Raw genomic sequence first — 57,671 nt, 5'->3', positions numbered from 1 at the left:
CGACGCGCGGCCGGTACGGCTGACCGGGCACCGGCCGCGCTCGGCGGCCGCGGCCAGTCAACTGAGCCGGACCATCGCCCACCTGCGGGACTCGGTGCTGGCCGACCCGGAGACCGCCGACCAGCCGCTCATCGCCGCGACCGCCGCGCAGTACCTGGCGGCGAGCGTCCTGAACGCCTTCCCGAACACGGCCCTGCCCGAGCCGACCGCGGCCGACCGCCGCGACGCGCATCCCGCCGTACTGCGCCGGGCGCTCGCCTACATCGACGACCACGCCGACCAGCCGGTGACGGTCGCCGACATCGCCGCCGCGGCCCATGTGACCGTGCGCGCACTGCAGTACGCCTTCCGGCGGCACCTGGACACCACCCCGCTGGCCCATCTGCGCCGAGTCCGGCTCGCCCACGCCCACCAGGAGCTGGCGACCGCCACACCGGACAGCGGAGCGACCGTCACGGCGATCGCGACCCGCTGGGGTTTCCACCACCCGGGCCGCTTCGCTGCCCTGTACCGCGACACCTACCGGCGCACTCCCCACACCACCCTGGCCGGCGACTGAGCACGGGCGTAGCAGCAAGCGCCGTCAGCAAGTGACCGGCTGGGCGTGGGAAAGGCCGCGGTGGTGACCGCGCTGGTGTGGGCGGCGGTTGCGCTTACCGAGGGCAGGAACGCCAGCTGGCAGGCAGCGGCGGGCGGGCCGTGCCCGGCCGCCCGGATGAGGAGTGGGCGGTCCTCGCCCACCGCTCGCCCTGGCCGGGTCGCTGACCGCGAGGTGCGGGCGGCCCACACGTGACCTTGAGGCCGACCTGGCCGGGGCACTGACGGCTCGAGGACGGTGCTACAGCGGGTCTCCGAGCGGTCCGAACTGCTCTTCAAGGTTCTGCTAGAGGGGCCGGCGGATACACAGGACCGCCACCAGGGAGAGCAAGAAGCTCAGCGCGTTGCCGACGAAGGGCAGCGCCCGGCCGATCTCGGACAGCAGGCCGCCCAGCGGCGGTCGGCCGGCGACACGCCGTAGGTACGCGCCTCGTTGCGGGCGAGGCCGGTGGTGAGCCGGTCGAGCCGGCGCGGGTCGAACGGTCCACGAGGATCCCGGCAGGCAGACGGCACACCATGGTGGTGACGAGCCCGGCGGTGCCGACCAGCCCGGCCTGCGCGGCGGACCCCCAGGTCCGACCGGCACTGCCCGGTCCACAGCAGGTTGACGTCGCGGTTGCGCCACAGGCCGAGTGAGCCGTCAGTGGTGGCCGGCCCGGCCACGTCCTCGGTGAGCGGCGGGCCGGCTCACACCGGGTCCTTGGCGCTCGCCGGGCGGCTAGGAGCCGGGCACCGGGCCGGCGGAGAGCTCCGGGCGGCCTGGGGCCGGAGCGGGCACGGTGGCGGCCGGAGCCGCATCCGCCGCTCCGGCCCCGGAGGGCGCCCGGTCCGCCGGCCCGGCGTCGGCGGGCAGGGTGGGTACGACCAGCATCTTCGTCACGGAGCCGTCCTCGTCGACGACGTCCCGGACGTGCCGGAAGCCCAGTCGGCGGCACATGGCGAGGCTGGCGGTGTTGTCGGCGCCGACCATGCCGTACGCCTCGGTGAGCCCGAGGTCGTCGGCGGCGTGCCGGAGCAGGCCGCGCACCACCTCGGCCCCCAGGCCGCGGCCCCAGTGGGCGGGGGCGAGCGCGGTGACGAGTTCGTGGCCGTCGACGTTGCCGGTCGGCTTGATCTCGGCGTGGCCGACATAGGTGCCCGCCAGCCACAGGCCCCACACGTCGAAGCGGCGCTGCGGGTAGACGTCGGTGAGGATGGCGCGGAACAGGGTGCGCAGGTCGGCTTCGGGCACCAGATCCTGGCCCATCCAGCGGCACACCTCCTCGTTGCGCAGGAGGGCGACGAAGTGGTCCTCGTCCTCGGCTCTGTAGGGGAGGAACTCCAGGCGTTCGGTGTGGAGTACGGGGATCATGGCGGGCTCCTCGGGATGGTGCGGCACGGTGCTGGGTGGCCGAGGGCGGTGGGGCGCCCGGAGGTGGTGCGGTCGGGGGCGGCGGTGCCGGGCCGGCGGTGGGCCGGCCCGGCGTGCCGTGGTGCGGGCCGGTCAGGCTCCGGCGTTCTCCATGCGCTCGCGCAGGCTCTTGGGGCGCATGTCGATCCAGACCTCGTCGACGTAGGCGGAGCACTCGGCTTCGGTGCCCTCCTTGCCGACGGGCTGCCAGCCGGCGGGCACCTCGATGTCGGCGGGCCACAGGGAGTACTGCTCCTCGTCGTTGCGCAGCACCTGGTAGCGGGTGTTCTCGTCCATGTCGGCTCCTTCGTCCTACGGGTGTCGTCATTACGGGGGTCGTCGTGCCAGGGGTCGTCGGGTGGACGTCGTCCTGCCGCGGGCGGGGCGCGGGAGGGGCGCGGGAGGGGCGCGGGCCGTGCCGGGCGGTGGCCCGGCACGGTGCTCCGCATCCCGGCAGGGCCGTCACCGGCCTCCCCGGGCGTGCCGGGCGTGCCGGGCGAGCTGCCGCAGGGCCTCGGCGAACTCCTCGGCCACCCGGCGCACGGTCGCCGTGTCGTGGACGCCGGGGCGGTGGTGCCAGGTGAAGGCGAGCCGGCCGTGCTGGACCGCGCCCACCACCTCCACCGGGTGCGAGCCGGAGTCCCGCGGGTCGTGGTCCTGTCCGAAGGAGCCGTGCTCGGCGCGGACCAGCCCGCCGGACGCGGTCTCCGGACGGGCGTCCCACTGGCCGAGGTAGTTGAACACCACCTGGCTGTGCGCGCTGCCGCCGAGGCGCTCGCGGACCTCGGGCGGGCCGAAGGTGCGCAGGGCGCCGAAGCCGATGCCGTTGCCGGGCACCGCGCGCAGCTGGCGGCGCACGGACTTCACCAGGGCCCGCCAGTCGCGGTCGGGGCCCAGGTCGCCGGGGTCGGGGACCTGGACGGCGACCGGGTAGACGGTGGTGAACCAGCCGACCGTGCGGGACAGGTCCACCCCGTCGAGCAGGTCCTCACGGCCGTGGCCCTCCAGGTCCAGGCGGACCCGGTCGTGGCCGGTCCATCGGGCCAGGGCCAGGGTGAGGGCGGCGAGCAGGACGTCGTCGACGCGGGTGCGGTAGGCGGTGGGCGCGGCCCGCAGCAGGGCGGCGGTGTCGTCCTCGGCCAGTTCCACGCCGACCACGGCGGCCGGGCCCGTCCCGGCCTGCGGTGCCGGGGCGGCCGGGGCCGGCTCGGCGCGCACCGCCTCCTCCCAGTACGGCAGTTCGTGGTCGAGGCCGCCCTCGGCGACGTGCGCGGCCAGCCGTCGCGACCAGGTGCGGAAGCTGGTGCTGCGCTCGCCCAGGCCGACCGTGCCGCCCTCGAGCGCCTGCCGGTACGCGGTCTCCAGGTCGTCGCGCAGGATGCGCCAGGAGACCGCGTCCACGACGAGGTGGTGGGCGACGAGCAGCAGGAACGCCGGCCGGTCCGGGCCGCCGGTGAACAGCGCCGCCCGCAACTGGGGACCGCGGGCCAGGTCGAACCCGGCGTGCAGTTCGTCCGCGGTCTTCTCCATGGCCGTGTCGGCCTCCTCGGCGGACAGGCCGGTGAGGTCGTGGCAGACCAGGACGTCGTGGGCGGCGGGCGGCGGGTTGAACTGGCGCCAGCCGGTGCCGTGGCCGTCCGGCCCGGCGGACCGGGTGAACTGCATGCGCAGGGCGTCGTGGTGCTCCAGCAGCGCGTCGAGCGCGGCTCGCAGCGCCTGCTGGTCGGGCGTGCCGTCGAGTTCCAGCAGCGCCGACTGGTTGAAGTGGTGGTGGGCGGCGCGCGGGCTGGTGAGGAACCACTCCTGGATCGGGGTGAGCGGCACCTCGCCGGTCACCGGGCCCTCCCCCCTCCGCTCGGGCGCGCTGCGCACGACGGTGGCGAGTTCGGCGACGGTCTGGTGCGTGAACAGGTCCCGGGTGGCCACGTGCAGGCCGTCGCGGCGCAGCCGGGAGACGACCTGCATGGTCAGGATGGAGTCACCGCCCAGCGCGAAGAAGTTGTCGTCGGCGCCGACCTCCTCGATGCCCAGCACGTCGGCCCAGATGCGGGCGATGCGGCGCTCGGTGTCGGTGCGCGGCGTGGTGCGGGGCCTGTCCCCGGCCTGGGCCGGCCCGGGTGCGGGCAGCGCCCGCCGGTCCAGCTTGCCGTTCGGGGTGAGCGGCAGCCGGTCGAGCGGCACGAAGACGGACGGCACCATGTGCGGCGGCAGCAGCCCGGCCAGATGCAGCCGCAGGTCGTCGACGGGCAGCGCTCCCCCGGCCGGGTTGGTGGGCACGACGTAGGCGACGAGCCGGGCCGGGGCGCCCTCGCCCGCGCCCTCGCGGACGGCGACGACCGCGTCCCGCACCAGGGGGCTGCGCCGCAGCGCGCCCTCGATCTCCCCCGGTTCGATGCGGAAGCCGCGCAGCTTGACCTGGTCGTCGGCGCGTCCGGCGAACCGGAGCCGGCCGTCGGCGGTCCAGCGGACCAGGTCGCCGGTGCGGTACATCCGCTCCCCCGGCGCGCCGAACGGGTCGGCGACGAACCGCTGGGCGGTCAGTCCGGGCCGGCCGAGGTAGCCGCGGGCCAGTCCGGGGCCGGCGACGTACAGCTCGCCGGTGACGCCGGGCGGGACGGGGCGCAGGGCGGTGTCCAGGACGAGGACGCGGGTGTGGCCGGCGGGGCGGCCGATGGGAGGCGCCCCTGTGCCGGGGGTGAGCGAGCCGGTCCAGGTGGCGACCACGGTGGCCTCGGTGGGCCCGTAGGAGTTGATCATCCGGCGGCCGGGTGCCCAGGTGTCCACCAGGTCGGCCGGGCAGGCCTCCGCGCCGACGATGAGCGTGCGCAGCGCGGGCAGGGCGGCGGCCGTCTCCGGCGGGACGGTGGCCAGCGCGGCCGGCGGGATCAGCGTGTGGCTGATCCGCCGCCCGGCGAGCACCTCCGCAAGGCGTTCCCCGACCAGCGGCCCCTCCTCGCCGGTCACGAGCGTGGCGCCGCTCAGCAGGGAGATGCACAGTTCCAGCACGGAGGCGTCGAAGCTGGGCGAGGCGAACTGCAGGACCCGGTCGCCGGGACCGGCCGCGTACCGGTCGGCGGCGGCCGCGGCGAACGAGGCGAGGCCCCGGTGGGTGACGGTGACGCCCTTGGGGGTGCCGGTGGATCCCGAGGTGTAGATGACGTAGGCGGGGTGGTCGGGGGTGAGCGGGGCAGTGCGGTCGGCGTCGGTCGGTGCGGTCTCGGGACCGTCGGCCGCCCACACCTCGGCCGGGTCGCCGACGACCAGCCGGGCGCCGGCGTCGCGGAGCATGAACTCCCGGCGCTGCGGCGGGTAGTCGGGGTCGACCGGCAGGAAGGCGCCGCCGGTCTTGGCGACGGCGAGCTGGGCCACCACGGTCGCCGCCGAGCGGGGCAGGGCGAGGGCCACCACCTGCTCCGGCCCGGCGCCGTCCCGGATCAGCCGGTGGGCGAGCCGGTTGGCCGCCCGGTCGACCTCGGCGTACGTGAGCTCCCGGTCGCCGTCGGCGAGGGCCACCGCGTCCGGGGTGCGGGCCGCCTGCCGTTCGAACAGGGCGGGCAGGGTCTCCTCCGGTACCGGGCGGAAGGTTCCCCGGCCCTGGTCGAGCAGGCTCTTCAGCTCGGTGTCGGTGGTCAGCGGCAGCGCGCCGAGCGGGCGGTCGGGGTCCTCGGCGACCGCGCCCAGCAGGGTGGCGAGCTGGCCGGCCATGCGTTCGGCCGTGGCCGCGTCGAACAGGTCGGTGTTGTAGGTGAGCAGGCCGTGCAGGGCCCCCGAGCCGGCCTCGGCGAACTCGAAGGTGAGGTCGAACGCGGCCTGTTCCGACTCCGGCGGCACGTCGGTGACGTCGAGGCCGGGCAGGTCGAGACCGCTCGCCGGGGTGTTCTGCAGGACGACCATGACCTGGAAGAGCGGGCTGCGGCTGGTGTCGCGGACGGGCTGCACCTCGTCGACGACGCGCTCGAACGGCACGTCCTGGTGGGCGAAGGCGTCGAGGACCGTGCGGCGGACCGTGGTGAGGAAGTCGCTGAAGGACTGTCCGGTCCGCGCCGTCGAGCGCAGCACCAGGGTGTTGACGAAGAACCCGATGAGGGCCTGCGTCTCGGCCCGGTCGCGGCCGGAGGTGACGGTGCCGACGGCGATGTCCTCGGCGCCGGACAGGCGGGCCAGGTAGGCCTGGGCGGCGGCGACGAGGGTGGTGAACAGGGTGGTGCCCCGGTCCCGGGCCAGCCGGGTCAGCCGCCGGGCGGTCCGGGCGGGCACCACCACGCGGGTGGTCGCGCCGGCGCTGGTGCGCACCGGCGGCCGGGGCCGGTCGGTGGGCAGGTCCAGCGGTGCGGTGCCGGCCAGGTGCTCCTTCCAGTAGGCGAGGTGCTCGTCGTCGCCGGCGTCGGCCGCGGCGCGCTGCCAGTGCGCGTAGTCGGCGTACTGGACCGGCAGCGGTGGCAGGTCCTCCTGTACGACGCCGTGTTCGGCCCGGTAGAAGTGGGCGAGGTCGCCGAGCAGGACCGAGGTGGACCAGCCGTCGGTGACGATGTGGTGCAGGGTGAGGCCGAGCACGTGGTCGTCGTCGGCCAGCCGGACCAGCAGGGTGCGCAGCAGCGGTCCGCGGCGCAGGTCGAAGGGGCGGGTGCGTTCCTCGGCGAGGACCCGGCGCAGGGCCCGCTGCTGTTCCTCCCCGGCCTCCCCCGTCAGGTCCCGGACGTCCAGCGGCACGTCGTCCTGCGGCGGGTGGACGCGCTGCACGCCGTGCCCGTCGACGCTGTCGAAGGTGGTGCGCAGCGACTCGTGCCGGGCCACGACGGCGGCCAGGGCCGCGCGCAGGGCCCGCAGGTCGAGCGTGCCGCGCAGGCGCAGGGCGAGTGCGGTGACGTACTCGGCGCCGCCCGGCGCGAACTCCTCCAGGAACCACAGGCGTTGCTGGGCGTACGACATCGGGGCGAGCCCGTCGCGGCGGACCGGGACGATCTCCGGCCGGCCGGAGCCCTGGCGCGCGCCGAGCAGCGCGGCCAGCCCGGCCGGGGTCGGGTGGGTGAACACCGCGCGCGGGGTGACGTCGGTGTCGAAGGCCGCGGCGAGGCGGGCGGCGAGCCGGATGCTGAGGATCGAGTCGCCGCCGAGCTGGAAGAAGTCGTCCTGCACACCGGGCGGTTCGGTGCCGAGCACCTCGCCGAAGACCTCCGCCGTGCGGCGCTCCGCCTCGGTGCGCGGTGCCACCCGCGCGGCCGGTTCGGGCGTCCGGGGGGCGGGCAGGGCGGCCCGGTCGACCTTGCCGTTGCCGCTGAGCGGGAGGGCTGCGAGCGGGACGAAGGCGGTGGGCACCAGGTACTCGGGCAGGCTGCGGGCGGCGTGGGCCCGCAGTTCCTCCTCGTCCTCGCCGGCCGGGCCGACGACGTAGGCCACGAGCCGTTTGGCGCCCGGCCGGTCCTCACGGGCCAGCACGGCCACGTCGAGGACGCCCGGGTGGGCGGCGAGGACGGCCTCGACCTCGCCGGGCTCCACCCGGAAGCCGCGGATCTTCACCTGGTCGTCGGCGCGGCCGAGGAACTCCACGGCGCCGTCCGGCCGCCGCCGCGCGAGGTCGCCGGTGCGGTACATACGGGCTCCGGGCGGGCCGGCGGGGTCGGCGAGGAACCGCGCGGCGGTGCCGCCCGGCCGGCCCAGGTAGCCGCGGGCCACGCCCTCCCCGGACAGGTACAGCTCGCCCGCGCAGCCGGGCGGCACGGGCCGCAGCCGGGCGTCGAGGACCTGGACCCGCATGTCGTCCAGGGGGTGGCCGACGGGGATCGTGTCCGGTACGGCCGCCGGGTCCGTCAGGGCGTAGGAGGTGGCGAAGGTGGTGGTCTCGGTGGGTCCGTAGCCGTCCACGACGGTCAGGCCGGGGCAGGCGGCCAGGACCCGGCGCACGGCCTGGGCGGGGACGACGTCACCGCCGGTCCACACCTGGCCGAGACCGCGGAAGCAATCGGGGGCGTCCTGCGCGAGCAGCCGGAACAGCCCCGCGGTCAGCCACAGCGCGGTCAGTCCGCCGTCGGCGGCGAGCCGGCGCAGCAGGGCCGCGTCCACCCCGCCGGCGGGGGCGACGACGACGCAACCGCCGCTGAGGAGGGGCGCCCACACCTCGAAGGTGGCCGCGTCGAAGGCGACCGGCGAGTGCAGCAGCACCCGTGCGCACGCCCCGCCGGTGAACCGGCCGTCGGTGGCCAGGGCGGCCACGTCGCGGTGGCGGACGACGACCGCCTTGGGCCGCCCGGTGGAGCCGGAGGTGAACATCACGTACGCCGCCCGGTCGGGGTCGGCGGCCGGCAGCGGCCCGTCCGCACCGGCGGTCCACGCGGCGGCCACGTCGGCGGCGGTGAGCCGGACCGCGGCGCCGGCCTGGTCCAGCAGGAGGCGGCGGCGTTGCGCGGGGGCCCGGGTGTCCACGGGCAGGTAGGCGCCGCCCGCCATGAGCACCGCCAACTGGGCGACGACGAGTTCGGCCGAGCGGTCCATCAGCAGCGCCACCCGGTCCTCGGCGGCGAGGCCGTCCGCCACCAGCCGCGCCGCGAGCCGCCCCGCCCAGTCGGCCAGGTCCCGGTAGGTCAGGTCACGGTCGCCGTCACGCACGGCGGTCGCGTCCGGGGTGCGGCGCACCTGCGCGGCGAACAGGGCGACGGGGCTGTGCGGCCGGGCCGGGCGCGCGGTGGTGTTCCAGGCCGCCAGCAAGTCGCGGTCGGCGGGGGTGAGCAGGTCCAGCTCGTCCAGGCCGCTGTGGAACCCGTCGGCGAGGGCGGTGAGCAGGGCGGTCAGGCGGTCCGCGGCGCGCTCGACGGTGGCCGGGTCGAACAGGGCCGGGTCGTAGGCCAGGTCGAAGGCGAGCCGGTCGGCGAGGTGGGCGCGCAGGCACCAGGGGAAGGTGGTCGCGTCGTCGGCGCGGACCTCCTCGACGCGGACGCCGGTACGGGCGGTGGCGGCCTCGTCCACGGGGTAGTTCTCGAAGACCACCATGCTGTCGAACAGCGGCTCGCCGGCCGGGACGCCGGTGACCGCCTGGATGCGCGGCAGCGCGAGGTGGTCGAACCGGCGGGCCTCGCTCTGCCGTTCCTGGAGGCCGCGCAGCCAGGGCAGCACGGGCCCGGACGGGATGCGCACCCGGGTGGGGACGGTGTTGATGAACATGCCGATCATGCCCTCGACGCCGGGCAGTTCGGCCGGGCGGCCGGAGACGGTGGTGCCGAACACCACCTCGTCCCGGCCGCTGGTGCGGGCCAGCAGCAGCGCCCAGGCGCCCTCCACCACGGTGTTGACGGTGAGCCCGGCGCGGGCGGCGGTCTCCCGCAGCCGCTGCGAGGTGCGGGCGTCCAGCTCCTGGTGGACGGCCGCGGCGGACCGGGTGCGGTGCGCCTCCGCGGGGGTGCGGTCGTAGGGCAGGGGGGTGCGGGCGGTGAACCCGTCCAGGGCCTCGGCCCAGTGCCGTTCGGCCGCCGTCTCGTCCTGCGCGGCCAGCCAGTGCAGGAAGTCGGCGAAGGGCCGCCGTACCGGGGGCGGGGTGTGCGGGCCGCCGGTGAGCTCGGCGTAGCGTGCGCAGACCTCGGTGAGGAGCTGCCCGGTGCTCCAGCCGTCGAGCGCGATGTGGTGGGTGGACCACAGCATCAGCACCTCGTCCCCCGGCAGGGCGGCCAGGGTGAGGCGGGTCAGCGGCGCGGTGGTGAGGTCCATGCCCGCCGCGCGGTCCTCGGCGAGCAGCCGCTCGGTGGCCGCGGCCCGCTCGGCCGGGGCGAGGGTGCGCCAGTCGAGGTGGGTGACGGGCAGTTCGGCGCGGTGGTGGACGACCTGGACGGGGTGGGGCAGGTTCTGCCAGTGGACGCTGGTGCGCAGCGCCGGGGTGCGGTCGGCGACCTGCTGCCAGGCGGCGGCGAAGGCGCGCGGGTCGGCCACCCCGGACAGCCGGACGGCCGTGCGGTCGAAGTAGGCGTGCTCGGTGTCGACCAGGCCGTGGAAGAGCATGCCGGACTGGAGCGGGGTGAGCGGCAGTACGTCGGCGACGTGCCGGCCGTCGCCGACGAGCCGGTCCAGCTGGTCCTGGCCGAGGCCGGCCAGCGGGAAGTCGGACGGGGTGCGGCCGCCGGCGGCGGGCGTCGCGCAGTGCCGCACGATGTCGCGCAGGGCGGCGATCGTGTCGTCCGCGAGCCGCCGGACGGTGTCCTCGTCGTAGACGCCCGGCGGGTAGGTCCAGCCCAGTTCCAGCCGTCCCTGCTGGACCACGCCGGTGACGTCCAGGAGGTAGGGGCGGGGTGCGTCGGGGTCGGTGTCCCGGCCGGCCGGGGGCAGCGGGCCGCGGACCGGGCCGTCGCCGTCGGCGGCGCCCGCGTCCCACTGCCCGTGGTAGTTGAAGCCGATCTGCGGGGCCGGGGCGCCGGCGAGCGGGCTGCCGGGCCGCAGGTGGCGCAGGGCGCCGTGGCTGAGACCGTGCAGCGGCACGGCGCGCAGCTGTTCCTTCACCGCGCGGAGGGTGTCGTGCCAGCCGGCGTCCGGGGCGACGCGCAGGGCGAGCGGGAACTCGGCGGTGAACCAGCCCACGGTCCGCGACAGGTCCATGTCCTCGAAGAGGTCCTCGCGGCCGTGGCCCTCCACCCCGAGCAGGACGGTGTCGCGGCCGCACCAGCGGGCCAAGGTGCGGCCGAGCGCGCTGAGCAGGACGTCGTTGACCTGGGTCCGGTAGACCTCCGGGACCTGCCGCAGCAGGGCGTCGGTGGTCGCGGCGTCCAGCGTGACGGTGACCGTGGCGGCGGTGCCGTGGGTGTTCGGGCCGGGCCGGCCCGCGGGCAGCGCGGCCGGGGCGGCGGCGGTGCGCGTCCAGTACGGCAGGTCCGCGTCCAGGGCGCCGGAGCGGGTGTGCCGCTCCAGCCGGTCCGCCCAGTGGCCGTACGGCGTGCTCGCGGCCGGCGGTTCGGCCGGGCGGCCGGCGGCGGCAGCCCGGTAGGCGCTCTCCAGGTCCGCCAGGACGATGCGCCAGGACACGCCGTCGATCACCAGGTGGTGCGCGGTGACGACGAGCTGGCCGGGCAGCTGCGGGCCGCGGTCGAAGAGCAGGACGCGCACCACCCGGCCCGCGGTGGGGTCGAGGCCGGCCTGCGCCTGCTCGGTGCACCGCTGGACCGCCGCCTCCGCCGCCGGGCCGTCGGCGCCGGTCAGGTCGTGGCGGGTGAAGACGGCGTCCGGCGCCTCGGGCAGCACCTGCTGGCGCCAGGTCTCGCCGGTGCGGTGGAAGCGGGTGCGCAGGGCCGGGTGCCGGCGCACGAGGGCGTCGGCGGCCTGCCGCCAGGCGGAGGCGTCGGTGCCGGGGGCGAGTTCGAGGCGCTGGGTCATGGTGAACCGCAGCCGCTCGCCGGGTTCGCGGCCGTCCAGGTACCAGTGCTGGATCGGGGTGAGGGGTGCCTCGGCCGGCCCGGTGGCGTCGCCGGCCGCCGGGCGCGGCGCCGACTCGGTGACGTGCAGGGCGAGTTCGGCGACGGTCTGGTGCCGGAAGACGTCCTTGGTGGTGAGTGCGAGGCCGCACTGCCGGGCGCGGGAGACGATCTGGATGCTCAGGATCGAGTCGCCGCCGAGCGCGAAGAAGTTGTCCCGGGCGCCGACCCGTTCGACGCCGAGGACGTCGGCCCAGATGGCGGCGAGGCGTTCCTCGGTGCCGCTGCGCGGGGCGACGTACGGAGTGCCGCTGTCGGGCTGCTCGGGCGGGGCGGGCAGGGCCCGCCGGTCGGTCTTGCCGCTGGTGGTGCGCGGGATGCGGGCCAGCGGCACGAACGCGGCGGGCACCATGTGGTCGGGCAGGGTGCGGCGCAGCGCGACGCGCAGTTCGTCGGCGCCGGGGCTGCGGCCCGGGGCGGGCACGACGTAGCCGACGAGCAGGAGGCGGCCGGCGTGTTCGCGTGCGGTCACCGCCGCGTCGGCGACGTCGGGGTGGGCGAGCAGGGCGGCCTCGACCTCGCCGGGTTCGATGCGGAACCCGCGTATCTTGACCTGCTCGTCCACCCGGCCGAGGAACTCCAGCAGCCCGCCGCGGTCCCAGCGGGCCCGGTCCCCGGTGCGGTACATGCGCTCGCCCGGCGCGCCGAACGGGTCGGCCGGGAAGCGGGCGGCGGTCAGGCCGGGCCGGCCGAGGTAGCCGCGGGCCACCTGCGCTCCGGCGAGGTACAGCTCGCCGGGCACGCCGGGCGGGACCGGGCGCAGGGCGCCGTCGAGCACGTAGGCCCGCAGGTTGCCGCCGGGACTGCCGATGACCGGGCGGTCGGGGCGGTCCGTGGTGCGGGCGTAGACCGCGTCGACGGTGCACTCGGTGGGCCCGTACATGTTGTACACGGCGATGCCCAGGTCCCGTTCCACCGCGGCGAGTTCGCGCCAGGTGGCGGTGGGCACCGCCTCGCCGCCGACGAGCAGCAGGCGCGGGTGGTGGCGGCCGGGGGCGAGCAGGCCGGCGGCGGTGAGCTCGCGCAGGAACGACGGGGTGACGTTGACCAGGTCGAGCCGGTGCTCGGCGACCTGGGCGCAGAACGCCTCGGGGTCGAGCCGCACGTCCTCGTCGACGAGGTGGACCTCGTGGCCGAGGGCAAGGAGCAGGGCGCCCTCCCAGGAGGTGTCGAAGGAGAACGAGGCGCTGAGCGCGGCCCGCAGCCGGCGTCCGCCCGCGGTGTGCGGGGCGAGCAGGTTGTCGCGGTGGTCGTGGCAGAGGTTGACCAGGTGCCGGTGCTCGACGGCGACGCCCTTGGGGCGGCCGGTGGAGCCGGAGGTGTAGACGATGTAGGCGGTGTGTCCGGGCAGCAGCGGCCGGACGCGGTCCGCGTCCGACGGGTCGTGGTCGGGCAGCCGGTCCCAGGGCACGTCGTCGAGGCCGGTCAGCACGGTGTGCGGCCGGGCGTCGTCGAGGAGGTACCGCACGCGGTCCTCGGGGAGCCCGGGGTCGAGGCAGAGCAGGGTGGCGCCCGCCTTGAGGACCGCGAGCAGCGCCACCGGCAGCCCGGAGGTGCGGGGCAACTGTACGGCGACCACGTCCTCGGGGCCGGCGCCCCGGGCGATCAGGTGGTGGGCGAGCCGGTTGGCCCGCCGGTTCAGGGCGGCGAAGTCGAGGGTGGTGTCCCGGGCGACCAGCGCGGTCGCGTGCGGGGTGCGCGCGGCCTGGGCCTCGAACAGGGCGCAGAACGTGGTGTCCGGCCCGGGCAGCGCGGCGCCCCGGCCCTGGGCGAGCACCTGCCGGCGTTCGCCGTCGGTCATCAGCGGCAGGGCGTCCACGGCCTGCCGCGGGTCGGCGGCGGCGGCCTCCAGCAGGATGCGGAGCCGCTCGGCCAGCCATGCGGCGGTGCCGGCGTCGAAGAGCCCGGTGTTGTACTCCAGGTGGCCGGTGAGGCCGCCGTCCGTCTCGACGAAGTCGAAGGCGAGGTCGAAGGTGGCGTTGCGGACCGGCGGGGTGACCGGCTCGGCCGTGAGCCCGGGCAGCCGGGGTGCCCGGGCGCCGAGGTTGTGCAGGGCCACCATGACCTGGAACAGCGGGGTGCGGCTGGTGTCCCGCTCGGGCTGGAGGGCGTCCACCACGCGTTCGAAGGGCACGTCCTGGTGGGCGAAGGCGTCCAGGACGGTGCCCCGCACCTCGGTGAGCAGGTCGTGGAAGGACAGCTCGGGGCGGACGCGGGTGCGCAGCACCAGGGTGTTGACGAACATGCCGACCACGTCGTGCAGTTCGGGCCGGTCGCGGCCGGCGGTGACGGTGCCGACGGTGAGGTCCTGCTGTCCGGCCCAGCGGGCGAGCAGCACCTGGCAGGCCGTCACCAGGGTCATGTACAAGGTGGCGTCGGCCTCCCGGCCGCGCTCGCGCAGCCGCCCGGTCAGCGCGGCGGGCAGGGTGAAGGTGACCAGGGCGCCGTCGCGGGTGCGCACGGCCGGGCGTGGCCGGTCGGTGGGCAGTTCCAGCGCGGGTACGCCGTCCAGGGTGCGGCGCCAGTACGCGAGGCCGGCCTCGACGCGGTCGGCGCGGCCGCGCTGCCAGGCGGCGTGGTCGGCGTAGCGGACGGGCAGGGCGGGCAGGTCGGGGCGGCGGCCGTCGAGGGCCGCCGCGTACAGCTCGCCGAGGTCCCGGCCGAGCACGCCGACGGACCAGCCGTCGGTGACGATGTGGTGCACGGCCAGGACGAGGACGTGCTCGTCGGCGGCCTGCCGGGCGAGGCGGGCGCGCAGCAGCGGCCCGGTGGCCAGGTCGAAGGGGGTGCCGGCCTCCCGCTCCAGCAGGGCGTCCAGCGCGGCCCGGTCGTGGAGGTCCTCCACCGGCAGGTCGACGGGCCGCGGCGGGTGCACGACCTGCCGGGCCTCGCCGCCGTCCTCGGTGAACGTGGTGCGCAGGGCCTCGTGCCGGGCGACCAGGCCGTCCAGGGCGGTGCGCAGGGCGGCGAGGTCGAGCCGTCCGCGCAGCCGCAGCACGGACAGGGTGGTGTACTCGGTGCTGCCCGGTTCGAACCGGTCGAGGAACCACAGCCGCTGCTGGGCGTACGACAGCGGTGCGGGCGTGTCCGGGTCGGTCGCCGGGATGGCGTCGGCGGCCCCGCCGCGGCCGGCGCCGGTTCCCTCCCGCGGCTCGCCGAGCGCGGCCGCGAGCGCGGAGAGCGTGCTGTGCGTGAACAGCAGCCGGGGCGAGACGTCGGTGCCGAAGGCGGCGCGCAGCCGGGAGGTGACCCGGACGGCGAGGATGGAGTCGCCGCCGAGCGCGAAGAAGTCGTCGTCGGCGCCGATCTCGTCGGTGTCCAGCACGTCCGTCCAGGCGGCGGCGACGAGCCGTTCGGCGTCGGTGCGCAGGGGGGTGCGCGGTCCGTCGGCCGCGAAGCCGCCGGGTCCTGGCGCGGGCAGGGCGCGCCGGTCCAGCTTGCCGTTGACGGTCAGCGGCAGGGCGGCCATCGGGACGTAGGCCGCGGGCACCATGTGCGCGGGCAGCAGTCCTTCGAGGTGGGCACGGAGGGCGGCGGCGGGGGGCGGGGGCGTGGCGCGGTCCCCGGTGCCGGTGCCGACGACGTGGGCCACCAGCCTGCGGGTGCCGGCGGAGTCCTCGTACACGCCGACGGCGGCCGCGCCCACGCCCGGGTGGGTGTGCAGCGCGGCCTCGATCTCGCCGGGCTCGATGCGGTAGCCGCGGATCTTGACCTGCTGGTCGGCGCGGCCCAGGTACTCCAGGGTGCCGTCGGCCCGCCGGCGGGCCCGGTCGCCCGTGCGGTACATGCGGGTGCCGGGGCGTCCGAACGGGTCGGCGAGGAAGCGGGTCGCGGTGAGGCCGGGCCGGTTCAGGTAGCCGCGGGCCAAGCCCTCGCCGGCGACGAACAACTCCCCCACCGCGCCCGGCGGTACGGGGTTCAGGGCGTCATCGAGGACGTGGACGCGCAGGTCGGGGATGCCGGTGCCGATGGGGCTCGAGGTGCCGCCGCGCGTGCCGCGGTCCAGCGGGGCGTAGGTGACGTGCACGGTGGTCTCGGTGATGCCGTACATGTTGACCAGGCGCGGCGCGTCGTCCGGGTGGCGGGCGTACCAGTCGGCGAGCCGGGTGACGTCCAGTGCCTCGCCGCCGAAGACGATCGTGCGCAGGGCCAGCCGTGCGCCGATGTCGGGGTGTTCGGCGTCCGCGCGGATGAGCGGGTAGAACGCGGACGGCGTCTGGTTGAGGACGGTGACCCGTTCGTCGGCGAGCAGGCGCAGGAAGTCCTCCGGGGAGCGTGCGGTGTCCTCGGGCACGATCACCAGCCGGCCGCCGTGCAGCAGCGGGCCCCACAGCTCCCACACCGAGAAGTCGAAGGCGTAGGAGTGGAACAGCGTCCACACGTCGTCGGGGCCGAAGCCGAACCACTGCCGGGTGCGGGTGAACAGCCGGACGACACTTGCGTGCGGGACGACGACGCCCTTGGGCCGGCCGGTGGAGCCGGAGGTGTAGATGGCGTAGGCGGGGCTCTCCGGCAGCGGGCGCAGGGCGGGGTCGGCGGGGCCGGTGGCCGGGCGCCGGGCAAGGTCGGCGCGTACGTCCGGGTCGTCCAGCAGCAGGGCGGGCACGGCGGTGCCGGCCTCGGTGCCCGCGGTGGTGCCTGCGGTGGTCACGAGCGCCACCGGCCGGGCGTCGTCGAGCAGGTGCCGGACGCGTTCGGCGGGCAGCGCGGGGTCGACGGGCAGGTAGGCCGCGCCGGTCTTCAGGACGGCGAGGACGGCCACGACGAGGTCGGTGGAGCGGGGCAGGGCGAGCGCCACGAACGTCTCGGGGCGGGCGCCGAGTTCGGCGAGGCGGTGGGCTAGCCGGCCGGCCCGGGCGTCCAGGGTGGCGTAGTCGAGGCGGTCGTCGCCGCAGGTGACGGCCTCGGCGTGCGGGGTGCGGGCGGCCTGCGCGGCGAACAGGCCGGTCAGGGTGTCGGCGGGCCGGCCCTCGGCGGTGCCGTTCCACTCGGTCAGCATCCGGTGCCGTTCGGCGGCGGTGGTCCAGGCCAGGGCGCGCACCGGGCGGTCGGGGTCGTCGGCGAGCCCGGTCAGCAGCAGGCACAGCCGGCCGGCGAGGTCCGCGGCGGTGGCGGCGTCGAACAGGCCGGGGTCGTAGGCCAGATCGAAGCCGACGTGCGCGCCCTGGTACGCCCGCAGCACCAGCGGGTAGTTGGTGGCGTCCCGGGAGGAGACGTCGGCGAGGCGGATGCCGGTGGCGGCCGAACGGGCCTCGTCGAAGGGGTAGTTCTCGAAGGCGACGATGCTGTCGAACAGGGGGCTGCCCGCGGGCACGTCGCTGAGCCCGGTCAGCTCGGCCAGGGACACCGCGGCGAACCGCCGTGCCTCGGCCTGCGCCTCCTGTAGGTCGCGCAGCCAGTCGGCGGCCCTGCGCCCGCCGTCCACCCGGATGCGGGTGGGCAGGGTGTTGATGAACAGGCCCACCATGGACTCGGCGCCGGGCAGGTCGTCGGGGCGGCCGGAGACGGTGGTGCCGAACAGCACCTCCCGTTCGCCGCTGTAGCGGGCCAGCAGCAGCGCCCAGGCGCCCTGCACCACGGTGCCCAGGGTGAGTCCGGCCGACCGTGCGGTCGCGGCCAGCCGGGCGGAGACCTCCTCGGACAGGGCGGCCGTGTGCACCGCCGCGGAGCGGGTCTCGTGCCCGGGGCGCCGGACGCGGTCGGCGGGCAGCGGGGTGGGGGCGGCCCATCCGTCGAGGACGGCCCGCCAGTGGGCGCGGGCCGCCTCACCGTCCTGGCCGGCCAGCCAGCGCACGTAGTCGCCGAACGGCCGCCGCGCCGGGGGCCGGTACTCGGTGCCGGCGGTGAGCGCCCGGTACTCCTCGAACACCTCGGTGAGGACCTGGGCCAGGCTCCAGCCGTCCAGGATCAGGTGGTGGGAGGTCCACAGCAGGTGCAGCCGGGCGTCCGGGAGCCGGACGAACGTGAGCCGCATCAGGGGCGCCGCGGTGAGGTCGAGGCCGCGCGCGAGGTCGTCGGCGCGCAGCCGGTCCCAGCGCTCGGCCCGCTCCCCGGCGTCCAGGTCGCGCCAGTCGAGCTGTTCGACGGGGACGGTGACGCGGTGGTGGACGACCTGGAGCGGGACCGGGACGCCCTCCCACACGACGGAGGTGCGCAGGGCCGGGGTGCGGTCGGCGACCCGCTGCCAGGCCACGGCGAGCGCGGCGGGGTCGTTCACGCCCTCCAGCAGCAGGGCGGCCTGGTCGACGTACACGTCGTCGCTGCCGCCGACCAGCCGGTGGAAGAGCATGCCCTCCTGGAGCGGGGTGAGCGGCAGCAGGTCCGCCACGTCCCGGCCGTCGCCGGCGAGCCGGTCCACACCGGCCTGGTCCAGCCGGGCGAGCGGGAAGTCGGAGGGGGTGCGGCCGCCCGCGCCGGGCCGGGCGCAGTGGTCGGCGACGGCGCCGAGCGCCTCCACCATCGCGTCGGCCAGCCGCCGCACGGTGGACGGCCGGTGCACCTGCTCGCTGTAGTGCCAGGTGATCTCCAGCTCGCCGTCGGACACCACGGCGGAGACGTCGAGCAGGTGGTCCAGGGGCTGAGCGGGGTCGGTGTCGCGGCCGGGCACGTCGGCGGCGGGTGCGAAGTCCCCGCCTGCGGCGGCCTCCCACTGGCCGTGGTAGGTGAAGCAGACCTCGGGCAGCGGCAGTCCGGCGAGCGCGGCCGCCTGCGGGCTGGGCGAGCCGAGGTGGCCCAGGGCCTGGTAGCTCAGGCCGCGGCGGGGCACCGCCCGCAGCCCCTCCTTGACGGCCTTCAGGGTCGCGCCCCAGTCGGCTCCGTCCGCTCCGTCCGCTCCGTCCGCGACGGGGAGGGTGACCGGGTACTGGGTGGTGAACCAGCCGACGGTGCGGGACAGGTCGGCGCCCTCCGCGAGGTCCTCCTCGCGCCCGTGGCCCTCCAGGGCGACGGTGACCCGGTCGGTGCCCGCCCAGTCGGCGAGCACCCGGCCCAAGGCGCTCAGCAGCACGTCGTTGACCTGGGTGCGGTACACGCCCGGCACCCGCCGCAGCAGCGCCTCGGTGGTCGCCCGGTCCACGCGGGTGCGCACGGTGCGCACGGAGCCGGCGAGCGGGGTGCCGGGCAGGTCGACGGGGAGCGGGGTGCGCGGCTGCGCGGTCTCCTCGAGCCAGTACGGCAGGTCGTCGTCCAGGTCGCCGGCCCGCACCCGTTCGGCGAGCCGGCGCGCCCAGTCGGCGAACGGGGTGTGCTCGGGCTCCAGCCGGGGCTCCTCGCCGGCCGCGGCCTGCCGGTAGGCCAGCTCCAGGTCGGCGAGCAGGACCCGCCAGGAGACGCTGTCGACGGCCAGGTGGTGCACGGCGAGGAACAGCCGGGGCCGTGCGCCGCCGGTCAGCAGGGCCGCCCGCAGCAGCGCGCCGGTGGCCGGGTCCAGGGCCGCACGGGCGGCGTCGGCGGCCTCGGCGGGCGGGGTGTCCGGGGCGTGGCGGGTCAGCGGTGCGCCGGCCGGGCCCGTGCCGGGCTCCTGCCGCCAGGTCCCGTCGTCCGTGCGGGTGAAGCGGGCGCGCAGCGCCGGGTGGTGGCCGGTCAGGGCCGCCAGCGCCCGTTCCAGGGCCGCCTCGTCGAGGTCGTGCGGCAGGTCGAGCAGCATCGACATGCTGAAGTGCCGCAGCGGCCCGTGGGTGGCGAAGAACCACTCCTGGACCGGGGTGAGCGGTGCGGGGCCGTCCTCGTGCGCGCGTCGGGGCGCGGGCACGGCGGCGGTGCGGCGCGCGGCGGCGGCCAGGTCGGCGACCGTCTGGTGCCGGAAGACGTCCTGGGAGCCGATCCGCAGGCCCGCCGCGCGGGCCCGGGAGACGGCCTGGATGCTCAGGATCGAGTCGCCGCCCAGTTCGAAGAAGTTGTCCGTGACGCCGACCCGGGGCACGCCGAGCACCTCGGCCCAGATGGCGGCGAGCGTCTCCTCGTCCGGGGTGCGCGGGGCGGTGAACTCGCGGTCGCCCTCGGCCGTGTCGGGCGCGGGCAGGGCGCGGCGGTCCAGTTTGCCGCTGGTGGTCAGCGGCAGGGCGTCCAGGGCGGTGAAGGAGGACGGCACCAGGGCGTCGGGCAGGGTGCGGCGCAGGGCCGCGCGCAGGTCGGCGGGGGCCGGCCGGGCCGCGTCGGGCGCGGGCACGACGTAGGCGGCCAGGCGGGTGTGGCCGTGCGCGTCGGGGACGGCGACGACCGCGGCGGCGGCGATCGCGGGCAGGTCCAGCAGGGCCGCCTCGATCTCCCCGGGTTCGATGCGGTGGCCGCGCACCTTGATCTGGTCGTCGGCCCGCCCGAGGTAGTCCAGCCGGCCGTCGGCCGTCCAGCGGGCCAGGTCGCCCGTGCGGTACATCCGGGTGCCGGGCGGCCCGTACGGGTCGGGCAGGAAGCGGGCCGCGGCCAGCCCCGGGCGGCCGGTGTAGCCGCGGGCCAGCTGGGGGCCGGCGAGGTAGAGCTCGCCGCCGACGCCGGGCGGCACGGGCTGGAGCCGGCCGTCCAGCACGTAGGCGCGGACCCCGGGCAGCGGGCGGCCCACCAGCGGGCGGTCGCCGCCGTCGATGCGGCAGGACAGCGCGTCGACCGTGCACTCGGTGGGGCCGTAGAAGTTGTGCGCGGTCACGTCCGGGTGGGCGGCCAGCTCGCGCCACAGGGCGGGGCCGACCGCCTCGCCGCCGAGCATCAGGACCCGGGGGCGGTGCCCGGGGCCGGTGAGCAGTCCGGCGGGCAGCAGCTGCCGCAGGTAGGAGGGGGTGACGTCGAGGAAGTCGATGCGGTGTTCGGCGATGTGGGCGACCAGCGCGGCCGGGTCCATCCGGGTCACCTCGTCGACCAGGTGCAGCGGGTGGCCGTCGGCCATCAGCAGCACGCCTTCGAGGGAGGTGTCGAAGGAGAACGACGCGGTGAGGGCCACCCGCAGCGGGCCGCCGCCGGCCTCGGCGACGAAGCCCGCCCGGTGCGCGGCCAGCAGGTGCACCGCGGAGCGGTGGGCGACGGCGACGCCCTTGGGGCGGCCGGTGGACCCGGAGGTGTAGATGACGTAGGCGGTGTGCAGCGGGTGCAGCGGGGCGTGCCGGTCGGCGTCGGTGGGGTCGGTGTCCGGTGCGGTGGCGGGTACGGCGCGCAGGGCGGCCTCGTCCAGGACGAGCGCGGGGCGGGCGTCGTCCAGCAGGTAGCGGACGCGTTCCTCGGGCAGGGCCGGGTCCAGCGGGAGGTAGCCCGCACCGGACTTCCAGGTGGCGAGGATCGCCGTGATCATGTCGGCGGTGCGCGGCAGACGCAGGGCGACCAGCCGTTCGGGGCCGGCCCCCAGGGAGATGAGGTGGTGCGCGAGGCGGTTGGCGCGGGCGTTGAGGGTCGCGTAGTCGAGCCGTTCACCGCCGGCGACGAGGGCGAGTGCGTCGGGGGTGCGGGCGGCGCGGGCCTCGAACAGGGCGGGGTAGGTGGTGTCGGGGACCGGGAGCGGGGCGGGGTTCCAGTCGTGCAGGATCTGCCGTGCCTCCTCGGCGGACAGCAGGGGTGCGCTGCCCAGGGGCCGGTCGGGCGTGTCGGCGGCGGCCCGCAGCAGGCGCAGCAGCTGGTCGGCGAGGCGGGCGGCCGTGGCCGCCTCGAACAGGTCGGTGCGGTACTCCAGCAGACCGGTCAGGCCCGCGCCGTCGGGCACGAACTCCACGCTCAGGTCGAAGGTGGCCGCCTGCCGGGGCACGGTGACCGGCTCGGTGCCCAGGCCGTGCGGGGCGCGCGCGGCGGGCGGCTCGGGGTGCAGCAGGACCATGACGTCGAACAGCGGGTTGCGGCCCGCCTCGCGGGCGGCGCCGGCCGCCTCGACGACCCGCTCGAACGGGGTGTCGCCGTGCGCGAAGGCGTCGTTGACCGTGTCGGCGGTCCCGCCGAGCAGGTCCCGGAAGGAGGCGGAGGTGTCCACCGTGGTGCGCAGCGCGACCGTGTTCACGAAGAACCCGACGGCGCGCTCCAGGTCGGTGCGGGAGCGGCCGGGCGTCAGGGAACCGACGGTGACGTCGTCCTGGCCGGACCAGCGGGCCAGCAGGGCCTGCGTGGCGGCGACCAGGGCGGTGTACAGGGTGGTGTGCTGCTCCCTGGCGAGGTCGCGCAGCCGGTCCGTGACGGCGGCGGGCACGGTGAAGGTGTGCACGGCGCCCGCGCCGGACTCCTCGCCGCTGCGCGGCCGGTCCAGCGGCAGCGCGGGGGCCACCGCCCCGGACAGCCGGTCCTTCCAGTGGGCCAGCTGGCGTTCGAGGCGGGGGCCGGAGAGCTGTTCGCGCTGCCACACCGCGAAGTCCGGGTACTGGGCCGCCACCGCGGGCAGATCCGGGGCAGCGCCCCGGGCCAGCGCGTCGTAGGCGGTGCACAGTTCGTCCAGGACCACGCCCATGGACCAGCCGTCGGTGACGATGTGATGGGCGGTGAGCAGCAGCACGTGCGCGGTGCCGGACTCTCTCAGCAGCACGGCGCGCAGCAGCGGCCCCCGGCGCAGGTCGAACGGGCGGGCGTACTCCGCGCGCAGGGCCGCGTCGAGGTCCTGCACGTCGCGCACCGGCAGCGGCACCGGCCCGGCCGGGTGGACCTGCTGCACCGGGCGGCCGTCGTGCTCGGCGAACGTGGTGCGCAGGGCCTCGTGCCGGGCGACGACGGCGGTCAGCGCCTGCGCCAGCACCTGCCGGTCCAGTGCGCCGGTGAAGCGGACGGCGACCGCGCTGTTGTAGCGGGGGTCGCCCGGCCGCAGCCGGTCCAGGAACCACAGGCGCTGCTGGGCGAACGACAGCGGCAGCGGGCGGTCCCGGTCGGCGCGCGGGATACCGGTGCGGGCCCCGGGGGCGGCCGCGGGACCGGCGCGTCCGGCCAGCCGCCGGCGCAGCTCCTCGCGCAGGTCGGCGGGCAGGGCCTGGGCGCGGTCGCGCGGGGTGGGAGCGCCGGTGGCGGGGCGGTCGTCGGAGTGCGACGGGGTCGAAGACGTCATGGTCGTCGGATCCTCACCGTTCGTCGTGGTCGGGGCCGCCGTGCGCGGCGTCTTCGTCGTGGCCCGCGAGTGCCGCGGCTTCCAGTTCGCTCAGCACCTGCTCCTCCACGCGCTCGGCGAGGGCGGCCACGGTCCGCGCGACCAGCACGTCGCGGGGGGTGAGCGTGACGCCGAACGCGTCGTTGGCGCGGGAGGCGATGAGCAGGGCGCGCAGGGAGTCGCCGCCCAGCAGGAAGTAGTCGTCCTCGGCGCCGACGCTCTGCTGCAGGGTCTCCTCCCAGATCGCGGCCACCGCTTCCTCGGTGGGGGTGCGCGGTGCCACGTACGCGGCCCGCTCGCCGGCCCGCTCGCGTTCCCCGGGGGCGTCGGGGGCCGGGGCGGGCAGGGCGGCCCGGTCGGTCTTGCCGTTCTCGGTCAGCGGGAAGCGGTCCATCGGCACGAACGCCGAGGGGACCATGTAGCCGGGCAGCGATCGGGCGGCCAGGGCGCGCAGGTCCGCCGCGGTGGGCGGTTCGGCGCCGGGCGCGGTGAGCAGGTGGGCGACCAGGCGGGGCAGGCCCGGCTCGTCCTCGCGCACGCTCACCACGGCGTCCAGGACGCCCGGGTGCCGGGCGAGGACCGCCTCGACCTCGCCCGCCTCGATGCGGTGGCCGTGCAGCTTGAGCTGGTGGTCGGTGCGGCCCAGGTAGTGCAGTTCGCCGTGGGCGTCGCGGCGCACCAGGTCGCCGGTGCGGTACATGCGGGTGCCGGGCGGCCCGAACGGGTCGGCGACGAACCGGGCCGCGGTCAGCCCGGGCCGGCCGAGGTAGCCGCGGGCCAGGGCCGGTCCGCTGAGCCACAGTTCGCCGGGGACGCCGTCGGGGACCGGCCGCAGCCGGGCGTCGAGGACGTAGGCGCCGGTGGCGGGCAGCGGGCGGCCGATGGGCGGGGCCGCGCCGTCCGGCCGCAGCGGGGCGGACCAGGTGGCGACGACGGTGGCCTCGGTGGGCCCATAGGAGTTGACCATGCGGTGGTGCGGTGCCCAGCGGGCGACGAGTTCCGGGCCGCAGGCGTCGGCGCCGACGGTCAGCGTCTTCAGGTCCGGCAGCGTGCCGGGCGTGTCGGGCGGCAGGGTGGCCAGTGCGGCCGGGGGCAGCAGGGTGTGGGTGATGCGCTCGTCGCGGAGCACGCCGGCCAGGTGGCTGCCGAGCAGCGGGCCGGGCGGGGGGACGACCAGCCGGGCGCCGTGCGGCAACGACATGCACAGTTCGAGCACGGAGGCGTCGAAGCTGGGCGTGGCGAAGGCCAGCACCCGGTCGCCCGCCGTGACCTGGTAGTGGGCCGCCTCGGCGGCGGCGAAGGCGGCCAGGCCGCGGTGGGTGACGACGACTCCCTTGGGGGTGCCGGTGGAGCCGGACGTGTAGATGACGTAGGCCGGGTCGTCCAGGTCGAGCGGCCGGGTGCGGTCCACGTCGGTGGGCCGGTGGCCGGGCACGCCGTCCGGCGGTGCGGCGAGCAGGTCGGCGACCTCTTTCGCGTCGAGGGTGAGGGCGGGGGCCGCGTCGCGCAGCATCAGGGCGGTCCGCTCCTCCGGGTAGGCGGGGTCGACGGGCAGGAACGCGGCGCCCGTCTTCGCCACGGCCAGCTGGGCGAGCACCATGTCCGCCGAGCGGGGCAGCAGCAGGGCGACCAGGTCGCCGGGTCCGGCGCCGCGGGCGATGAGCCGGTGCGCCAGCCGGTTGGCCCGCGCCTCGGCCTCGGCGTAGCTGAGCAGCGTGCCCGGTGCGGCGAGCGCGGGGGCGTCGGGCCACCGGTCGACGGCGGCCTCGACGAGGGCGGGCAGGGTGGCGGGCGGCACCGGGCCGAGCTCCGGTCGGGCCGGACCGTGCAGCAGCCGGTGCCGCAGCGCGGGCGGCAGCACGTCGACGGCGTCGAGGGGGACGGTGCCGTCCGTGCCGGCCAGGGCGTCCAGGGCGTGCAGCAGCTGCCCGGCCAGCGACTCGGCGGTGGCCTCGTCGAAGTACCGGGGGTCGTAGCCGAGTTCGACGGCGAGGTCGTCCCCGGGGGAGACGACGACGGTGAGCGGGTAGTTGGTGGCCTCCCGGGCGTCCAGGTCCCGCACGGTCAGACCGTGCGCACCGGCCGTCGCGTCCCCGACCGGGTAGTTCTCGAACACCAGCAGGCTGTCGAACAGGGCGGTCCCCGACGGCAGCCCGGTCAGGGCGCGCAGCTCGTTGAGGGGCACGTGGTCGTGCCGGCGGTCCTCGGCGCGGGCTTCCTGCACGGCCCGCAGCCAGTCGGCGCACGGGGCGCCGCCGTCGACGCCGATCCGGGCGGGCAGGGTGGTGATGAACAGGCCGGTGATGGTGTCGGCGCCGGGCAGGTCGGCGGGGCGGCCGGACACGGTGGTGCCGAAGCAGACCTCGTCCTGCCCGCTCCACCGGGCCAGCAGCAGCGCCCAGGCGCCCTGCACCAGCGTGTTGAGGGTGAGGCGGTGGCGGCGGGCGAACTCGGCCAGCCGCCGCGTGCGTCCGGCGCCGATCCGCTGCGACAGCCAGGTGCCGGAGCGGGCCGTGGCACCGGGCGCGGGCCTGCGGTCGTACGGCAGCGAGGTCGGGCCGGTCAGGCCGCCCAGGACGGTGCGCCAGTGCTCCGTCGCCGGGCCGGTGTCGCGGCCGGCCAGCCAGGCGGCGTAGTCGGCGAACGGCCGGCGCTCGGGCAGCCGCGGCTGCTCGCCGCCGGCCAGCGCGGCGTGCGCGGCCATGACGTCGGACAGCACGTGGAAGACGCTCCAGCCGTCCAGCAGGACGTGGTGGAAGGTCCACACGACCCGCACCGCGTCCGGTCCGAGCCGGACCAGCGCCAGCCGCAGCAGCGGGGCCCGGTCCAGGGCGAGGCCGACGGCCCGCTCGTCGGCGAGCAGCCGTTCCAGCTCGCCCTGGTGCCGGTCGGCCGGCAGCGTGCTCCAGTCGTGCTCGGTGACCGGCAGGGTGACCTCGCGGTGGACGAGTTGCAGCGGTACGGGCACGTCGGTCAGGGCGACGGAGGTGCGCAGGACCGGGGTGCGCGCGACGACGTACCGCCAGGCGTCGGCCAGCAGCCCCGGGTCGCGGGCGCCGTCGGCGACGAAGGTGATCTGCTCGACGTACAGGCCGTGTTCGGCCTCGTCCAGCCCGTGCATCACCATGCCGGTCTGGGTGGGCGTGAGCGGGTACACGTCCACGACGTCCCTCCCGGTGCCGACCAGCCGGTCGACGGCGGCCTGGTCCAGGCCGGCCAGCGGGAAGTCGGAGGGGGTGCGGCCGCCGGCGCCGGGTGCGGCGCAGTGGCGCTCGATCGCGCGGAGTTCGTCGGTCAGCTCGGCCGCCAGGCGGGCCACGGTCTCGCGCCGGTGCACCTCGCGGGAGTACGACCAGGTGAACTCCAGCCGCCCGTCGGTGACCCGCCCCAGCACGTCCAGGAGGTACGGCCGCCGGGCCGCGCGGTCCATGCCGCCGGTGAGGCCGCCGTTCGGGGCGTGCAGCAGGCCGCCCTGCGTGGGCGTCCGGTCCTGCCGGCCGAGGTAGTTGAAGCAGATCTGCGGCAGTGCGGGCAGCTCCCGGCCGGCGCCCGGGTGCAGGTGGCGCAGGGCCCCGTAGCCCAGTCCGCCGTGCGGTACGGCCCGCAGGTTCTCCTTGACGGACTTCAGCACGGTGCCGGTGTCCGCGTCCCGGGGGACGTCCAGGGCGACCGGGTACATGGTGGTGAACCAGCCGACGGTGCGGGCGAGGTCGGTGCCCTCGAACAGGTCCTCGCGGCCGTGTCCTTCAAGGGTCACCGCCACCCGGTCCCGGCCCGTCCAGCGGGCCAGCACCCGGCCCAGCGCGGTGAGCAGGACGTCGTTGACCCGGGTGCGGTACACGTCCGGCACGTCCTGGAGGAGCCGGCGGGTCTCCTCGGCGCCGAGCCGGACGGTCACCGTCTCCTCGGCGGCGGTGGTGTTGGCGCCGCCGGGGTGGTCGGCCGGCAGGGCGGGTCCGGTGTCCAGGGCGCTCCAGTGGGCGAGTTCGCCGTCGAAGCCGCCCGCCGCGGTGTGCGCGGCCAACCGCCGGGCCCAGGTCCGGAAGGAGGTGCTCTTCGCCCCGAGATCGGGCCGTTCGCCGCTGCTCAGGGCGCGGTAAGCGGTGTCCAGGTCCTCCAGCAGCAGCTGCCAGGACACGGCGTCGACGACCAGGTGGTGGGCGGACAGCAGCAGCACCGGGCGCGCGTCGCCGCCGGGGCGGCACAGCGCGGCGCGCAGCAGCGGCCCGTGCGCCAGGTCGAAGCCGGCGCCGAGCGCGTCGGCCGCCTCGGGTCCGGCGGGGCCGTCGTGGACCTCCAGGTGCACGGGGGTGTCGCCGGGCGCGGTGCCGTGCTGCCGGCGGCGGCCGTCCCCGTCCGGCCCGAAGCGCAGCCGGAGCGCGTCGTGGTGGGCGAGCACGGCGGCCAGCGCGGCCCGCAGCAGGTCCTCGTCGGGGTCCGCGGCCAGCTCGTAGGAGACGGTCTGGCTGAAGTGGGCCGGGTCGCCGTCCAGGGTGTCGAACAGCCAGTGCTGTACGGGGGTGAGCGGGGCGTCGCCGGTCACCGGCTCGTCCTCGGTGGCGGCGGTGGGCGCCGCGGCGGACTCCGCGGCCGCCGCGAGGTCCGCGAGGGTCTGGTGGGTGAACAGGTGGCGGGGGGTGAGGGCGAGACCGGCCCGGCGGGCGGCCGAGACGATCTGGATGCCGAGGACGGAGTCGCCGCCCAGGGTGAAGTAGTTGTCGTCCGGGCCTGCTGCGGGCACGCCCAGTACCTCGCACCAGATCGCCGCGAGGATCCGCTCGGCCTCGGTGCGCGGCTCGCGCCCGGCCGTGCCGCCGGCGGACGCGCTCCACTCGGGGTCGGGCAGCGCCCGCCGGTCCAGTTTGCCGGTGGCGCCCAGCGGGAGCCGCTCCAACGGTACGACGAGGGCGGGGACCAGGTGGTCGGGGAGGCTGCGGGCGAGGAAGGCGCGCAGCTCCGCCGGGTCGGGCAGACCGGAGGCGCGGGGCACCGCGTAGCCGACCAGCCGGCGGTGGCCGGCGTGGTCCACCACCCGGGCCGCCGCCGCGGCCACGGCCGGGTGCCGGGCCAGCGCGGCCTCGACCTCGCCGAGTTCGATGCGGAAGCCGCGCACCTTCACCTGGTCGTCGCCGCGCCCGAGGTAGACGAGGTCGCCGTCGGCGCTCCAGCGGACCAGGTCGCCGGTGCGGTACATGCGGGTGCCGGGCGGCCCGAACGGGTCGGGCAGGAAGCGGGCGGCGGTCAGGCCGGGGCGGCGCAGGTAGCCGCGGGCCACGCCGGTTCCGGCCAGGTACAGCTCGCCGGGTGCGCCGATGGGGACCGGGCGCATCGACCGGTCGAGCACGTAGGCACGGGCGCCGCCGAGCGGGCGGCCGATCGGCGGGTCGCGGTCGGGGTCGGCGGGGTCGCAGGTGAACGCGGTGGCGTAGACGGTGGCCTCGGTGGGGCCGTAGATGTTCATGACGCGGCAGCCGGGGATCGCCTCGCGGACCCGGTGCACGGTGCGGGCGGGCAGCCCCTCCCCGGCGAGGACGACCGTGTCCGCGGTGACGTGCACGGCGTCCTCGGCCAGCAGCCGGTCCAGCGCCGAGGGCACGGCGCTGAGCAGTCCGGCCCGCCAGGGCCCGGGTCGCTCGGCCAGGGCGAGCAGGTCGCGGACGATCTCCACGCAGCCGCCCGACAGCAGCGGCGAGAAGATCTCGAACACCGACACGTCGAAGTTGAGCGAGGTGGAGGCCACCACGTGCGCCAGGGACGGGCCGGCGAACTCGGCGGCGGCCCAGTCGGCCAGCGCCAGCACCGAGGCGTGGCTGACGACGACGCCCTTGGGCCGGCCGGTGGAGCCGGAGGTGTGGATGACGTAGGCCGGGTGGCCGGGCAGCAGGGCGGTGTGCCGCTCGTCGTCGCCGACGGGCGTGTCGGGCCGGCCGGCGGCGGGGTCCTCGTCCAGCAGGATGCGCGTGAAGGGGCCGTCGGGCAGCCGGCCGGCGGTCGCGGCGGTGGTGATCACGGCGTCCGGCCGTACGTCCTCGAACAGGAACGCGACGCGCTCGGCCGGGTACTGCGGGTCGACCGGGAGGTAGGCGGCGCCGCTCTTGAGCACCGCCAGCAGCGCCACCACGAGGTCGGCGGTGCGGGGCAGGCACAGCGCGACGAAGCGCTCGGGCCCGGCGCCGGCCGCCACCAGCAGCCGCGCCAGCCGGTTGGATCGGGCGTCGAGTTCGCGGTAGGTCAGGCTGTCGCCGCCGCTTCGTACGGCCGTGGCGCCGGGCGTGCGCACGGCCTGCCGGCAAAACGCCTCCGGCAGCGTGTCGCGCGGCGCCCGTGCCCCGGTCCCGCCGAACCGGGCGACCAGGTCGCGGCCCTGGGCGGCGTCCAGCAGCGGCAGGTCGGCGAGGCGGCGGTCCGGGTCGGCCGCCATCGCGGTGAGCAGGGTGCGCAGGCTCTCGCCGAGCGCCTCCACCGTCGCGGCGTCGAACGCGGCCGGGTCGTAGTCGAGGTTGACGGCGAGCCGGTCGCCGGGCGCGACGACCACGCTGAGCGGGTAGTTCGTCGGCTCCAGGTCCCGTTCCTGCTCCATGGCCAGGCCGTGGCGGGCCAGCGACCCCTCGTCGAAGGGGTAGTTCTCGAACACGACGATGGAGTCGAACAGGTTGGTCCCGCCGGGCACCTCGCTCCAGGACTGCACCTGGGCCAGCGAGACGAAGTCGTGGCGCCGGGCCTCCGACTGGGCGGCCTGGAGCTCGCGCAGCCAGTCCAGCAGCGGGCGCCGGCCGTCGACGCGGGCCCGGGTGGGCAGGGTGTTGATGAACAGGCCGACCATCGAGGTGACGCCCGGCAGGTCGGCGGGCCGCCCGGAGACGGTCGTGCCGAACACCACGTCGTCCCCGCCGCCGTAGCGGGACAGCAGTAGCGCCCAGGCGCCCTGGAGGACGGTGTTGACGGTCAGCCCGGCGAGCTGGGCGGTCTCCCGCAGCCGGGCCGAGACGTCCCGGCCGAGGGTCACCCGCACCGAGCCGGAGGAGGCGCTGCGGTGGGCCTCGGCGGACCGCCGGTCGCGGGGCAGCTCGGTGGGCGCGGGGAAGCCGGCGAGCATCTCGCGCCAGTACCGCTCCGCCCGGCCGGTGTCCTGCCCGGCCAGGTGGCGCAGGTACTCGGCGAAGGGCCTGCGCTGCGGCACCTGCGGGCGGCGCCCGGCGACCAGGGCCGCGTACCGCTCGCACACCTCGTCGAAGACCTGGGCAGCGCTCCAACCGTCGAGCAGCACGTGGTGGAACGTCCACACCATGCGGACGCGGTCGGCGGACAGCCGGATGAAGGTCAGCCGCATCAGGGGCGCGGTGCCCAGGTCGATGCCCCGCTGCCGGTCCTCGGCCAGCAGCCGTTCGAGGTCGGGCGCGCAGGTGTCGGCGGGCCGGCCGGTCCAGTCGTGGTGGGTGACGGGCACGGTGGCCCGGTGCCGGACGACCTGGAGCGGTTCGGTGGTCTCCTGCCAGACCAGGCCGGTGCGCAGGACGGGGTTGGCGTCCGCGGTGTGCTGCCAGGCCTCGGCGAGGGCATGCGGGTCGGTGACGCCCGACAGCACCAGCTGGACCTGGTTGACGTAGGTGCGGCCGTCCGGGTCGAGCAGGCTGTGGAAGAGCATGCCCGCCTGCATCGGGGTCAGCGGCAGCACGTCCGCCACCTCGCGCCCGTCGCCGGCGATCCGGTCGACCGCCGCCTGGTCCAGGCGGGCCAGCGGGAAGTCGGACGGGGTCCGGCCGCCCGCCTCCGGACGGGCGCAGTGGGCCAGGATGTCGCCGAGCGCCCGGAGCATGCCTTCGGCGAGGGCGGTGACGGTGTCCTCGCGGTGCCGTCCGGCGCCGTAGTACCAGGTGATCTCCAGTTCGTCGTTCTCGACGCGGGCGACGACGTCCAGCAGGTGCGGCCGTTCGGTGCCGGGTGCCTCCGCGCCGCCGAGTCCGCCGGGCACCGCGCCGATCAGGGTGCCGCCGCCGGGCGACCAGTCGAAGCGGCCCAAGTAGTTGAAGCTGATGCCGGGCATCGGGGCGCCGGTCAGCGCCTCGTCGCGGGCGAGGTGGCGCAGGACGCCGTAGCCGAGGCCCCGGTCGGGGACGGCGCGCAGCTGCTCCTTCACCGCCTTCAGGGCGGTGCCCCAGTCCCCCGCCGGGACGTGCAGCGCGACCGGGAAGAGGGAGGTGAACCAGCCGACCGTGCGGGAGAGGTCGACGTCGTCGAACAGCGCGTCCTCGCGGCCGTGGCCCTCCAGGCCGACGGCGACGGTGTCCCGTCCGGTCCAGTCGGCGAGGACCCGGCCGAGCGCGGTGAGCAGGACGTCGTCGATGCGGGTGCGGTAGACGCCGGGGACCGTGCGCAGCAGGCCGTCGGTGCGCTCCCGGTCCAGCCGTACGGTGACCTCGCGGACGTCGGCCGTGGTGGTGGTGCCGGGGCCGTCCACCGGCAACGGGACGGCGCACGCCCGGGCCGCCTCGGCCCAGTGGTCGCGCCGGCTCACGAAGGTGCCGGCGCGGTCGCGGAGTCTGCGGGCCCACTCCCGGACGGAGGTGGTGCGGGCGGGCAGCCGTACGGGCTCCTGGGTCACGGCCTGCCGGTAGGCGGTCTCCAGGTCCTCCAGCAGGATCCGCCAGGACACGCCGTCGACCACGAGGTGGTGGACGACCAGCAGCAGCCGGGCGGGCCGGGTGTCGTCGGCGGTGAACAGGCGGGCGGTGAGCAGCGGGCCGGTGTCCAGCCGGAAGCCGGCGTGGGCCGCGGCCGTGACCTGCTCCTCCTCCTGCGGGCCGTGGACCGTCAGCAGCTCGGGGACCGGGCCGTCGGCGGGCGGCACGTCCTGGTGCCAGGTGCCGTCGGCGTCGCGGGTGAACCGGGCGCGCAGGGCGTCGTGGTGGGTCCACAGGGCGGCGAGGGCGCGGCGCAGGGCGTCCTCGTCCACCGGTCCGGCGGCCTCGACGACGACGCACTGGTCGAAGAAGGCGGCGTGTTCGGGCTGCGGGTCGAGGAACCAGTGCTGGATGGGGGTGAGTTCGCTCGCGCCGCTGACCGGTTCGGTGCCGGCGACGGCGGACGCGGCACCGCCCGCGGCGGCCAGCTCGGCCACGGTGGGGTGCTTGAACAGGTCGCGCGGGGTGAGGGCGATGCCTGCGGCGCGGGCCCGGGAGACCACCTGGATGCTGAGGATCGAGTCGCCGCCCAGCATGAAGAAGTTGTCGTCCAGGCCGACGCGTTCCACGCCGAGCAGCTCGGCCCAGATGCCGGCGAGCAGCCGCTCGGCCTCGGTGCGGGGCGCCCGGTGGGCCTGCTGGGCCCCGGCCGACCAGTCGGGGGCGGGCAGCCGCCGCCGGTCGACCTTGCCGTTGCCGGTGAGCGGCAGTTCGGGCACGGCCACGAAGGCGGCGGGCAGCATGTAGTCGGGCAGCCCGGCCGCCAGGTGGGCGCGCAGTTCGGCGGCGGGCGGCATCGTGGCGCCGGCGGCCGGCACGAGGTGCGCGGCGAGCCGCTTGCGTCCGCCGTCCTGGTAGAGGGAGACGACAGCCTCGGCGACGGCCGGGTGGCCGGTGAGGCGGGCCTCGATCTCGGCGGGCTCGACCCGGAAGCCGCGGATCTTGATCTGGTCGTCCGCGCGCCCGACGAAGTGCAGTTCCCCGTCGGCGCTCCAGCGCACGATGTCGCCGGTGCGGTACATCCGCTCCCCGGGCGGGCCGAACGGGTCGGCGACGTACCGGGCGGCGGTCGCCCCCGGCCGGCCCGCGTACCCCCGGGCCAGCCCGGCGCCGGCGATGTACAGCTCGCCGGGTACGCCCGGCGGCTGCGGCTGGAGCGCGGCGTCCAGGACGTACACGCGCGTGTTGTCCAGCGGGCGGCCGATGGGCAGGACCGCGGGCAGCGGGTCGCCGGCGCGGAAGACGCGCCGGGTGGCGAACGTGGTGGTCTCGGTGGGGCCGTAGCCGTCGACGACGGTCAGGCCGGGGCAAGCGTCCAGCACCCGGCGCACGACGGCGCCCGGCACCGCCTCACCGCCCGTCCACACCTCGCGGGCGCCGCGCAGGCAGCCGGGGTCCTCCTGGGCGAGCAGCCGGAACAGACCCGCGGTCAGCCACAGGCAGCGCACGCCCTGCTCGCCGACGGCGCGGCGCACGGCGGCGGCGTCCAGGTCGGCCGGCGGGGCGAGGACGGCGGTGCCGCCGCGCAGCAGCGGCACCCACACCTCGTAGGTGGCGGCGTCGAAGGCGTGCGGGGAGTGCACGAGCACCCGGTCGTGCCCGGCGAAGGCCCGGTCCAGCGCGAGGGCGACGACGTCCCGCTGGCGGACCGCGACGCCCTTGGGGACGCCGGTGGAGCCGGAGGTGAACATCAGGTACTGGACGTGGTCGGGGTGGACCGCGTCGGCACGGACGGCGTCGGCGGGGGCCGCGTCGGGGTGTGCGGTGCCGGCCGCCGGGGTTGTGTCGACGCGCAGGACGCCGTCGCCCGGCAGGAGTTCGCGGGCCGTCTCCTCCCAGGCCGCGTCGGTGAGCAGCAGCCGCGCTCCGGCCTCGGTGAGGATCCGGTGCAACCGCTCGCGCGGTGCCCGGCCGTCCAGCGGTACGTACACCCCGCCGGTGCGGACGAGGGCCAGCTGGGCGACGACCAGGTGCACGGAGCGGTCCATCAGCACGGCGACCGGTCGTTCCGGCCCGACGCCGAGCCCGGCCAGCCGGGCGGCCAGCCGGGCCGACGCGTCGTCCAGTTCGCGGTAGCTGACGCGTTCCCCGTCGGCCTCCAGGGCCACGGCGTCGGGGGTGCGGGCGGCCTGGGCGGCGAACAGCGCGGCCACCGTGGTGTCCGGCAGCTCGGTGCGCGTGTCGTTCCAGGCGTGCAGCACCTGTTCGCGGCGGCCGGGGGTGAGCAGCGGCACCCGGGCGGGCGGCAGTCCGGGACCGGAGGCCATGCCCGTGAGCAGGACGGTCAGGTACTCGGCGGTCCGCTCGGCGGTGGCGGCGTCGAACAGCTGCGGGTCGTAGCCGATGCGCAGGGCCAGCTCGGGACCCGGGTAGGCGGTGAGACTGAGCGGGTAGTTGGTGGTCTCCACGCCGTCGAGGTCGCTCAGGCGCAGCCCGTGTACGGCGGCGCTGTCGTCGTCCACCGGGTAGTTCTCGAAGACGACGATGCTGTCGAACAGGCCGGTGCGCTCGGGGAGATCGGTGAAGGAGCGCATCCGGGTGAGCGGCGGGTGGTCGAAGCGCCGGTCCTCGCTCTGCTCGCGCTGAAGGCTGCGCAGCCAGTCGAGCAGGGTGCCGTGGGCGGGCACGGTGACCCGGGTGGGCAGGGTGGTGATGAACAGGCCGGTCATGGCGTCGGCGCCGGGCAGCTCGGGCGGCCGGCCGGACACCGTGGTGCCGAACACCACCTCGTCACGGCCGGCCTGACGGGCCAGCAGCATCGCCCAGGCGCCCTGCACCAGGGTGTTCAGGGTGAGGCCGGCGCCGCGCGCCAGCTCCTCCAGGGCCCGGGTGGTACTTGCGGGGACGGTGACCCGGACGGCGTGCGTGGACTCGGCGCGATGGCTCTCGCGCGGCTCCCGGTCGTACGGCAGGGGCGTGGCCTCGGTGAGGTCGGACAGGCGCCGCCGCCAGTGCCGTTCGGCCTCGGCGGTGTCGCGTGCGCGCAGCCAGGCGACGTAGTCGCGGTAGGGCGGGCGCTCCGGTACGGCCCGCGGGTCCGCGGCGGCATGGCAGGCGAACACGTCGGACAGCACCTGGAACAGGCTCCAGCCGTCCAGCAGAAGGTGGTGGAAGGACCACACCACGCGCACCGCGGTGCCGGAGACACGGGCGAGCAGCAGGCGCTGCAGCGGGGCGCGGGCCAGGTCGATGCCGTCCGCGCGGTCGCGGGCCAGGACGTCGTTCAGGCGCTGTCGGCGTTCGGCGTCGGTCAGGCCGCGCCAGTCGAGGTGGGTGACCGGCACGGCCGCACGGCGCTGCACCACCAGCAGCGGTTCGGGCACGTCCTGCCAGACGACCCGGCCGCGCAGCACGTCCGTGCGGTCGGTCACGTGCTGCCAGGCCGCGGCGAGCGTGCCCGGGTCCGGCACGCCGTCCAGGACGAAGGTCAGCTGCTGGAAGTAGGCACCGCGGCCGTCCTCGGACAGGCCGTGGAACAGCATGCCCGCCTGGGTCGGCGTCAGCGGCAGGACGTCCTCGACCGCCGCCGGGTCGGCGCCGGTGATCCGGTCCACCGCGCCCTGGTCGAGCCGGGCCAGCGGGAAGTCGGACGGGGTGCGGCCGGCGGCACCGGGCCGGGCGGCGTACCGGGCGAGGTCCGCGAGCGCGTCCCGGTAGCGCTCCGACAGGGCCTGCACCGTCTCCCGCCGGTGCAGCCGGTCGGAGTAGAACCAGGTGAACTCCAGGCAGTCGTCGACGAGCTGCCCGACGACCTCCAGGGCGTGCGGGCGGCGGGCGGCCGGGTCGGCGTCCAGCTCCAGCGGCCGTACGGTGCCCCGGTACAGGCCGTCCGCGCCGTCCTCGCCGTCGGCGAGGCCCATCCGGCCCAGGTAGTTGAAGCTGATCTGCGCGGGGGCGGTGCGCGGTGCCGCGTCCGGTCCGGCCAGGTGGCGCAGCGCGTCGTGGCCGAGACCCTGCCGGGGCACGGCGCGCAGCTGCTCCTTGACCTGCTTCAGCACGGCGTCCCAGCCGGCGTCCTGGGGGACGGCGAGGGCGACGGGGTGGCGGGTGGTGAACCAGCCGACGGTGCGGCTGAGGTCCAGCTCCGCGAAGAGCTCCTCGCGGCCGTGCCCCTCGACGTCGACCACCACCCGCTGCTGCCCGGTCCCGGCGCACAGCGCGCGCCCGAGGGCGCCCAGCAGCACGTCGTTGGCCCGGGTGCGGTAGGTCTCGGGCAGCGTGCGCAGCAGCGCGGCGGTGTCCTGCGCGTCCAGCCGTACGGTGACCGCGCACTGCGACGCGTAGGTGTTGGCGCCGTCGGGCAGGTCGACGGGCAGGGCGCCGCCGGTGGCGGGCACCGCGCGGGCCCAGTACTCCCGCTCGTCGTCGAAACCGCCGTCCGCCGCGTAGGCGTTCAGCCGGCGCGCCCACGCGCGCACGGGCGAGGACTTGGCGGGCAGGGCGCTGCGGCCGTCCCGGCCGGCGCGGCGGGCCCGGTAGGCGCGGTCGAGGTCCTCCAGCAGCACCCGCCAGGAGACGCCGTCGACCACCAGGTGGTGCACGGCGATGTGCAGCACGGGGGGCCGGCCGGGGCCGCGGTCGTGCAGGACGGCCCGCAGCAGCAGCCCTTCCGACAGATCGAAGGGGCCGAAGTGGGGGGTGTCCCCGTCCGGACCGGTGTGCCGGGCGAGCGTGGGCCGGGGCGCCCGGTCCTGGACGGACCAGGTGACCTCGCCGGCCGGGCCGCCGGTGGCGAAACGGGAGCGCAGGGCGTCGTGGTGGGCGACCAGGTCGTCCAGCGCGGCCTCGAGCGCCGCCACGTCCAGGTCGTCGGGCAGCCGGACGGACAGCGCCTGGGCGAAGTGCCCGGCCCGCTCCCCGGCACTGCCGAACAGCCAGTGCTGGATGGGCGTCAGGGGGGCCTCGCCGGTGGCCGGCCCGGCCTGTGGTGCGGCCGCGTGCGGGACGGCGGCGGCGTCCGCGCAGCGGGCGAGGGCGGCGACCGTCTGGTGCCCGTACAGGTCCCGCGAGGTCAGGGCCAGGCCCTCCTGCCGGGCGCGGGCCACCACCTGGATGCTCAGGATCGAGTCGCCGCCGAGCTCGAAGAAGTTGTCGTCGACGCCGATCCGCTCCACGTGCAGCACGTCGGCCCAGATCGCGGCGAGGGTGCGCTCGGTCGGGGTGCGCGGGGCGACGTGCCGCACGGCGCGCACGGCGGGGCCCGGGTCGGGCAGGCGGCCGCGGTCTATCTTGCCGTTGGGGCTGAGCGGCAGGGCGTCCAGCACGACGACGGCCGACGGGACCATGTAGTCGGGCAGCGTGCGGCCCATCTCCCGGCGCACGGTCTCGGGCACCGGCCGCGCCCCGGGGGCCGGGACGACGTAGCCGACCAGGCGGCGGTGGCCGTCGTCCTCGGCGACGGTGGCCGCCGCCTCGGCCACGCCCGGGCAGCGGCGCAGCGCCTCCTCGACCTCGCCCAGCTCGATCCGGAAGCCGCGGACCTTGACCTGCTGGTCGACCCGGCCGATGTACTCCAGCTGCCCGTCGGCGCGGCGGCGCACCAGGTCGCCGGTGCGGTACATGCGCTCCCCCGGCGCGCCGTACGGGTCGGCGATAAAGCGGGAGGCGGTCAGGCCCGGCCGGTTGAGGTAGCCACGGGCCAGTCCGGCGCCGCCGAGGTACAGCTCGCCGGTCACCCCGTGCGGCTGGGGCCGCAGGGCGCGGTCCAGGACGTAGGCGCGGGTGAGCGCGACCGGACCGCCGATGGGCGGGGCCTGCTCGGGCAGCGGATCGCCGGCGAACCAGGCGGTGGCGTACACGGTGGCCTCGGTGGGGCCGTAGAGGTTGGCGACCCGGCATCCGGGCAGGGCGGCGCGCACGTCGTGCAGCGTCTGCGCGGGCAGGGCCTCGCCGGCCAGGACGACGGTGTCCGCGGTGAGCGGTGCCGTGCCGTCCGCGACGAGGCGGGAGACGACGGACGGCACCCCGCTGAGCAGTCCGGCCTGCCGTCCCGGGGCGTCGGCGAGGGCCGGCAGGTCGGCGACGACCTCGACGGTGCCCCCGGTCACCAGCGGGCACAGCAGCTCGAAGACCGAGACGTCGAAGTTGAGGGAGGTCGAGGCGATCACCGGGCGGTCCGGGCCGGCGGGCGGGAAGTGCTCCCCGGCCCAGGCGGCGAGCGCGGCGACGCTGCGGTGGGTGACCAGGACGCCCTTGGGACGCCCGGTGGATCCCGAGGTGTGGATCACGTAGGCGGGGTGGTCCGGGAGCAGCGGCCGCAGGCGGTCGGCGTCGGTGAGGTCGGTGTCGGGCGTGCCGGGGGCGGCGCAGTCCTCCAGGAGCAGCGGGGTGCAGTCGGCGGGCAGGGCGGAGGCGGTGTCCCGGGTGGCGACGACGAGGGCGGGCCGGGCGTCGGCGAGCATGAGGCGGATCCGCTCGGCCGGGTAGGCCGGGTCCACCGGCAGGTAGGCCGCGCCCGCGGTGAGCACCCCCCACAGCGCGGGCAGGAGGTCGGCGGTGCGCGGCAGGCACAGCGCGACCAGGGTCTCCGGGCCCGCTCCGCGTGCCGCGAACTGCCGGGCCAGGCGGTTGGCGCGCCGGGCCACCTCGGCGTAGTCCAGCCGGACGTCCCCGCAGACGACGGCCGTCCGGTCGGGGGTGCGGGCGGCCTGGGCCCGGAACAGCGCGGGCAGCGTGGCGGCCGCGGTGTCCCGGCCGCGGCGGGCGGGCGGGTTCCCGGCGTCCACCAGCGCGCGCTGCTCCGCCGGGGACAGCATGGGCAGTTCGGCCAGGGGGCGGCCGGGGCCGTCCGCCATGCCCTCCAGGAGGCGGTGGAGGTGGCCGGTCAGGCGGGCCACGGTGGCCGCCTCGAACAGGTCGGTGTTGAACTCGACGGTCAGCGCGCAGCCGCCGTCCGCGTGCGGGGTGAACTCCAGCACGAGGTCGAACCGGGCGGCGGGCCGGGGCAGCGGGTGCTCCTCCAGGCGCAGACCGGCGGCGAGCGGCGGCACCCCGAGGGGGGTCTGCTGGACGACGAGCGCCTGCACCAGCGGGGTGCGGCTGGGGTCCCGGGGCGGGGCCAGCTCCTCCACCACCCGGTCGAACGGCACGCCGTCGTGGGAGAAGGCGTCGAGGACGGTGGTGCGCATGTCCTCCACGAAGCGGTCGACGCTTCTGCGCTCGTCCACGTCGGTGCGCAGCACCACGGTGTTGGCGAAGAAGCCGGGCACGTCCTCCAGCTCGCGGCGCGTGCGGCCGTTGGTGACGGTGCCGAACGCCACGTCCCGCTGGCCGGAGTACCGGGAGAACAGCAGCGCGGAGGCCCCCGCGAACAGGGTGAACAGGGTCGTGCCGCGCCCGGCGGCCAGGTGCCGCAGCCGGGTCACCAGCGGCGCGGGCAGGTGGTGCCGGTGGGCCGCGCCGGAGGTGGTGCGCACCGCCGGGCGCGGCCGGTCGGTGGGCAGTTCCAGGTGCTGGATCCCGCTCAGGTGCCGCTTCCAGTAGGCCAGGTCGTCGGCGTCGGTGCCGGCGTGGCGGTGTCGGAGTTCCCACACCGCGAAGTCGGGGTACTGCACGGCGGGCCGGGGCAGGCCGTCGGGCGTGCCGGTGGCCTCCGCGCGGTAGAGGGCGGCGAGTTCGCGGGTCAGGACGCCCACCGACCAGCCGTCGGTGACGATGTGGTGCTGGGCCAGCAGCAGCAGGTGGTCCTCGGCGGCCAGGCGGATCAGCAGGGCGCGGGTGAGCGGGCCGGCCGTCAGATCGTAGGGGCGGCTCAGTTCGTCGGTGAGCAGGTCCTCGGCGGCCGCGGCCCGGCGCGGCGCGGGCACGTCCCCGAGGTCGGCCGTGCGCAGTGGCAGGTCGGGGTCGGCGGCGACGTGCTGGACGCCCTCGCCGTCGACCGTGGGGAACGTGGTGCGCAGCGTGTCGTGGCGGGCCGCGAGCCGGTGCAGGGCCCGGCGCAGCGCGTCCTCGTCGAGGGCGCCGCGCAGCCGCAGCGACACGCCGGTGTTGTACTCGCTGCCGCCTGCGGTCAGGTCGTCCAGGAACCACAGCCGCCGCTGCGCGCTGGACAGCGGGAGCGGTCCCGTCCGCGGGGCGGGTGCGACGGGCTCGTCCGGGGTGGCGTCGCCGGGGTCGCCGAGCAGTTCGGCCAGGGCGGCGACCGTGCGTGCCGTGAACACGTCGCGGACCGTCAGCCGTGCGCCGAACTCGTTCCGGATCCGGGACAGGGTCCGGGCGGCGAGGATGGAGTCGCCGCCCAGGTCGAAGAAGTCGTCCGTGACCCCGACGGCGGCGTCGCCCAGGACCTCCGCCCAGATCGCGGCGAGGGCCCGTTCCCGGGGCGTGCGCGGCGGCACCCGGCCGGCCGTGGACACCCGTTCCGGGGCGGGCAGGGCCCGCCGGTCGATCTTGTGCTGCGGGGTGAGCGGCATCCGGTCCAGGACCACGATCGCGGCCGGCACCATGTGGGCGGGGAGCGTCGCGGCGAGGGCGGTGCGCAGGGCGGCCGGGTCGGGGGCGCGGCCGGGTCCGCCCGCGTCCGCGCCGGAGCCGGCCGGGGTGACGTAGCCGACCAGGCGGCGGTGGCCGGGCTCGTCCTCGCGGACCACGACCACGGCCTCGCCGACCGCGTCGGCGCCGGCGCGGCGCAGGGCCGTCTCGATCTCGCCCGGTTCGACCCGGAAGCCGCGGATCTTCACCTGGCGGTCCAGGCGGCCCAGGTACTCCAGTTCCCCGTCGGCGGTCCACCGGACCCGGTCGCCGGTGCGGTACAGCCGGGCACCGGACGGGCCGAAGGGGTCGGCCACGAAGCGCGCGGCGGTCAGGCCGGGGCGGCCCAGGTAGCCGCGGGCCACCGCGTCGCCGCCCACGAACAGCTCGCCGTCCGCGCCGGGCGGTACCGGGCGCATCGCGGCGTCCAGGACGTACACCCGGGTGTGTGGCAGGGCTGCGCCGATGGTGGGGGTGCCGCGGCCCGCGGTGAGCGGCCCGGTCCAGGTGGCGACGATGGTGGCTTCGGTCGGGCCGTAGGAGTTGATCATCCGACGGCCGGGCGCCCAGCGGTCGACCAGCGCGGCCGGGCATGCCTCGGCGCCCACGATCAGGGTGCGCAGGTGACGTGCGGTCCCCTCCCGCGGGTCGGGCAGGGTGGCCAGCGCGGCCGGCGGGATGAGCGCGTGGGTGATGCGCTGCTCCTCCAGGACGGCGGCGAGCTCGTCGCCGAGCCACGGGCCCTGCGGCGGCACGACCAGCGTGGCGCCGGACAGCACCGAGATGCACAGCTCCAGCACGGAGGCGTCGAAGCTGGGCGAGGAGAACTGGAGCACCCGGTCGCCGGGGCCGACGGCGTAGCGCTCGGCGGCGGCCGCGGTGAATCCGCTCAGGCCGCGGTGGGTGACCGTCACGCCCTTGGGGGTCCCGGTGGAGCCGGACGTGTAGATGACGTAGGCCGCGTGGTCGTCACGGGCCGCGCCGGGGTCCTCGGCACCGGTGGCCCGGAAGCCGTCCGCGCCGTCGGTCCCGGTGAGCAGCAGGCCGGTCCGCTCGGGGTCGTCCAGGGTGACCGCGGGCGCGGCGTCGGCGAGCATCAGCGCCCGGCGCTCGGCGGGGTAGGCGGGGTCCACGGGGAGGAAGGCGGCGCCCGCCCGGGCGACGGCCAGTTCCGCGGCGATCAGCTCCATGGAGCGCGGCAGGACCAGCGCGACCACCCGGTCCGGACCCGCTCCCCGGCGTACCAGGTGCTGGGCCAGCCGGTCGGCGCGCGCGGCGAGTTCGCGGTAGGTCCAGGTCCGTCGGCCGTCGGTCAGGGCGGGGGCGTCGGGGGTGCGGGCCACCCACGCGGCGAACAGCTCCGCGAGCGTCGGGTGCGCCGGCGCGCCCGCGCCGTGCGGCGTGCCGCCGGTGCGGCCGGCCTGCGGTAGGGAGGGCGCCGGTGCGGGCTTGTCGTGCAGGTCCGTCATGGGTGTAGTCCTCTGGAGAGCGGGACGGGCGCGTGCTGCGGGGCCGGACGCGGCAGCCTCCGGCTCGGCGGGGAGCGGTGCGGTGGAACGGCGCCGGACGCGGGGCGGGCGCGCCGGTGCCGGTGGACGGATGACGGCCCCGGGCCGGGGCGGGGGGCGACGGGACCACTCAGGGGCGCGGCCGGCGACGCGGGGGGACGGCTCTGTCGCGTGGTCCGGCGGCGCCCCCGGCTCAGCCGTCGTCGGTACGGCGGGCCGTGCGTCCGGAGATCTGCAGCCGCTCGAACCGGCCGGTGGCCGGATCGCGGTGGAAGCGTCCGCCGGGTTCCAGGCGGCCGGTGGCCGGATCGCGCAGGGCGCACGACAGGTCGTCGTAGCAGACCAGCGGGATGGGCAGGTCGCCGTCGACGGACAGGCCCGGTGCGCCGTCCGGTCCGGGTGCGACGCGGTACGTCGTGGTGCCGTTGCGATAGACACCCAGGCACTCGGGCAGCGGCACGGGGCGGCCGTGGTCGGCGTCCTGGGCGGTGGCCGGCACGCGGACGCCGGTGAGCCGGGCGATCTCCTCGGTCAGCTCGCGCCACAGCGCGGTGGCGCCGGAGGCGTTGCCCGTGAAAGCGATCACGGTTCCGCTCTCCGGATCGGCGCGCAGGTGGCAGGAGGTGCCCTGGGCGTTGCCGTCGTGACCGCACCAGACGCGGTCGTCCTGACGGTACAGGGCGAGTCCGGCGCCCCAGCCGTCGGCCAGCGCGCCCGGGCGGGCGGCGGTCTCGGGGCGGCGCATCTCCTTGGCGACGGCGGGCGGCAGGACGTCCGACCGGCCGGTCAGTGCGATCCCGAACGCGGCCAGGTCCAGGGCGCTCGCCAGCAGGGCGCCGGCCGGGGCCTCCAGCGGGGCCAGGTTCTGCCGGGCCGGACGGGCCTGTCCGGTGGCGGTGTTGACAGCGTGCCCGGCGGCGACGGGCCGGGCGGGCGTGGCCTCGCCGATGAACGCCGGTACCGCGCCGAGGGGGTGCAGGAGCAGCGCACCGACGGCCTCGTGCCACGGCATGCCGGTGATCGTCTCCACCAGCCGGCCGGCGGCGACGTAGCCGGCGTTGGAGTAGGAGAAGTCGGTGCCTGGCGCGAACAGCAGGTCGCGGGCGGTGCAGACGGTCGTGAGGTAGCGGGTGGCGGTGGTCGCGGCCGCGGTGTCGGAGTCCGGGCCGGTGGGCAGGCCGCCGGTGTGGCCGAGCAGCTGACGTATCGTCAGCTCGGGTATCGCGCTCAGCTCCGGTAGGTGGTCGGCGACCGGTTCGTCGAGGTCGAGGTCGCCGTCGTCGGCCAGCAGCATGACGAGCGCGGCCGTGTAGGGCTTGGTGAGCGACCCGAGGGGGACGGCCGTCTCGGGGGTGAAGGGCGCATCGGTCGCCGTGTCGGCCGTACCGGTGTGCAGGCCGAGGGTCTCGGTGGCGGTGGCCAGTGCGAGTTGGGCGCCGGGCACCCGGTGGGTGCGGGCGAGGGTGTCGAGCCGGTCCTGTAGTTCCCGGTGTAACTGCGCCGGCGTCCGGGGAAGGGCCAGAGCGGTGGGGACGGTGTACGGCATGGCTAGGGGACTCCCGTTGGGTGGGTCTCACGTGTGGGTGTGCCGGTCCGGCCCGTGGGTGAGCGGTACGGGGGCCGGTCGGTGTGCGAGCGCCGTGAGCGGTTACGGCCGGGTGACCTCGACGGGCAGGTGCCGTACGCCGATGATCACGGCCGGGTTCTGGAAGACCACGTCGTCGTAGGACGGGACGGCCAGCGAGCGGAATCGTTCATGCAACATCCGCAGGGCGATCCGGGCCTCCAGTCGGGCGAGCGGTGCGCCGATACAGAAGTGGATGCCGTGCCCGAACGTCAGGTGCGGGTTGGGGGACCGCGTCACGTCGAAGAGGTCGGGCGCCGGGAAGCGCGCCGGGTCCCGGTTCGCGGTCCCCAGGTGGGCCATGAGCAGGGCGTCCTGCGGGAGCTCGTGTCCGCCGAGGACCACGGGGCGGGTGACCCGGCGGCCCAGTTCGGGGAAGGGGGGCAGCCAGCGCAGCACCTCCTCGACGGCGGCCGGGATCCCGTCCGGGTCGGCACGGAGCGCGGCGTCCGTGCCTGGGCGGCGGTCGAAGGTGACGACGGCGTTGCCCAGCAGGGCGGTGGTGGTGATGTGCCCGGCGACCAGCAGCAGGGCCACGAACCCGACCATCTCCTGGTCGGCGAGGCGCACGCCGTCGACCTCCGCGGCGATGAGTCTGCTGGTGAGGTCGTCACCGGGGCGGGAGCGGCGGGTGCGTATGTGCTCCAGCATGTAGCCGTTCATCTCGCGCACGGTGGGGGCGATGGCCTCCAGCGCCCGCTCCAGATCGGCCATGTCGGGTGCGTCGCCGAGCTGGTCCCCGCTGAACAGGACGCTCGCCCACTCCTGGAAGAGCCGGTGCTCCTCGGCCGGGATGCCGAGGAGTTCGGCGATCACGATGATCGGGAGCGGATAGGCGAGCGCGTCGACCAGGTCGAACCGGTCGCGGTCGGCCACCTCGTCCAGCAGCCGTGCGCAGACCGCCTCGATGCGGGGCTCCAGCCCCCGCACGACCCGCGGGGTGAACGCCTGGCTCACCAGGGTGCGCAGCTTGCGGTGTTCGGGCGGGTCCATGGCCACGAAGTTGCCGCGGGTGAAGGTCTCGAAGTCGGACTGGGTCGGGGCGAGCGTGGAGAGGTCCGAGGAGTACGTCGCCGGGTCGGCGAGCACGGCGCCGACCGTGTCGTGGTCGAAGACCTGCCAGACCTTCTGCGTGTCGTCGAAGCGGACGGGCCCGGACTCGCGCAGCTCCTGCCAGTGGTCGGGTAACTGCTCCAACAGGAGCCGGTCGCCCGTCAGTTCCTTACTGATCACCTGTTCTCCTTGGTAACGGTGGGCAGGGCACGCGAGGCGGGAAGCGGAAGGAGGCGCGGCGGTCCGGTCGACTCGGGCGGGGCGGCCCCGGGAACCTCACCGGCACCGCACCGGCACGCAACCGGCACCACCGGAACGCGGGCGGGCGGGGTACACGCGCGTCGCACGCGCTCCCCTCCGTGCGGCGGGCGGCGCGCCGCCCGCCGGCGGCCCTCGCCGCGGGTGCCGACCGGCCGGGGGGCCGTCCGCTGTCAGGCTCGGGCCGAAGCGGGCAGGAGACTCCTCGGCGTCTCCGCCACAGGACACGGCGGCCGCGTGTCCGGCCACGGCCCCACGGCGCATCCCGGCGTGTCGGCGAACCCCGCCATGACTCGTCCCCCTCGGCGACACCGGCCGCGCGGCGATCTCACGGCCCCTCCCGGCTCGTTGACGGACAGCGGGATTCCGGTTCCCGGCTGTCTGAACTGCGGTGTGAGAATACGCATGAGCCCTCCATGCCGCCCCACGATTGGCATGATGCGTGGTCCCCAACACCTTCGTTTCGATGGAACTCGGCGGACAGTCTTCACGGTGAGTCACCCGATAGCAACCCCCTGAAGTTGAACGCAGAGTACCTTGGCGGTGATTTTGGGTCACTTTTCGGCAACTCGGCGGAGGCTACCCGCACCTGACGGCACGGCCGAATCGCCGACCCCGCGTGTGCCCGGCAGTCCGGGCCGCAAACCTCCCCGGAGAGAGAAAACCTGCCGCTGACCGCCGCCCGTTCCGGCCTGCGCCCCCGCCCTTCCCCGGTACGGCGCGCCAGGGGCCGTGGTCCGCGGATGGCCGGACTCGCCCGCTGCCGTGGACCGACGATTCGGCCACCGGGCGAAGGACCGCCTCGTCACCGCCGCCGAGATTCAGCCATCCGTATGTGGGGGCCCACGTCGTGGAACCTGGCGCCCCAGTGTTCTGCGCCAGCCTGGATGAATTGGCCCCAGCGATCCGGGCTGCGGCTGGTCGTCCCGTTGCGTGCCGCACTGGACGAGGCGACGGATGCGGCCCTGGACGAGGGGATGGCCGCAGCGAAGGCGGAGGGCTGGGGGCTGGGAGCCGCGGCAGATCGGTGGCCAGATGGGTCTGTAGCCCGAGAAGGTCCGCTACCGGCTCGCCCAGCGCGCGGGCAGGGACGAGCCGGCTGGAGGGCCTCCTGGTGCCGCCTCAGACAACGTTCGCCCGGTCCACCGCCTCGCGTAGCCGGGCGTCGGCAGCGTGCCTTTTGCGCCAGATGATGTAGCGGCGGATCATGCTGCCCTGCTCCTTGTGGCTGGCGTGCTCCATGCGTCCAGGGCGACGTATCGCAGGGCGGCGAACTGGATCCCGATCGTCGTTGATGAAGGTCACCTCGGCGATCTTCGCTACCGGCATGCCCTGCGGGGACAGCAGCACCAACTGCGCTCGCCGCCAGGTCACCACCGACCCGGCGCCCCTGCGGATGATCCGCAGCAGCCGTCTTCCCTCATCGTCATCAATCTCAGGGACGCATACTCCTTCCGCCACCCGCGCACTCCGACTGGTGGCATGGGTCCGGCGCGGGACCGGGAAGCGCGCGTCACCACTGTCTTATGCGGCGGGTCGCTCCACTCTGTGGATCTACGCCTGGTCGAAGGTCCAGACGAGCACCACTTGCCTCTCTTCCGGGACGCCTCCGGCAGGGTGAACATTGCCTGATGCGGCACTAGGTGGTGGACCGCCACCAGCAGCACCCGCTCGGGCAGCGGCAGCCGCCACGGCTGCCACCATCCCCAGCCGTCACCACCCCGTGCACGGACCGCCCTCAGCAACCGCCCGAACTGATCGATCCCAGCCGCGTGAACGCTTCCACCCGCACGCGCTCGCCCGTCAACACCCCAGCCTGACAGGGAGACGTCCTGTTCATGGCCTTCTGCAACAGGCTTTAGTCCAGCTCGATGCGCCAGCGGTTGTCGGCGGTGCCGTCGTCCGCGTCCTGGACCGCGAACGCGCCGACCGCGGTGGAGTTGTTCGCGATGGCGAGCAGCTTGCCGCTGTTCACGTTGCGGATCTTGTAGGTCCCGTCGCCCTGGTCGAGCAGAGTCCATTTGTGGTCGGCGGAGCCGTTGTCCGACCACTGGAGGACGGTCGCGCCGTCTGCCGTGTCCATGTTCAGGACGCCGAGCACCTTGCCGCTGTTGGCGTTGCGGAGGCGGACCGCGCTTCCATCAGTGATCATTTCCCACTTGTGGTCGGCGGTGCCGTTGTCCGTCCATTGCAGAGCGCGGGCGCCGTTGGAGGTGGACATGCTCTGGATGCCCAGCAGGAGACCGCTGCTCGCGTTGACGAGACGGATGGTGTTGCCGGTGGTGTTCCAGTAGACGGTGTAGTTGTAGCCGTGTGCGTCGTAGAACGGGCCCAGGTTGACGGTGGAGCCGCTGGAGGTGGCGGTGAAGGCGAGTGAACTGCTGCTGGTCCGTTTGATCGAGGACGTGGTCAGCGCAGGGAGGGCACTGAGGGTGGAGTCACCGTAGTCGCCGGCGAGGACCACCGGGCCGTAGGTGATCGCGGCGACGTTCGCGTTGTCGTTGGCCGGTCGGATGCCGAGCCGCATGGGCAGGCGGACGGTGACCGTGTCGCCGGAGGTCCACGCGCGGTTCAGGGTGGCGTAACTGCCGGACGTGGTGGTGATGTTCTGCGCGACGCCGTTGACGCTGATGGTGGCCCCGGTGGTCCAGCTCGGTATACGGATGCGCATCGCCCACGTTCCGCTGACGGTGCCGGTGACCTGAAGGGTCGTGGTGTCGCTGACAGGGTAGGTCGTCGTCTGGGTGACGGTGATACCGCGCTCCGTCCAGGTGAGCACCGACGGCACGAACATGTTCACGGTCAGCGTGGTGTCGTTGTGGAAGTAGATGGAGTCCATCAGCCTGGTGTGCATCTCCAGGCCCGTGCCCTGGCAGCACCAGAAGGTGCCGTAGTCGGTGCTCCAGGTGCCGCCGCCCAACGCCGGGCCGACACCGCGCCGGCCTCCCGGCTTGAGGGGGGTGAAGTAGGTGACGTGGCCGTGGTCGTCGGCCGGGTTCTGTTGGCCGATGATCTGGTTGAGCCACGCCCGCTCGTAGTAGTCGAACAGTGCGACGCGGTTCGGGTCGAGCGTGAACAGCTCCCGGGTGAGGGTGAGCATGTTGATGGTGTTGCAGCTTTCGCACGTGTCGTTGGTCAGGTAGCCGGCGATGGCGTTCGGGGCGCGGAAGTGCTCCGCCTGGCTGTTGCCGCCGATGGCATAGGTGTGCGCGTTGACGGTGATGTTCCAGGCGTTGGTGGCGATGTCCAGGTAGCGGGTGGTGCCGGTGGCCTTGTACTCCCGGGCGGCCCCGATCCACTTGGGGACCTGGGTGTTGGCGTGAATTCCGTTGAGCTGGTCCTGGTTGGCCGCCAGCGGGTCGAACACCGCGGCGTGGTCGAACCTCTGGGCGACGGTGAGCCATCGCGCGTCGCCTGTCTGCTGGTAGAGATCGGTCAGCACGGCGTTCATGCCGCCGAACTCGACCCGCAGCATGGTCTGCATCTGCTGGGTGGTCAGCCGGCCGGTGCGCCAGTCGACCCATCCGGCCAGGGCGAGCAGCACGTCCCGGGCTTGTGTGCTGCCGATGTGGCGCCATACGTCCAGCAGGCCGGTGAGGGTCTTGTGGATGGTGTAGTACAGCACCTCGCCACTGGTTCCCTGCTCGAGAGCAGTGAAGTTGGACTCGGGGTAGCCGGAGAGGTATCCGGGGTTGAAACCGGCGGCGCTGTTGTTGGCCTGGCACTTGGCCAGTTCCGCGACCATGTAGGTGGCCTTGTCCCGGCAGATGGCGTCCCCGGTCGCAGCGTACGACTGTGCCCATGCCGTGAGGAAGTGCCCCTGGATGTGGGTGCGGAAGCCGAAGTTCGGCGCGTCCCAGCCGCCGTTGGGGGTCGCGCCGTTGGTGGACAGCTTGTGGGTGGCGCGGAAGTTGTACAGCAGCCGGTCCACATCGATGAACCGCAGATAGTTCTGCGTGCGGTTCTGGTTGTCCAGCCACCGGCTTGCGGTGAGTCGGACCTGGCCGAGTTCGAAGGGGTGCGCCAAGACCCCGATGTCGGTCCTCGCAGGCGCGATGGCTGCCTGAGCGGAAGACGCGCCGAGGAGGGGTCCGGTGGCGGAGGCGGCCACGGTGGCCCCGGCCAGTTGCAGGAGGCGGCGCCTGCTGACGGAGGAAGACATCTTGAGCCTTTCGATATGGCAGAGCGGCTGTTTGGACTTTTGATGTGCCGGCTCACACGTCCGACGGTCGGGTGTGGCGCGTCACGGGCTTGGGTGCTGCCGACGTGGCGACCTACGGCCGACAGGCCGCGGACATCCGCCTTGCGCCGTTCGGCTTTTCAAACGTCGTCCGAAATATAGAACGCAGCTCTTCGCTGACACATTGGATGGATTAAGGGGTACGGACATTGCTCGTGTCCAGCCGTTGAACACAAAATTCTTACCGGCTGTCAGGTCATGGGCTGAGCGCTGCGGCAGGGGCCGGGGTTGGCGCCGGATCGCTCATCTGCATGTTCGACGGATCGGATGTGTCGGATGTATTGACGCGCCGTCTTTTCCGGATCTAGCCTCTGCCCGATTTCCCGAACGGCGTTCGATATGTCGTTCAACGCCTGATCGAAGAGTGAGTTGGCCATGAAGGCTTCCGCCCGAAGTCCCGCCCACCTGAAACGCCTTCACCGGCGCTCGGAGGCACAGTTACCCGGTCCGGGTCGCAACCGCCCCGCCCGGGTGGACGCACATACTCGCGCGCCCTGACCCGCCGTCACCACGGCGCCATGGGTGAAGCGGCGAAACGCCGTCGTTCGGATCCGTCCTTCCGGCTCGCGCGGCAGCCGGATCCCGTCCTGCCCACGCCGAGACCAAGTTCCCCCCGCCACCCCGCTCCCCCTTCGCCCGGCGGCATCACCCGCACCCGACAGGAGATCCGATGTCTGCGCTCCGCGCCCGGCTGACGGTGATATTGCTCGCCGTCTGCCTCCTCTTCACGGGGCAGGCCCTGACCACCCCCCAGCGGGCGGCCGCCGCCGGCCCCGGCTACCTGATGGTGCACTTCACCGGGGAGGGAGCGGCCAACCAGCAGATGTACCTCTCGCACAGCACCGACGGCCTGCACTGGAGCGACCTCAACGGCGGCGGCATGGTCCTGCGCTCCACCGTCGGCACCAAGGGCGTACGCGACCCCGCATTCGTCCGGTCCCCCGACGGCAGCAAATACTGGATCATCGCGACCGACCTGTGCATCAGCTGCGGGCAGGACTGGAACGCCGCCATCAACAACGGCAGCCGCAACCTCGTGGTGTGGGAGTCCACGGACCTGGTCACCTGGTCGCAGCCGTGGCTGCTGAACGTCGCCGGTGCGATCCCCGACGGGCGCAACGCGTGGGCACCCGAAGCGATCTGGGACCCCCAGAGCAATGACTACGTCCTGTACTGGGCCACGAACGTCCCCTTCAACGGCGCGACGAAGCACCGCATCTTCGCAGCCCACACCAGCGACTTCCGCACCATCACCACCCCCCGGCTCTACATCGACCGCCCGGACACCCAGGAGATCATCGACACCCAGATCATCGAAGTGCCCCCAGGTGTCGGCACCTACCGCTACGTACGGGCCTCCGGCGACGGACAGATCACTCTTGAAGGCAGCAACTCCATCCTCGGCACCTGGGCCAAACTCGGCGACCTCTCCGACATCGGCCTGACCGGGTCGATGGTCGAGGGCCCGATGTGGATGAAGTTCAACGGCACCAACAAGTGGGCGCTCTACCTCGACCAGTACGCCACCAACGGCGGCTACATGCCCGTCACCACGACCGACCCCTCCAACCCCGCCGCCTACCAGAAGCCGGCGTCGACCAGCTACACCATGGGCGGCACCAAAAAGCGCCACGGCTGGATCATGAACCTCACGGCCGCCGAGGAGAGCCGCGTGCTCGCCCGCTGGCCCAACACCCCCGCCCAGCGGCTCCAGTCGTACAACTTCCCCGACCGGTACGTGCGCCAGACCGACTTCGACGTGCGCATCGACCCGAACGTCAGCCCCATCGAGGACTCCCAGTTCCGGCTCCGTGCCGGCCTGGCCGGCACCGGCACCGTCTCCTTCGAGTCGGTGAACCACCCCGGCTACTTCCTGCGGCACGCCGACTACGACTTCCAGCTCGCCCGCTACGACGGCAGCAGCCAGTTCGCCGCGGACGCCACCTTCCGCAAGGTCGCCGGGCTCGCCGACGCCACCGGGTCGTCGTTCCAGTCGTACAACTTCCCCGACCGCTACATCCGCCACTACGCCTACCAACTGCGCCTCGACCCGATCACCACCGCGACGGGACGCAGTGACGCGACGTTCCGCGTGACGAGCTGACCCGCCCGTCCCACGGAGCGCTGTGCGGAGTCCGCCGTTCCTCCGGCGGGCCCGACACAGGAGTTCCACTCACCTCCCACTCCACTCTGCGTAGGAGTTCTTCATGATCAAGAAACAGTGGATACGCCACGCCAGACGCGCGCTGCTGGGGGCCGGTGCCACCGCCGCCCTCGCCGCCGGCCTGCTCACCGCCACGGCCGCCCCCTCGCAGGCCGCCACCCAGGGGCCGTGCGACATCTACGCCTCGGGCGGCACCCCCTGCGTCGCCGCGCACAGCACCACCCGCGCCCTGTACGGGGCGTACAACGGCCCGCTCTACCAGGTCAAGCGCGCCTCCGACAACGCGACCAAGGACATCGGCCCGCTGACCGCCGGAGGTGTCGCCGACGCCGCCGCGCAGGACTCCTTCTGCGCGAACACCAGCTGCGTCATCACCGTCATCTACGACCAGTCCCCCAAGCACAACAACCTCACCCAGGCACCCGGAGGCGGAGCCGCCGGCGGGCCTGACAACCTCGCCAACGCCGTCGAGGCGCCGGTCACCGTCGGCGGACACAAGGCCTACGGCGTCTACATCGCCCCCGGCACCGGCTACCGCAACAACAACACCAACGGCATCGCCACCGGCGACCAGCCCGAGGGCATGTACGCGATCTTCAACGGCAAGCACTTCAACGGCGGCTGCTGCTTCGACTACGGCAACGCCGAGACCAACAACCTGGACACCGGCAACGGCCACATGGAGGCCCTCTACTTCGGCAACAGCAAGGCGTGGGGCTACGGCAGCGGCGCCGGCCCCTGGGTCATGGCCGACCAGGAGAACGGCCTGTTCTCCGGGGTCAACCGCGGCTTCAACGCGGGCGACCCGAGCGTCGACCACCGGTTCCTGACCGCCATGCTCAAGGGCGGCGCGAACCAGTGGGCCCTGCGCGGCGGCGACGCCCAGTCCGGCGGCCTGTCCACCTTCTACAACGGCGCACGCCCCAACGCCACCGGCTACAACCCGATGCACAAGGAAGGCGCGATCATCCTCGGCATCGGCGGTGACAACAGCAAGTGGGCCCAGGGCACCTTCTACGAGGGCGTCATGACCCAGGGCTACCCCTCGGACGCCACCGAGAACGCCGTCCAGGCCAACATCACCGCCGCCGGCTACAGCAGCGGCTCGACCAGCACCGGAACCCTCACCCCCGGCTCCCGGATCTCCCTGAAGGCCACCACCTCGCCCTGCTGCACCTCGCACTACCTGCGCCACAACGACGCCGACAGCAAGGTCGTCATCTCCAACATCACCGCCGCCAGCTCGGCCACCGACAAGGCCGACGCCACCTGGATCGTCCGGGCCGGACTGGCCAACACCTCCTGCCTGTCCTTCGAGTCCGTCGACAAGCCCGGCCAGTTCCTGCGCCACTACAACTACCAGCTCAACCTGAACTTCGACGACGGCGGCAGCGCGTTCGCGCAGGACGCCACCTTCTGCCCCACCGCGGGCAACAGCGGCGTCGGCACCTCCTTCCAGTCCGCCAACTTCCCGACGAAGTACCTCCGCCACTACGACTACACGGTCTACATCGCGAGCAACGGCGGCTCCAACGCCTGGGACTCCACGACGTCATGGGCCCAGGACACCAGCTGGCTCACCGCGGCTCCCTGGAACTGACGAGGGACGTAACCTGTAGCGGCTCCTGGCCCGGCTCCACGACGATGTCCTGGATGCCGGGCCAGGCCCACTTCCGCACCCCGGGGCGGTCTACTTGGCGGCCCAGCAGCCCACGTTCCGGCTCCCCTCCGCCGCCCGGCGCGGCGCGTCCGGCGATCCCAGCAGACCGTACGGCAGGTACCCGGACCGGACACCGAGTTCCCACCCATGGATCTGGACGGCGAGGCAGGCCAGGGCGAGGGTGCCGAGGGGCAGGAGGGAGCGGGGCGCGGGATCACCGGCATCGGCCTCGACGCTCTCCCGGTACGCGACCAGCCGGGCGACGAGGGCGTCCTCGAAGGCGTGCTGGTCGTCGTCGAGGAGTACACGGAGCAGCCGCTGGTCCGCGCTGAGTGCGTCGCCGACCTCGTCGAGCCGCCGGGCGGCCTGCGCGCGCTGACCGGCGTCCGGCTTGCGCAGCGGAACCCTCGGCCAGTCACGAGGCAGATGCCCGGCCGCCTCGGTGAGATAGAGGCACAGGGCGTCCATGGCGGCGAGGTCGGCGGGGTCGGAGACGGAGGTGTGCCGGTTGTAGGGAACGCCGTCACGGATGGCGGGCGCGTAGTCGCCGCGCAGCAGCAGTCCGCTACCCCGCTCCCAGTCCCACACGTGCCCGCTGACGACACACATCTCGAACATGTCGAGCCAGGTCCGCGCGGTGGGTGCCTCCTTGACGACGTCCCGGAAGGTGAGGGGCCCGTCCCCGAATTCGTCGTCGTCGGGGTCCGTACTGATCCGCTCCCCGACGAGGGGGAACCTCAGTTCCTGGTCCCCGTCGGGGAAGCACATGATGCTCAGGACTCCGTGCACACACTCCGCGGCGGTGACGGCGACCGTGCCGGCCGCAGCATCGAGTCCGGGCTCCGTCACCGTTCGCGCGGCGACATGGTCGAGCAGTTCGTCCGCCATGGCCCGGATCAGCGCCGGCGAGATGCTGCCGTAGCGCAGCGAGTGCCACCGCGTGTAGGCCCGCCCGCCGATGTCGTCGAGCGCCTCGGCCAACCGCCGCTCGCCGACCTGATGGCATGGCACATTCCGCACGTATCCCGTCCCTTCATGAACTCCACGACTGGCCGGAGCACGCTATCAACGGGCACTGACAACACCAGGCCGCCGTCAGGACGGCTGCCCGAGATCGCGAACGGAAGCAGGACGCCCTGGTGAGCCGCTGATGGAGAGGATCCGACCGCTGCATGGTCCGGGAGCAGCTCAGGTACCGAGATCGCCAGGAGCAGCGCGCCGAAGACGCTTCGTTCGCGCTGCGCGACATCAACCGGTTGCAGGAGGTCGCAGGCTTCGACCGCTCGATGGGTTTGGGCCTGCGGCGCGCTGACCGCGCTGATCGGCGCTCGCGGTGCCCGTTCTCACCTGGGCCTCAGCGCGTCCTGCCTTCGTGCGCCGTCTGAGCCGAAGCATCGGGCGTCGCCTGCTCCATGAGACCCCGCACTGCCCCATCTCAGGAGGGGCTGCCGGGGCGGACGATGAGGTAGGACCAGCCGGTCCACACGCTGCCGGTCTGTGCGTCCTTGGCCGGGGGTGTGTAGTGGCCGCGGATGCGGTAGCGGCCGTTGCCCGCGAAGAGCTTCAGGGCTCCGGCGTAGCCGTACCAGCCGTCGCCGTACAGGGGTACACAGCTCTGCGAGGTGGCCTGGTGCCAGGCGCCCGAGTAGTAGTGCTCCAGGTACACCGACGCACAGCCGCCGGACTGGCGGGGTGTGATCTGGAGGTTGAAGGCCATGTTGACTTCGGACGTGTAGAACACCTGGTACGTGGTGGATCCGATGCGGGTGGTCGAGAGCGGCCACTGCATCTGCGTCCGGGATGTCGGTGTGAGGGTTGCGTTGGTGCTCACCGTGCGCGGCGCATAGCGGTAGTCCCCCGTGAAGGCCGCGCTGAAGGTGGTGTTGCGGGTGATCTTGTAGGAGGCGACGAAGTTCCCGTTCGCGTCCACCTTGCCGCTCCCCAGCCGGGCCCGCGAGGTGCCGGCGGGCTGGTCGTACAGCGTCACGGAGCGGGAGTTGTACGTGGTCCCCAGGTGGGCGGTGACCTTGACGGTCGCGCCCGAGTGGTACGACTTCGCGTCCGTGGTCACGCTCAGGGCCGGCGTGGCCCGGGACACCTGCACCTTTGCCTGCACGGTGACCGGGAGGTAGGAGGTGCCGCCGTCGTAGGTGAAGGCGTAGGTGTGCGCGCCGCCGACCTGCGGGATGTCGTGGAAGGCGAAGCTGCCGTCGGCGGCTATCGGCAGGGTGCCCGCCGCGTAGCCGTGCGGGTGCGCCAGGTCGGTCTCGACGACGTGCACCGCCCCGGTCGTCACATGCGCGTGCGGCCAGGTGAGGTGGCCGGTGAGGGTGAGCCGCGCGGCACGGTCGGCCACGGAGGGGGCGGACAGCGTCATGGTGGGCGCGTACGTGGCCACGGGGATGTCGAAGGTGCGGCCGGCCGGTCCGTAGTGGCCGCTTCCGGCGTAGTCGACGCGGAAGCTCAGTTTCCCGGTGGCAGGAGCCGTGCCGTCGACGCGGTAGGAGCCGAAGAAGTCGAAGTGGATCCGTGCCGGGGTGGTCGTCGGGTCCGGGACGAGCACGCCGTCCGGGTCGGCGTCGTCGTAACGTGTGATGCGGACGGTGCCGGGAAGCATGGACTGCCCGGCACCGAGGCTGAGGGGCGAATCGGGCGACACGAGGAACGAATAGGGCTCGCCGGGGGCGAGCGGAGCGGTCCAGTGCCCAATAAGCGTGACCGGCGCGCTTTCCGGGTTGCGGGAGATGTGGAGCGTCGGGGTTCCCCCGAGGGCGTCGACGGCGACGTCGTAGAGCCGGCTCGCGTCGGGTGCCCAGGCGAGGCCGTGGTCGGCGGGGTTCAGGTTCGGGTCGTAGAAGTACTCGGTGTAGTAGCCCTCGCCCGTTTCCGGGAAGGTCGTCAGTCCGTGGTCGCTGATGGCCATAGTGCCGTCCGGGGCCACGGCGACCGCGTGGCCGCCCACCGCCGAGGCGAACTGCCCGTCGACCGCGAGATCCGAGGTGCGGTACCGATGGGCGGTCGCGCCGGGGACCGACGGGACGGCCAGGTACTGCCCGTCCGCGGTGAGTGCGAGGTCGCTCAGGTCGGGGACGGGCAGTTCCTCCGCGGCCTGCCGGGTCAGGGCCCCGTCCCCGGCCCGGTACGTGACGACGGTGGAGGTGTCGCCGGTCTGCGCTGCGGCGGCGAGTACGCCGGAGGGCGTCGGGGTCGTCGCCAGTACGGGTGCTGCTGCCCAACTGCCGGAGTCCTGGCTCAGGGTGACGGTACCGGCGTTGTCGACGGATCCGATGCCGCCGGCGCCCGCCGTACCGTAGCCGAACCAGAGAGTGCCCCCGGCGACGGCCAGCGAGTCCGGACGGGTGCCCTCGCCCGTGCTGTAACGAGCCGACTCGGTCAGCTTCTGCGTGCTGATCGCCGCGATCGCGTCCCTGTCCGGGAGAGCCGCGTACAGCGCGGATCCGTCCTCGGAGAGGGCCAGCGCGGTGGCACCCGGCTCGCCACCGATCGTCGTCGGGTTCGTGCCGTCGAGGTCGGTGACGAGAATGCCGTCGGTGCCGGCGCCGCCGCTGATGAACAGATGGCCGTGCACTTCGTCCACGACCATGTGCGAGAAGTGCGCGATCGGCAGCGGTGTGTCCGAGGACGCGTACGAGTCGACCGCGGCGGGGCCGAGGACAGTTGTCAGTCCCAGGAGCAGCGCTGCGGCGGTCGGCGGCGAGAATCGCGCCAGCTTCATGAAAGGCCCCCACCTAACCTTCACGATCAAGAGGCGCAACCTAGCACGGGGAGGGGCCGGAGTGATGACAGGGGGTGGGGCGGGACAGGGGCCAGACCAGGGTCGGGCCGGGCCGGGGTCGGATCTGACACCGGTTGCGGGGGGGGCGAGTGGGGGTGTCCCAGACGCCTTCGGTCACTCGGCGCGCGGTAACGCGCTGCCGCCGGGAAGCCGGCGAGGGTGGCCGGCCGGGAGAATCCTGAGCCCCGCTGCCTCTGTGCGGTCGAGAACCTCGCGGGCCGCGGGCGGGGCCGGGGATCGCAGCGCGCACCCCAGGCGTGCGTACCAGGCGGTCCTGGCCGTCAGTCCAGCCAGACGAGCACGGTGTGATTCGCTTCGGCGTCAGCCTCGAAGGACCCGACCGCGTGAGCCGTCGTACCAGGGATGCCCCACTGCGGCGCCCCAGGTTCACACCGTCGCAGCAGATGCACCTCGGCGCTGGTCGGCTCAGCGGGATCCACTCCTGTGACGAGCTGTGCGTGGCCGGCAGCCCGGGAGAGCCTGCCCCGCGATCCGGACCCGCTCCGGGCACCGGTGTCTCGGGGCCCGTACCCGGCCGGGGCGGGATCGGGTTCCTCCCCTGGCGTCCTGGACCTCTTCGGCGAAGTCCGCGCCCCGTCCGGGTCCTCGTTCGCCTGGTCGCAGGCGCTCAGCTGGTGAATCGCTTGTTTGCGGCCTTGGCAGCGGCGGAGACCAGGGTGTCACGGTTGTGGGGAGTGTCGATGGTGAGGGCCATCAGGTTGGCGCCGTACCGGACGATGAGGAGGGGGTCGGGAGTGGTGCCGACGCCCATGCCGCAGAGGAGTTCCGCGCTTTGATCACCATATCGGGGAGCAGGAAGTCGCGTCAGTGTGAACGGCGCCGCGGGTGTCGGTGAGGTAATGACACCGGCAGGGCAGGCAGCCGCGTCGCGAAGCAGATTGTTCAATGCCCGTTCGGCCCGGGCGGGGCTGGAGAAGGAGCCCACCCATTCGGACACGGCTGCCCTGGTCGTGGGATTTCCCAGGTCGCGGGTGGCGTACTGCTCCGCCGAGAGCCTGCCAACCCGCGGGTTCATGGCGAAGGAGGCCATGGCATCGATACAAGCGGCCGATCCAGGCTTGAGCGTACGGAAGGCCGGGGACTGATCCACTCCCGTCTCGTCGCCGCCATAGGACCTGTAGCCGGGGCCGAGTTCGCCGGGGGCGAGAAGCCGTTGCTCGAGCTGGCGGGCGGTCAGCTGGAGCATGCCCGAGCCGGCAGCCGAAGCGGCGGGCGTGGCGGACGTCGGCTGGGCAGGGGTGCCGGTATGGCCGGTGCTGCTCGCGCCCTGTGGACTGCAGCCGCCCAGGACCAGGCTGGCCAGCATCACGGCTAGGGCGCCCACCGCCCGGACCTGTCTTTGTGGAAGGGTGATCACCCGGTCATCCAAGCTGCTTTGCGGGACCTGGGTAAAGGAGTTCGGTGCAACTGCCGGTGCCGGAACCGACGGCGGTCCGGGCAGCCTTCCAGACCGCCGTGGACACCATCCGTCTTCCGGGCACCAAGCCGGGGCAGGACGCCGATGAGAATCTGTACGCCGTCGACTCCTGCACCGGCCGCGCTGGCCGCAGTGCGTGCATACGCGTGCGCCCCCGCCAAAGGGGCGGGGGCGTGAACACGTGGGGCGCGGCCGGTGGGCGCTGCGGGCCTGCCGGGGAGGGTGTGGCTTAGTACCAGCCGTTGGCCTGCCAGAAGGACCAGGCCTTGACCGGGCTGCCGTAGCGGGAGTTCATGTAGTCCAGGCCCCACTTGA

General features: G+C 74.8%; 14 protein-coding genes and 1 pseudogene (1 of these 15 running past the window's edge). 3 read left to right on the top strand and 12 right to left on the bottom strand.

Translation table 11 applies throughout. The features are described from left to right. Positions 1-559, top strand: partial view of a helix-turn-helix transcriptional regulator gene (locus ACWCV9_RS35155; protein WP_450792763.1) — the 3' portion only. The gene continues 395 nt to the left of window position 1, outside the view; the window shows 559 of its 954 coding nt (coding positions 396-954); the start codon falls outside the window, past its left edge; the stop codon is at positions 557-559. A gap of 756 nt (positions 560-1,315) precedes the next feature. Here the strand turns inward: ACWCV9_RS35155 and ACWCV9_RS35150 are convergent. From ACWCV9_RS35150 to ACWCV9_RS35115, 8 genes and pseudogenes are all read right to left on the bottom strand, one after another. Continuing rightward, positions 1,316-1,948: a GNAT family N-acetyltransferase gene (locus tag ACWCV9_RS35150; RefSeq protein WP_450792761.1), complete on the bottom strand. Its 633-nt coding sequence runs from the start codon at positions 1,946-1,948 to the stop codon at positions 1,316-1,318. A gap of 132 nt (positions 1,949-2,080) precedes the next feature. Continuing rightward, positions 2,081-2,284 (bottom strand): MbtH family protein, encoded by a 204-nt coding sequence (locus tag ACWCV9_RS35145; RefSeq protein WP_450792759.1) that lies wholly within the window; start codon positions 2,282-2,284, stop codon positions 2,081-2,083. A 165-nt stretch (positions 2,285-2,449) separates the two neighbouring features. After that, positions 2,450-22,426: a non-ribosomal peptide synthase/polyketide synthase gene (locus ACWCV9_RS35140; protein ID WP_450792757.1), complete on the bottom strand. Its 19,977-nt coding sequence runs from the start codon at positions 22,424-22,426 to the stop codon at positions 2,450-2,452. 13 nt (positions 22,427-22,439) lie between these two features. Beyond that, on the bottom strand, positions 22,440-41,084 hold the full coding sequence (locus tag ACWCV9_RS35135) for a non-ribosomal peptide synthase/polyketide synthase (RefSeq protein WP_450792756.1): 18,645 nt from the start codon (positions 41,082-41,084) through the stop codon (positions 22,440-22,442). A gap of 232 nt (positions 41,085-41,316) precedes the next feature. Then, the gene (locus tag ACWCV9_RS35130) at positions 41,317-42,669 is read right to left on the bottom strand and encodes a serine hydrolase domain-containing protein (RefSeq protein ID WP_450792754.1); all 1,353 of its coding nucleotides are present in this window, start codon (positions 42,667-42,669) and stop codon (positions 41,317-41,319) included. Between the two features lie 102 nt (positions 42,670-42,771). After that, on the bottom strand, positions 42,772-43,980 hold the full coding sequence (locus ACWCV9_RS35125) for a cytochrome P450 (RefSeq protein ID WP_450792753.1): 1,209 nt from the start codon (positions 43,978-43,980) through the stop codon (positions 42,772-42,774). Between the two features lie 1,359 nt (positions 43,981-45,339). Next, a pseudogene (locus ACWCV9_RS35120) lies at positions 45,340-45,519 on the bottom strand (IS630 family transposase); the annotation flags it as partial. 397 nt (positions 45,520-45,916) lie between these two features. Next, the gene (locus tag ACWCV9_RS35115) at positions 45,917-48,220 is read right to left on the bottom strand and encodes a beta-L-arabinofuranosidase domain-containing protein (RefSeq protein ID WP_450792751.1); all 2,304 of its coding nucleotides are present in this window, start codon (positions 48,218-48,220) and stop codon (positions 45,917-45,919) included. A 748-nt stretch (positions 48,221-48,968) separates the two neighbouring features. On the opposite strand from ACWCV9_RS35115, the gene ACWCV9_RS35110 reads away from it, so the two are divergent. Further along, a complete protein-coding gene (locus ACWCV9_RS35110) occupies positions 48,969-50,402 on the top strand; it encodes a glycoside hydrolase family 43 protein (protein ID WP_450792749.1) in 1,434 nt (477 codons plus the stop codon). 103 nt (positions 50,403-50,505) lie between these two features. After that, the gene (locus ACWCV9_RS35105) at positions 50,506-52,062 is read left to right on the top strand and encodes an alpha-L-arabinofuranosidase B (RefSeq protein WP_450792748.1); all 1,557 of its coding nucleotides are present in this window, start codon (positions 50,506-50,508) and stop codon (positions 52,060-52,062) included. Between the two features lie 90 nt (positions 52,063-52,152). Here the strand turns inward: ACWCV9_RS35105 and ACWCV9_RS35100 are convergent, their stop codons facing one another. From ACWCV9_RS35100 to ACWCV9_RS35085, 4 genes are all read right to left on the bottom strand, one after another. Then, positions 52,153-53,142 carry an immunity 49 family protein gene (locus ACWCV9_RS35100; RefSeq protein ID WP_450792746.1) on the bottom strand — a complete coding sequence of 330 codons (990 nt, stop codon included), beginning with the start codon at positions 53,140-53,142 and terminating at the stop codon, positions 52,153-52,155. Between the two features lie 415 nt (positions 53,143-53,557). After that, a complete protein-coding gene (locus ACWCV9_RS35095) occupies positions 53,558-55,858 on the bottom strand; it encodes a hypothetical protein (protein ID WP_450792744.1) in 2,301 nt (766 codons plus the stop codon). 688 nt (positions 55,859-56,546) lie between these two features. Continuing rightward, positions 56,547-57,245, bottom strand: a complete 699-nt coding sequence (locus ACWCV9_RS35090) for a hypothetical protein (protein WP_450792743.1) — start codon at positions 57,243-57,245, stop codon at positions 56,547-56,549. 340 nt (positions 57,246-57,585) lie between these two features. Further along, positions 57,586-57,671, bottom strand: an 86-nt coding sequence (locus ACWCV9_RS35085) for an aggregation-promoting factor C-terminal-like domain-containing protein (RefSeq protein WP_450792790.1), incomplete at its 5' end; no start/stop codon positions are given.

The sequence above is a fragment of the Streptomyces sp. NPDC001606 genome (assembly GCF_053596835.1).
The sequence above is the reverse complement of the archived record's forward strand: the minus strand, read 5'-3'. Positions and strand labels throughout refer to the sequence as shown.

Bases quoted from the DNA above. Each gene is read 5' to 3' on its own strand.
- ACWCV9_RS35145 (WP_450792759.1), bottom strand. From the start codon at position 2,284: ATGGACGAGAACACCCGCTACCAGGTGCTGCGCAACGACGAGGAGCAG.
- ACWCV9_RS35095 (WP_450792744.1), bottom strand. From the start codon at position 55,858: ATGAAGCTGGCGCGATTCTCGCCGCCGACCGCCGCAGCGCTGCTCCTG.
- ACWCV9_RS35150 (WP_450792761.1), bottom strand. From the start codon at position 1,948: ATGATCCCCGTACTCCACACCGAACGCCTGGAGTTCCTCCCCTACAGA.
- ACWCV9_RS35090 (WP_450792743.1), bottom strand. From the start codon at position 57,245: ATGCTGGCCAGCCTGGTCCTGGGCGGCTGCAGTCCACAGGGCGCGAGC.
- ACWCV9_RS35115 (WP_450792751.1), bottom strand. From the start codon at position 48,220: ATGTCTTCCTCCGTCAGCAGGCGCCGCCTCCTGCAACTGGCCGGGGCC.
- ACWCV9_RS35140 (WP_450792757.1), bottom strand. From the start codon at position 22,426: ATGACGTCTTCGACCCCGTCGCACTCCGACGACCGCCCCGCCACCGGC.
- ACWCV9_RS35135 (WP_450792756.1), bottom strand. From the start codon at position 41,084: ATGACGGACCTGCACGACAAGCCCGCACCGGCGCCCTCCCTACCGCAG.
- ACWCV9_RS35130 (WP_450792754.1), bottom strand. From the start codon at position 42,669: ATGCCGTACACCGTCCCCACCGCTCTGGCCCTTCCCCGGACGCCGGCG.
- ACWCV9_RS35110 (WP_450792749.1), top strand. From the start codon at position 48,969: ATGTCTGCGCTCCGCGCCCGGCTGACGGTGATATTGCTCGCCGTCTGC.
- ACWCV9_RS35105 (WP_450792748.1), top strand. From the start codon at position 50,506: ATGATCAAGAAACAGTGGATACGCCACGCCAGACGCGCGCTGCTGGGG.